We start from the raw sequence: 49792 nt of genomic DNA, 5'->3' as shown, positions 1-49792 counted from the left end.
TCTCACCCCGGGAATTTATCTTTTTCCCGGGCTACCGCGCCGAAGATCCAGCGAGTACCCCCCCCCGGGATTGTCGCAAGCGTTACGCGGTGTGGCCGATCCTCGAGTTTATCTTCTCCCTGATACGGGAGTCGATCTCGTTTCCTATCTCGCGCGACCTCCTGGCGGCCGCCTCTATGACTTTCATCAGCGTGGCTTTCACGCCCCCTGACTCCAGAACCATTAGCCCCCTGATTGTCGTACCGGCTGGCGTGGTCACATCGTCTCTCAGCATGGCCGGGTGCTGGTAGAACCCGTTCTTGAGGAGGATCGCCGTCCCCTCCAAGACGTCGAGGACAGCCTTGTAGCTTAACTCGCGGGGCATCCCGGCCGCTACGGCGCCCATGGCGAGCGCGTCCAGCACCTCGGCTATAAAGGCTGGCCCGCTTCCTGCTAGTCCTGTCCAGACGTCTAGGTACTCTTCGGGGACCCAGTAAACCTGGCCGAAAAGCCCTAGGAACTCTTCCACAGTTCTGCTAGCATCGTCGTAGAGGTTTTCGCTCACAGCGGTCGAGGACTTCCCGACGTAGGCGTTGAGGTTGGGCATCGCGCGGAAGACCTTCGCGCCGTGTAGCGCGGCTCTAAGCGTTGCAAGCTTAACGCCCGCCATGAGCGACACAACGATCTTCCCCTTCCAGCTCTCCTGCTTAACCTCAGAGAGTAGCTGTGGGAAGTGGTACGGCTTGACTGCTATAACCACTAGCTCGCTCCTCCTCACAGCTTCGTCGTTGTCGCGCGTTGCCACAGCGCCCAGGGACTCCGCCCCTCTAAGCGTTTCCACACGCCTGCCGGTGGCGTAGACCCTGATGCCAGTCTTCTGGAGGATCTGTCTAACGAAAGCACCGCCTATCTTGCCAGCCCCCAGAATGGCGACAGAGCTTAAACCCTCTAAGGTCACAGGGCGCGTCAACAGGTTAGAGATGAAAAGCTTTTCGCTATACGCGCTGAAACATTTTCATCGACGCATCGGAACCCGTGCCGATGACTTCTAACAGGAAGTTGCAGTACCCGTCTCGGTCCCTGTACATGAAGTTCTCGGGGTACGCGAGCTTTAGCCCCGCGGAGTGCTCCAAGAACCCCTTGAATAGCCCCGGGAACGGGCAGAGAGGTCCCGGCAGTTCGAGCCCTCCGACACCCTTTGGGCAAAACCTGCATAGCTTCGACTTAACGCGTAAACGTAGAATGCTCCCGTTTTTCTCCACGTCGAAGTCTTTCGAGACTTCGAGCGCTTCTGCGAGGAACTTTACGGCGCCCTCCAGGTTTCTAGGCGTGTCCTCGTCGAGCATTTCCGCAATTTTCGCACCAGTTTTCTCCGTAGCGGCTCTGAGTATCCCGAAGTTCAGGACGCCGTTCTCCCTAAACTCTGCGAGCATTGATGCAACGAAGACATGTACAGGCCGCAAACCCCTTACTCTAGCTTCTTCGCGTATCGTCATTAGATTCACATATTGTAATAACCGCTATTAATAAATAACTTTCTCTAGAGGATCTTCTTCAATACGTTGAAGTTACTCGGCGAGATTCCCAGCCCAGGCTTCGGGGAAGCTCTTCTTCTGTCACCAATAGGCTCAGAGCCTCCCGTGAACACGGGGTCGGCGCTCAGTATGTCGCAGTCCAAGTCGTAGAACAGCACGTTGGAGAATGCCTGGGCGAGGTAAGCGGTAGCCGTGATGCCAAGCCTAGACTCGGAGAAGCATCCGACCATGTTCTTCAGCCCGGCCGCCTCGCTTACCATGATTATCCTGATTGCGCCCGTAATCCCCCTGCTTTTCATCAGCTTGATGTTTATGATGTCGGCCGCCTCCTTCTTGGCTACCAGCAGCGCGTCGCGCGCCGTCTTCACGGACTCGTCTACAGCTATGGGTATCGGGCTTTCCCTCCTCAAGGCCCTAAGGCCTTCTATGTCGTCGTGTCTGAGCGGTTGCTCCACGAGTTCAACGCCGTAGTCGGCTATCCTCTCTATCACCCGTACGGCGTCCTCGCGCGTCCACCCCTCGTTCGCGTCCACTCTTATCGTCGCGTCTCCAACGACGTCCCGCACAGCCTTAACTCTTAGAACGTCCTCCTCCGGGTTCTCGCCCAGCTTGAGCTTGAATATCCGGAACCCCTTCTCAGCGTAGCGCAGAGCCCTCTCCGCCATCTCCTCCGGCCGCATGATCCCTATCGTGATGTCCGTCCTCACCTCCTCCCTGAAGCCCCCGAGAAGCCTCCACAGAGGCCTGCCCTCCGACTTCGCGTAGAGGTCCAGGAGAGCCATGTTAACAGCGGCCTTTATCGACGGGGTAGCGTTGAGCTCCTCGGTGAACCTGTGAATCTTCTCCAAAGAGTCGTACTCCGCCCTCTTGATTGCGTCGACGCTCGCTCTCAGAGACTCCAGCGCGTCCTCGAAGCTCTCTCCGAGAACCCTCCTCGACTGGCAAGCCTCGCCCCAACCCTCTAGATCTCCGTCCCTCAAGCGGAGAACTATGGAGCGCTGGGTGTGATAGGTCGCGGCAGAAATCCTTAAGGGCTCCCTAAGCGGGACTTCGCACACCCAAGCTTCTATGTCCACGCTCTTTAACTCCTAGAGCGAGCGATAAAAGCATTTCTTCTTACAAACGTAGTTAGCCCGTAGCGCGGGTAAAAACGCGAGATAAGGGTATACCTCGCCGCGCCCCCGAGTTTTTACCGATGAACATAGCGGACTACGTCGACTACATGAGGGGTTACGTAGAGCGCGCGCCGGCGTCGAGGAGGGGCGACCTGGCGAGGGCGATGTTCTCCAGGGTCGTGGCGTTCTTGGGGCAAAACCCCGGCTTCGTCCTCCGCTCGGTGAGGGACCCCTACCTCAAAGCCTACCTTTTATCCGAAGTGCCGGCTTACCTGCCGATGCTGTGGGAGGAAAGCCTTCGAGAAGTCGAGAGGATGCTCCCCGCCCTCTCGGCCACGAAAAAGGTCTTCGTGTACTCAAGGCTGAGCGAAACTGCAAAAGAGCTTAACAAGAGCTACTCCGAGTATCTGGGCGCAGCGCTAGCGCTACTCGATAGAGGGAGCTGGAGGGCCCGCTCGAGGATGGTTATAAGCCTGGTGAACCTCGGGCGGGTGGAGGAGGCCATAGAGCTTTCCCGCTACCTACCGGCCTCTCGGCGGGCACTAGCGCTCGCCGAAGCATCAGCGTTGAACCCGATGCAAGAAGCCGTCTGGCGCGAAGCAGTCGAGTCGGTAAAGAAGGTTAGGGACTGGTCGAGGAGGGTCGTAGCCCTGTCTAGGTTGCTGAAAGCGGGCGCTTTCCAGGACGGGTACGGCTCGCTACTGGTAGCCGAGGGTGTAGCGAGGATGTTCTCAGAGTTGAGGAGCGAGGCAGACGTGTACCTTGCACTGCTGGTAGCCAGGAACCTGGCCGAGGCGGGCTTCCTGAGTTACGCCGAAAGGCTTTGGTTCGCCTCGAGGCAGTTTCTCCGCAAGCACCCCCTAGTGGATCTAGACGTGGAGGAACTAGCGGTGGAAGTGGCCCTTTACTTGGAAGGGCTAGACGCGGCGGTCGAAGCCGCCTCTTCCAGCACTGAGTACAGCTGGTACCTCCTGCCGGCCCTCTTTAACTACGCGGTATCCTCGGGTTTCTTCAGCCAAAGCTGGGCAGCGCGCATACGCAACGGTAGTGGCGCGCGAGTACTCCCGGCTGGGCGTGGCGCTCGCTGATCAATGCGCGAGAAAAAGTAAATAAGCCTCGACAGGGGTATGATGGGTATGTACCTGAGGATTATCTTCGGAGGTTCGAGGGAGATACCTGTCTACGTCTCCGATCCTTCCTACCACGATGCCCTCAGAAAGGCCTTGCCCATAGAGTCGACCGCTGAGCTCTGGAAGGAGGAGGTCTACTTCTCAACAAACCTGGATCTGCGGGGACCAACCTCCTCCAGGGTTCCTTCCGGGACCTTCGCGTACTGGCCCCCGGGGAAGGCTCTCTGCCTCTTCGCCTGGGTCAGTCAACCCTACGGAGCAGTAATACCACTCGGCTGGCTCCTTGGGCCCAAGCATTACGTCCTCCTGCTCGACAAGGAAAGTAGCGTGCGAGTTGAGGAATCCCGCTTGGAGGAGTACCCGGAGAGGGTCCAGGCGGCCGTCAGGATTCTGAGGGAGGCGGGCTTCCTCGCCGCGCCGCGCACCTGGAACGGCGTGCTCAGCATTACGGGTGCGTCCGTGAAGCGCGATACGCGCGTCGGCTTCGAGGTCTTCGTCGAGGAGCACGGCTATATAATCGAGAGCGACCCAGTGTTCAAGAGAGACTTTTCACCGCTTGACGAGGCGTTACAACTTCGGATAAAGGCGCACCTAGTGAAGAGCCGCGTCGATGTAAACGAGGAGGGCTACGTGATACTCTCGGACTACGCGCCGACGGTTCAGGACCTGGTCGAGAGGATTAGCCGCGTGGTCTCCGAGTACCAGAAAGTTATCGACGTAATGTCGCTGGTGGGCTAAGTGAAGAAGGTTCTCTGGGCCCTGGACATCCCGGCCTTCAGGGAGGCCGTGAGGCTCCTAGAGGAGTCCTTAAAGGACCAGGTCCAGGTGGTAGGAGTAGGGCCTCTCTACTCCGCGGATGAAGTGCTGAAGCTGATCAGAGAGCTCGAAGCCGACGAGGTGGTCACGGCGATAGAGGATCCCTGCGAGATGAACAAACTACTTTCGAGCGGAGTACAGCCACTGGTCATGATAACGGAGGATGTCGCCGAGTGCGGATCTCGGGAAGAGTGCCTCGAGTACGAGTCTAAGGGCTACCTGTTGCTGGAGAAGGAGGACGGCGTTAAAGTCGTCGCGCTGAAGGAATTCCTAAGGGTTGTCGACATAATGTTCCAGCTCGTCGAGCCGTCTGAGGTACACGTCCACGACGAAGAGGAGTAGCCTAGAGGCAGGTTTACGGTCTTCGTCCGCGGCGCGTGTCCCGGGAAATTTTTACAACTTTTCCTGGAAGACTTTTGGAATAAGTTGCAAGTTTTTCAGGTTTTACCGAGAAAACGATTTTAAAAACTCGCGAAAACGTTGAACGATAACCATGGAGCAGAAAACCCTCACTTTGTTGAGGGACTACGGCGTAAAGCCTCTCCACGAGCTTTCCCAGGAGGAGCTCGAAGTTAAAAGGTCTATCGCCCGGATAACGACGTATACGTTGAGCTTCCTCTCCAGGTACCTAGTCGAGCGGGGCTTCGACTGGGTGCTACCGGTAGTGTTTTCCAAGTCGACAGACCCGTTATGGCCCGACCCTGACTTCAGCATTGAGAAGAGGATCGAGGTCGAGATATACGGGGAGACAGTTAGGTCGACGCAGAGTATGATCGTCCACAAGCAAGTCCTCGTATCGCTTCTCTCCCCCAAGATCTTCGTATTCTCTCCCAACGTCAGGATCGAGACTAGGAAAAGGGCTTCTACGGGTATACATGCCTACGAATTCACGCAGCTAGACTTCGAGGTTAGAGGGGCTTCCTCCTCCTACATACGTAGCCTCGTCGAAGACATGCTGAAGAGCTACGTCTCGTCGCTGAAGAGGGAGATGGAGCACGAGCTCAGCTTCCTGGGGTCGGAGCTACCGGAGATAATGACGCCCTTCAAGGTCGTCGATTCGAAGGAACTGGAGGAGGAGTACGGCAAAGAGTGGCAGACGAGCCTGAGGAGCACTTTAAAGGAGCCCGTGTGGGTGGTCAACATTCCCAGGGAGTTCTACGACTTCGAGGATCCCGAGACGGGGAGGTGGGACAACTACGACCTCTACGTTCCGAGGGTCGGGGAGATACTGTCGGGGGCTCGCAGGGAGTACGAATATGAGAAGATACTTTCGAAGATGAAGCGTGACGGCGTACGTCCGGAGAACTACAGGGTTCTACTAGACCTGGCAAGGGAGGGTAGACTGTTGCCGAGTGCCGGCGCGGGTATAGGCGTTGAGAGGCTTCTGCTCTGGGTTACAGGCGTAAGGCACATAGGGATCGTGCAACCCTTCCCGAGAATCCCCGGAATAGTCTTTGATCTCTGATCTTTTCACAAGCTCTGCAAAGCTAGCCCGGCGCTCACGGCGAGAGTTCCGAGCAAAAGTTTCCCACCGGTTTTTTCGCCTAGGAAGATCCTGGAGAGGAGCACCGTCAGGACGGGGGTCGAGGAGATGAAAATGCTCGACCTGGAAGCCCCTATAAAGCTTATGGAATTCATGAAGAGAAGTGGCCCCACGCCTATCCCTAGGATCCCTCCGAGGGCGAGCAGGTGGACCCGTACCTGCCTGAAGACCTCGGAGGAGTTCTTCAGTATCAGCGGGAGAGTTGCGATTACGAGCATGGATAGCCTCGAGATGTTTACCTCGACAGCGTTACCCCACCTCAATGCTAGCCCCATCAGCGTTGCTCCGGCGCCCCAGGAGACGCTCGCGGAGAGACCCGCGAGTGCGCCAACGAGCGCTTGCTTTCCAAGCGAGAAGTTTTCAGAGTACACGAGAGCGACTCCAAGCACTATGAGTAGCGAGGACACGGCGTCTCTGAGCGTCAGCTCTTCCCCCAGGATGAAGTGCGAGAACAGGGCTGTGAAGACCGAGAACGTGTACGCTACTGGGTACACGACCCCAAGCGGGGCGCGCTGGAGACCGTAGAGGAAGGAGGAGTCTCCGAGGATGAACGAGCCGAGCATCGACAGGAAGACCGCCAGGTAGAATACGGGTGGCTTCGAGAAGTCTACGCGGTAGAAAAAGCCTACGACCAATAGAAGCGCGAGTGCGAACATTCCGCGTAACCCACTGAGAACTATCGGGTTTACCTGCGAGCCCCTAACGCCGGCTCTGTAGAAGATGGCTGCCCCGGAAAACGACAGCGCCGCAACAAGCGCGAATACCTCTCCCAGCACGGAAGACCGGTAATTGTTGTCAAGATAAAAACCTTTTTTCGCGTGCAACTACTTCTTGGCGAGGAAGGGGTCTACGTTCGTTCTCCTTAGGATGGCGAGAGCTACCAGTGTGAACAGCGAAGCTACGGGTCCCCACAGGATCAGCCCGTAGGTGTACTCGGAGCCAGGCACCTGCGGCAAGCTCATTAGGAACCCCGTGACTAGGTAGGCCAGCGACTCGAACACGTTGATAGGTATCCCCTCGAACCCCGTGAAGAGACCCGCCCGCTTTTCCCCGGTCTGCACCTCGTACCAGTGCGCGAGGTCAGCTAGCACTGCGTAGGGGAATAGGACGTACGCTGAGACGGCGACAGCGCCGAGGGCTACCAGCACGTAGCCTAGGAGCACCCTGAAAACACCGGGGTCGACGAAGTGGGGGAGCGGGGTCATGAGTAGCGTAGCTCCCAGCAACGTCATTGAAAGCGTGAGCGCCCTCCCCTTTCCCGCCCTCTTGCCCAGCCTACCCCATAGCGGGAACGCGCCGGCTACGAAGACGACGAGTATAACGCCGAACGATGCCGAGGCAAGCGAGTGTTCTACCCCGATCACCTTCTCTATGTACGCGATTATCGTTATTGTAAGCATTTGAACGCTGGAGGACATCAGTCCTCGAACAGCCATCCACTTCATGTACTCCCTGTACCTGAACACGGTTAGAAGGTCTTTGAGGGACGGTCTCGTGGGCTCCGCTCTCCTCTCAACAGGTAGCAGGACTACCGGTGGCGTAAAGAGCGCTACGAGAACCAAAGCGTACGCACCTACTAGCGGCATTAGAAGGCCACGTGCTACCAGCATCTTTGCGAGGAACCCCGTAACCGTGCTGACGATGTTCCCGAGTATATTAGCCACGTTCTGTAGCATCGAAATGTCTATCCTCTCGGAGGGCTCGGATATCTCCGGTAGCCACGCCTGGAAGGGTGTCAAAAGCCACGCGTAGAAGAAGTGGAACATGGAGCTTGTAGCGGCGCCCCACAGGAACAAGGCTTCCTGTGTAGCTCCCTGAAGGAAATATATAGGGGTGAAGTGAAGGAACCCTGAGAAAGCCAGGAGGGGCGCCCCAGTAGCTATGAAGGGCTTACGCCGCCCCCACCGGGTCCATATGGAGTCGCTGAGATACCCTACCAGCAGGCTTGCAACCATAATGGTTATCTTACCTATCGCGCCCATGTAGCCGGACAGCAAGGGGTCGAGCCGGAAGACCTGCCAGTAGATGTAGAAGCTCGCAAAGTCGTAGAGCCCCATGAATATTGTGGATCCAAAACGTGCAAAGCCGTACGCTACTCTCTGCTTTCTCGTTAACACGAATAAAAAATGTTTTCGAAAATTTATCTTTTTTTACTGAACTTTAACCTGCTTCCTCCCCTCCCAGACTCCGTGCAGGTTGCAGTACTCCAACGCGTAGATCACTCCGCTTTTCTTCAGTACCAGCTTCAGCGTGACTTCGGGTTCTACGAGCTCAGGCTCTAGGTGTATTCGCGACAGCATTACCGGGTTGAACGGCCTCCCTTCCTCCTCGAAGTATACCTCGATCCACCGAATAGAGTGTTGCAGGGTGTTCGGGTGGGGTCCAACGTATATCTTTACGTAGAAGGGTTCCCCGGCTTTCACGGAGTCCGGCGCCTCTATCCTGGGTGTGTGCGTCTCAACTTTCGAAATGGCTTCTCCGCTCGCTGTCTCCGGAGTATATATTAGGTCTCCGAATTTCTTAGGCATGCTTATCGAATTCTATTGGTTCGCCAAGGTAAAAATGCTTTTCGTAGCGCGTTGCTCTGCTTGTGAGTGTTAGATGTTTATATTTTCCGATTTATAGTGCTCGTGAGGATCTATGCCTTCGCTGTCCAAAGGAGTACTTCTAGCGGCGGGTCTGGGTACGCGACTGGTTCCGTATAGCAAGGAGATGCCCAAAGAGATGCTCCCTGTATTCTTCGGCGTTAACAACTCGGTGTACCTCAAGCCCGTTATTCAGGCCGTCTTCGAGCAGTTCTACGAAGCCGGGATAAGGGAGTTTTGCTTCGTCGTTGGACGCGGGAAGAGGGTGATCGAGGATCACTTCACGCCGGACTGGGACTTCGTAGAGTACCTGGAGAAAACTGGCAAGAACGACTACGCGGAGTTGCTGAGGGACTTCTACGAGAAGGTGGAGAAGTCCTACATCACGTGGGTGAATCAGCCGGTGCCCCGCGGGACTGGGCACGCGGTGTACATGGCTAAAGGCTTCGTCGGGGATGACTACTTCATGGCGGCGGCTACCGACAACCTTTTCCTTGGAGAGAACATACCGAGGAGGTTGCTGGAATACTTCGATAGGCTGAGGTCCCCCATGCTCGCAGTGAAGAGGGTTAGGGATCCGCGGAGGTACGGGGTAGTCATCGGAAGCAGGGTGGACACGTCTATCTACAGGGTTGAAGGCATAGTCGAGAAGCCGCGCGAACCCCTCTCGTACCTCGCGAACACGTCGCTCTACATCTTCCCCCCGGAGATATTCAGGGCCATAGAGCAGACGACGCCAAGCCCTAGAGGAGAGCTCGAGGTGACGGACTCCATCCAGATACTCATCAGGAGTGGCTACCAGTTCTACGCGTACGAGGCTGAAGCGGACTGGATCGACATTGGAACCTGGGAAACCTTCCTGAGAGCCGCCCTAGTTTCACTTAAACACGCGTTGGGCGCGGACAAGCTGTCGGAGATTCTAAGCGAGCTGGGGATCGGCGCCGGCAAGCCCTGAGAGAGGGGATCCGCGTGTCGAACACCGAGAAGGCTTTAGCGAGAGTTCTGCTAGTCCTAGAAGCGCTTCTCGGAGGCTTCTACGTCGCGGTTACCCGCGGCCTGTTCGTCCCGATGATGGCTTACAGTGGCTACAGCCTTGAAAACATGGCACTAGTCTTCCTGCCGACGTCCATTAGCGGGGCGGCCTTATCGTGGGGTCTCTACAAGTACCCTGAGGAGGCTACGCGGAGGTTCAAGGTCCTGTCCCTGGCCACCCACATAGCCGAGAGGTTCGTATGGCTCACGTTGCCCTTCTTCCTGGAGAAGCCCATAGTGGTAGCGTTCCTGTACATGCTTGGGAACGCTGTCTCCGCCGTTGTCAGCATATTCCTGGGATCCCTGATATACTCGTACTTCGGCGACGTGGGGGAAGTTATGAAGGTCTCTGTGTGGAGGTCCGCGGCGGGCACGGCGGCTTCCCTTCTAGGCGCCATCTACATGACCGCGGTCTCCGCGGTTCTACCGGCGCCTCAGAGCTACTACGTCTCCTATGTGACGGCATTCGTAGTTGGCCTGGGTAGCTCGGTCGCGTTGCTACTCGTACCCGCCTACCCTAAGCAGATAGTGGAAACGGGAGGAAGGGCCTCCGAGGAGGTTCTGATACGCGGTAGCCAGGCATTCCTCGTCCTGACCTTCATGCTGGCAGGGAGCAACCTGGTAGGTCTCTCCTGGGCACCCCTCCTCAAGGACATGGGAGCCCCTCTCTACGTGAGCCTCGCACTCAGCATTACAGGTAACATCGGCGGAGTGATCGGCTCCCTGGTGATAAAGGGCTACAAAGCATATGTAGCCGGGCTCGTAGCCAACACCGTCTTAACAGCCGTGATACCGTTTCTACCCCTGCCGGGCATGCACGTAGGGCTATCGTTTTTCACGTCGTTAACGTTCATGGCTGCAAACCTCCTCGCAATGCAGATCTTCGCTGAGATAAACTCGCACATGGGGCGCGTGCGCGCAAGCGCCTACATGACCGCGGGGAACTACCTGGGCCTTCTCGTAGCATCGCTCGTTGCGCTAACGCTGGCGAGAAGCCCCTTCCTCGGGCTCCTCCTAGCCGCGGCCTTGAAGCTGGTCGCAACAGTCTTGGCTCTCGTGGCGATTCCGGAGACGGCGATAGTACCTGAGAGAAAGGCCTACGAGTTTAGCAGAATGATATACTCGATAAGCTTGGTGGGCTATGTCTTCACGGTGCAGGCCTCCAGGGAGTTCGTTAGGACGTTTATCGAGACCCTGGCGCTGGTAGCCCTCCTCCTCTTGCTGTACACTATTTATAGGTTCGAGGCACTCTTTATCGGTGGCTGAAAATGCCCGAGTGGGACGTGGTACAGCTCTTCCAGCAGGTCGTAATCGAGATAGCAGCGCTGGCACCCAAGGTAGGCCTGGCTACGCTCATACTTTTCGTTACGCTCCTCGTAGTAAAGCTCGTCAATAAGAGCATAAGGTGGCTGGTGAGCGTCGCCAGGCTGGACGAGTACTTGAGGAAAAGCCTCCCCGAGGGCACCAGGATACCTCTGAGCACGCTACTCGTGCTCGTCGCGGACGCGGGTATCTTAACCTCCTCTGCCGCGCTCGTGGTCAGAGTCTTCGTGCCGGAGTACTCTCAGGCCTACCGCGAGGCACTATCCTACATATCCAGGATTGGAAGCGTGGCTGTTCTCTCGCTGTTCTCGTTCGTCGTGATAGACGCGCTAGTGAAGTCGATGCGTATGGAGAGGAAGACGGAGAGGTTCTTCGTCATGATGAGCCTGCTCGTCGTAACACTGCTCATAGTCGACCTCGCCTCTCTGAGCAACGAGATAAAACTGGCGTTGGCCCTTGGAATAGCCATAGGGATAGGCTTCCTGGTGGGAGCGTTTGCGGCTTGGGCGTTCTTCGGCGAATACCTCGACGCGCTCGTACGCGTGAGGACTGGGCAACCGGGCTTGGAAAGAGAGAAGAACCTACCGGAGGACACGGAGGACTAGGGTGGTCTCCCTGCTTGCAAGCATCATAGTCCTCCTACTCATCGCCGTACCCCTACTCCTCTTGCTACTCTACGAGCTGGTTATCTTCGCGGCGGCTTACCTGAGGAGGGAGGACGCCCCACCGGTGGGGGGCGAGGCACCCCAGTCGCTGGAAGTAGTCATGCCCGTATACTCCGAGCCGCTGGACCTCGTGGCAAGCGTGTCCAAGAGGGACTTCGAAGCCTTTTCGCGCGCCCCCTGCTTCGCGCGTCTAACGATACTCTCGGACGACAGCGCGGAGTACGTGGAGGCGCTGAGCCGGCTCGTGAGTGACGCGCCGGGAGTAGCCGTGTGGCGGAGGAGGGAGCGCAGAGGCGGGAGGACTGGCGCCCTAGACGACTACTTTGCCTCCTCCTCGAGTAGCCACCTAATGATACTCGATGCGGACGCCGTGGTGGATCCGTGCGTTGCCGAGAAGCTCTGCCGCAACACGCTAAGCGACGGCGCGCTGGTTGTCCCGTGGGAGGGGTACTACGCCTACAGGACAAGGCTCGCGGAGGCCGTCAAGTTCTTCACGGATCTAGGGACGGAGGTCCTCTACGAGCTGAGATCGAGGGCTGGCTTTTACGTATTTCCGCTCGGCTCTGGGACGGTTTACCCTCGGAAGGTAGTCCTGGACGTCGGCGGGTGGGGCGACGGCATCGTGCAGGACGACATATGGATGGGGGTGAAGCTCGCGCTGGGAGGGTACAGGACACGCCTGCTCAGCGGTTCACGCTTGAAAGTCCTGGTGCCGTCGACCCTAGGAGCGTTCAAGAAACAGCAGAGGCGCTGGTCGTACGGCACGAGCGACGTCCTTAGGAGGTCGTTTCTACGCGTACTCAAGCACGGAGGGCTACCGCTACACGTGCGGCTAGAAATGCTGGCCTACATGTCCCTACCGGCGCTGACTATTCCGCCGGCGCTAGCCGTCGCAGTGCTACCGTTTCTAGGGTTGCTCGAGCCGCGGGTGGGCTTAGGGGGTCTCCTCACGGCTTTGTCCCTCGCGCTTGCACCGTTCGTTGTCGTCGTACCGCTGTATCTCTACCTCTACTCGAAGCTCGTCAGGGTAGGGTCGAGCTTAAAGGAGAGCCTGGTGAACCTGGGTAGATTCGCGGCTATAATCGCTACGCTTGTCCCCGTCCTCGCACTCGCGTCCGTAAGGGGGTTGCTCGGGCTTAGCTATTCCTTCGAGGTCACGCCGAAGGGAAAGAAGGAGGCCGCCGAGAAAAAGGAGGCTCTTCCGGTTTACCTATCCGCGTGGTTCTCCGCGTCTCTGGCTGTGGGTATAGTGATGCAGAACTCGGTGCAAGTCCTCCTGTCCCTCCTGTTCCTCGCCTCCTCCGCCTGGGCCTACTTCAGGGCGGACGGACCTATGCCCGAGCTTCAAGGAAGGATCACGGCGACAGGCGGCGGCCACATGTAGAGTACCACGATGCTCGGTATGACGAGCCTGTTGCCGGCGCCGGAGTAAGTTCCGAGTAGCAGGTCGAGGAGCGTTGGGGTCCTCGGCTTGAGCTCGACTACCTCAGCGGTCTCCGGTAGGTTGGCTAGCGCCCGCGTGTAGTTAACAGCCTCCTGGTAGGTGCACACCTTGTCTATCAGGCCAGCCTGCAACGCCTTGTCGGGCGTGAAAGGTCTCCCGCTGAAAACCTCGCTGCTCACGTTGCCCCTGTGTTCGAGAACCCTGCCCTTGAACAGCCCGAAGTAGTAGTTCACCATCTCCTCCAAGACCTTGGCGTCCTCCTCGGTCATCGGCCTGTAGGGGGATCCTACGTCCTTCAGCTCTCCCGACTTGAAGGTATACACGGTGACTCCTATCTTTCCGAGGAGGTTCCCGACGTTAAGGACAGTCACTATCACGCCGACGGAGCCCACTTCGCTGGTAGGGCTCGCGAGTATCGCGCGGGACGGGAGGGCAGCCATGTACGCCCCGCTCGCGAGTAGCCCCTTTGCGTAGGAGACTACAACCTTCTTCTGGGAAAGCTCTTTGACCGCCTGGTAGAGCTCGTCCGAGGCTGTAACTGTTCCCCCGGGGCTGTCGAAGACGAGTAGTACGGCTTTGGCCATCGGGTCCTCCTCGGCCTGCTTTACGAGCTTTATGTACTCCTCTACGCCCGGCGTGGCGCCGAATATAGAGCTGGAGGCGTAGTCTATGGTTCCCTTTATCGTTATCTGCGCGATATAGGGTGTCAGCCTGGTCTGCGTTGCTCCCTGGCGGAGCAACACCAGGACGGCTCCGAGAATGACTACGGCTACTATCAGCAGGAGCGGGAGCCTTCTCCGAAGGACTTCTTTAAGGCCTGACATAGCTTAATTTATACCAATGAGTTAAATAAGCCTAACGGGATATTTTCCTTGAGCGTAGTATGGTAAAACACTACGACGTGATAGTATTCGGTACAGGCTCGGCTATGAACATTGTATCGGAGCTCATAAACGAGGGAAAAAGGCTGAGGTTCGCCGTAATAGAGAACAACATGGTCGGAGGAATCTGCTTAACGAGGGGCTGTATCCCCTCCAAGATGCTACTGGAAGTCGCCAGGAACATTAGGCGCATAAAGGAAGCCGAGAAGTTCGGCATCCAGGTAAGCCTGGCGGGGGTTGACTTCACAGGAGTCATGGAGCGCGTGTGGAGGAGGATATACGCCGAGAGCAAGGAGATAGAGCACTCGCTGAAACACCACCCGCTGATAGACCTCTACCAAGTTGACGGCACGTTTGTCGGAGACTACACAGTGGACGTTGGGGGCAGGGAGATAGAGGGGGACACGATACTCCTCTGCACGGGGTCTAGGCCCCACGTAGTCAAGGCTCCAGGAGTAGAGGAGGTTAAGTACTACACGAACGACAACTTCTTCAGGGAGTTGCGGAAGCTCCCGAGGAGAACGGTCGTTATAGGCGGAGGGTTCGTGGGGCTGGAGCTGGGCTTCTTCCTGGCGATGATGGGTAGCCAGGTCACCGTACTGCAGAGGAGGGAGAGGATCCTCCCCGAGGAGGAGCCCGAGATCTCGGAGCTCCTGGCGAGGGATCTTTCAAGGTACATGGACATCAGAACGCTCCACGAGGTGGTGGAGTTTCGCAGGAGCGGGGAGAGGCAGATAGTGGTAGCTGAGAATAAGGCTACTGGGGATAACGTGGAGTTCGAAGCTGACGCCATACTAATGGCCGCCGGCAGGGAGTCCTACAGCGACATAACAAGGCCCGAGAAGACCGGCGTGAAGACGGACGAGAAGGGGTGGATATTGGTCGACGAATATCTCAGGACGACTAAGGACGGTGTATGGGCTTTCGGAGACGCGACGGGCAAGATGATGTTCAAGCACAAGGCTAACTACGAAAGCGTGATAGTGTACAGGAACGCCTTCAGGGGGGAGAACGTAAAGGCGAGGTACCACGCGGTTCCCCACGCTGTCTTCACAGAGCCGGAAGTCGCGAGCGTAGGGCTTAAAGAGGAGGAGGCGGCGAAGAAGTACGACATACTCGTAGGCATCGCCGGCTACGAGGAGACAGCGAAGGGAGAGGCTATGATGCTTCACGACTACTTCGTGAAGGTGATACTAGACAGGGATACGTTCAGAATCCTGGGAGCCCACATAATAGGCCCAGAAGCATCCATACTGATACAGGAAATAGTGAACCTGATGTACGCCGGCGACGGGACGGCGGAGCCTATATACGAAGGCATGCACATACACCCCGCCCTCTCAGAGGTCGTGGAGAGGGCCTTCTTCCACCTACACGAGCCCGGAGAGTGGAGAAGACACGCTCACCACTGACTTGACGTAGGTATGCAGGATCCCGTTCGTTCTCTAAAAATTTTTAAACTAGTCCATCCCCTATTTCCGCGTGGAGAGGAAGTTACTGTACTCGATTACCTCACTGTACGTAGCGTACTTCCTGGTGTACGTCCACAGGACGATGACGGGAGTAGTCCAGGAGGAGCTTGGAGGGATAGCCAGCGCTCACGGCCTCCCGCCGGCAGCCTTCACATCGATCGTTGCCGCCGCCTACTTCTACACGTACGCGGCTATGCAACTTCCAGCCGGAATTCTGGCGGACGCTCTCGGGGCGAAGAGGTACGTGGGAACCAGCATGCTCCTGCTCGGCCTGGGATCAGCGTTAGCTTCAACGTGCGACCCGACGCTGATTCTAGTGGGTAGGCTCGTGATAGGGGTCGGCGCGGCTTCCGTGTGGGTTTCCCTCCAGCGCGTCATAGGCGTGTACGCCGAGAAAAACGTCGGAGCAACGCTCACAGGGCTTGCCCTCGCGGTGGGAAACCTGGGAGCCCTTTTTGCCACTGCGCCTCTCAGGGAGGCCGTAGACGCTGTGGGGCTCCGGGCGGTTTTCCTGTACCTCGCCGTCGCCGCCTTTATCTTAAGCGTCGCGGCTTTCCTGGGGATAAACGACCCCGGGATATCCCGCGGCTCCTTGAAGAGGGGGCTCGCGGAGACGCTCAGGCAGTTGAAGGTGGTCGCTAGATCCCGGCATTCAATCGCTTTAGCGCTAGCCTTCGCGGGCACTTACTCGGCTGTGCTGGCGTTCCAGTCGCTCTGGGCGTCGATCTACGTGTCTAGGTACTTCCCGGAGTACAGGCGGGAAACCCCACTCCTCCTACTGCTCCTGGCGCTAGCCTTCCTAGTATCCGTACCCCTAGTCGGCTACGTCAGCGACGCCGTGCTGAAAAAGAGGAAGCCCGTCCTGCTCGCCGGGATAGTTCTACACTTCTTAGCGTGGGTCGGCCTACTGGTGGCTAGCAGGCTAAGCCTAGGTCTCGCGGAGCTCGAAGCCATTTTCCTGCTACTCGGCGTGGTGGCGGCAACCCACATGGTGATACCTCCCCTCTCCCGCGAGGCGTACAGCCCGGAGTTCTCGGGGACGACGCTGGCGTTCGTAAACATGGTCGGCTTCGTGGCGATAGCCGTTTACCAGTCGATAGGAGCCGTCGTAGGAGACCCGAGCATACCGCTAGTGGTCTTCGCGCTCGTATCGCTCGCGGCCCTACTCCTATCCGGGAGCGTGAGGGAAACTCTCAGCTAGTTTTCCCACCACTTGCTACTTTGCGAACGCTTACACCGCACACCGGGCAATCGGGCCTTCTCTCTACTTTCACGACGTCGAAGGTGTTTCTCACCCCGTCGTAGAACAGGAGCCGCCCCACCATGGGCTCCCCGTAGCCGGTTAGTATCTTGATGACCTCCAGCGCTTCAAGCGACCCTATAACGCCGGGGGTCGGGCCTGCCACCGGGAAGGGTCTCTCCTCGGGCGGTTCCCGGGGGAGGATACACCTCAGGCAGGGCCCTTCGAAGGGCTTTACAACCGTTAACTGCCCATAGAGCCCCCTTACGGCTCCGTGCACGAGCGGCTTTCCGAGCTTCACGCAGGCCTCGTTAAGCAGGAACCTCGTGGACCAGTTGTCGAGGCAGTCTACTACGACGTCGGCATCCTCCACGAGTTTTAAGGCGTCCTCGAGGCTCCTAATTTTCTGCTTAAGTGTTACTACCTCTACGTGTGGGTTTAGCTTTTCGAGCTTTTCCTTCGCGCTTTCAACCTTTGCCTTTCCAAGGTCACTCGTCCAGTGGAGTATTTGCCTGTTCAGGTTGCTCAGCTCAACGTCTTCTGCGTCAACGATTATGAGCTTTCCAACCCCGGCGGCTACCAGGTAGAACGCTACGGGCGACCCCAGCCCACCTGCTCCCACCACCAGGACGGTCGAGGACTTGAGCTTCTTCTGCGCCTCGACGCCCCAAACCCTGATCTGCCTGTCGTACCTTTCGAGCTCCTCCGGGGAGAGATCCTTCAACGGCACCACCCGCCGGGTACAGGCTAGAAGACGGAGACCTGCCTGCCACCGTCTACCGGTATCATTGCTCCGTTGATGTACGACGCGTAGTCGCTGGCCAGGAACGCCACTAGGTAGCCGATCTCCTCGGGGTAGCCGAGCCTTCCGGCAGGTATGTCTCTAGCGAGCTGCCTGTACGCCTCGTCGAGGGATACACCCTGCCTGCGGGCAATATCTGCGGCAAGCTCCTCGACCCTAGAGGTCTTAATCGTACCAGGCATTATGCCGTTCACCGTAATCCCATACCTGCCCACCTCTCGCGCAAGGGTTCTCACGAGCCCCGCAATAGCTATGCGCATAACGTTACTCAGCGCCAGGTTCGGCATCGGCTCCTTTATCGCCAGGCTGGACAAGTAGATTAGGCGCCCCCACCTCTTCTCCACCATCCCGGGCAGAATGCTCCTAGTTATGTATACCGCCGGGTAGACGAGGAGCCTGTAGGCGGAGTCCCAGTCGTCCATGGAGAGCTCCAGGAAGGATCCAGGCCTAGGACCCCCAGTCGAGTAGAAGAACACGTCCGGAACACCTATGCCGAGCACCTCTTTAACCATCCTCTCCAGGTCTTCCCTGCGCGTCAAGTCCGCCTGAACAGTGAACACGTCGACCGGGCTTTCACTCAGGATCGCGCTTCTAGCCTTCTCAAGCCCCTCCGCGCTCCTCGAAACCAGTATGACGTCGCTACCGCAGCGGGCGAGCACCCTCGCCACCCCAAAGCCTATGCCCCTAGAAGAAGCGGTCGTTAGCGACAGCTTCCCGGAGAGGTCTATCTTCAGCGCCATCGCCCTTTTTGGGCTTGTGCAACCTTATATGTATGCTGGGCATATTGTGCGCGACGTTTATATGGCGGTGGGATAGTGAGGTTCGTGTGCGGGCAGTCGCGGTCATAGGATTCAAGGGTTCTGGGAAGACGACCGTCGCTAGCTACATCGTGGGCGAGTTGAAGAGGAGGGGGCTACGCGTAGCCGCGGTGAAGCACGCCCACGGGGGGATAAGCGTTAACGACGAGGACTCGGGAAGGTTGTTCGGCGCCGGTGCTGACAGGGTGATAGCCGTCTCGGACGACGTGGTGGAGGAGTATAGGAGGTCGAGGGCTAGCCTCTGGGAGGTGATCTCGCAGCTGAGGGGGTTCGACTTCGCCGTGTTCGAAGGCTTCAAGTCGGAGTTCCCGGGCGTGAGGCTCGCCGTTGCGAGGAACGTGGAGGAAGCTAGGGAGCTCCTGACGCCCCTGACTGTGGCGATCACGGGGCGAGTGGCGAAGGAGGATCACTCCGGGCTCCCGGTACCCGTCTTCGACCTGGAGAGTGAGGGTGAACGGCTCGTAGACTTCCTGCTTGAAAAGGCGTTCGAGCCTCTACCGGGGCTAAACTGCGGCTTTTGTCGCTACGGGAGTTGCGTGGCCCTCGCGGAGGCCGTTGCCCGAGGCGAGGCGGGGCACGGCGAGTGCACAGTGCTCAGCTCTAAGGTGAAGTTGCTGGTCGACGGGAAGCCCGTAGAGCTTAACCCGTTCGTGCAGGACGTCTTCAGGAACGTGGTGTTCGCGCTTGTAGGAAGCCTTAAAGGCGTGGGTAGCTCACCGTCGCGTGTAGAGTTGAGGGTCGAGAGGTGAGCGCCCTTGAAGGTCGCGACGACCCTCGTTGGGAGCTTCCCACTCGACTACTCGCGCGAGAACATCGCAAGGGCCCTGAAGGACCAGGTCGATATAGGTATAACTTACCCCGTTCTACCGCAACTCAGAGACTTCGTCTACATGTTCATAGAGCCGCTCGTCAAGAAGGGCGTCGTCGTTAGGGAGGGGCTTGGCTACAGGCTTCGGGGCGATGTATCCTCGGTTGAGCCCGAGACCCCCGAGGACATGTCCTACGCGGCGGACGTCGCGGAAGACCTAGGCGCGAGGTATAGGCTGGCGTTCACGGGACCCTTCACTGTGGCGTCACGCATAACCCCCGAGGGAGGGCGTATAGGGGACATCAGGACCTCGTTGCTGGCAGACAGGGAGGGCTTCCAAGCAGTGCTCGAGTATGTCGTGGAGACCGCGAGGGAGGTTGCCAGCACTCTCAACCCGTTCATTGTCTGCGTCGACGAGCCTGTACTCTCGGTGATTGTGGGGTCTAAGAGCGTGATGTTCGGCTACACCGCGGAGGAGATAACGCGCGCACTGGACTCCGTCCTGGCGAGGTTCAGGAGCCCCATGAGGGGTGTACACGTCTGTAGCCGCCTCCCGCCCCTCCTCAAGACTGTACTGCTGCAACTGTCCAATGCGAACTTCCTCGACCACGAGCACAGCGATATCCCCGAGAACAGGGCGTACTACCAGGCGTCGGAGCTGAGGGAGTCCGGGAAGGTTCTCGGATACGGCGTTGTATCCTCGAGGAATACCTCGGTGGAGCGCCTAGAGGACGTGGTAGCGCTGGCGAGGGACGCCCTCGAGAGGTACGGCGAGAGCCTTGCATTCATAAAGCCGGACTGCGGGTTCGGCGGGATGAAGGGGTACCTTCAGGGCAGAGAGTACGAGGAAATAGTCTTGAAAAAGCTGAGGGTACTCGTCGAGGCGAGCAGGGGTCTCGAAGAGGGATGACCTGGAGGCTCGTAAGACTCCCCGAACCCTCCGAGTGCAGGGTGATCAGAAGGGAGAACAGGTTCGTCGTGCTCGTAGAGGTGGAGGGCCGGGCCTACCGCGCCCACATAAACAACACCGGGAGGCTTCTAGAGTTCCTGGTCCCTGGGCGCAGGGCTTTCTGCCTCAGAAGGGAGCGCTCCAAGACGGCTTACAGGCTATTCGCGGTCGAGGACGCCGGGTCAGCCGCCCTGATAGACACCGCCCTGCAGATGAACGCCCTTGAAAGTCTCTTCGAGCAGGGTATCGAGCCGTGGAGCGGGTGCAGCGTGAAGGCTAGGGCTCCGCGGCTTGGCTCGTCCAGGCTAGACTACCTGCTGGTGTGCAACGGAGAGGAGGTCTTCGTCGAGGTTAAGAGCGCGGTGCTGAGGGAGGATTCCTACGCGATGTACCCCGACTGCCCGACTCTGAGAGGGAGGAGGCAGATCTCCGAGCTGATAAGACTGGCGGAGGGCGGCGGCAAGGCTATGATAATTTTCGTCGCGGCGTTGCCGGGCGTAAAGGCGTTCAAGCCGTACGGGGAGGGGGACCCCGAGGTAGCGGTCCTGCTCGGAGAGGCTAAGAAAAAGGGAGTCGTGCTGAGAGCTGTCGCCCTCCACTACGACCCGTCCCAGTCAGAAATAGTTCTCGACGACCCGGATCTACCCGTCGTGGTGCCCTGACGCGCCTTCCCCGGTTACCTCCCTGATTAGGCGCACGTATTCGAGCTTGACTTTCTCCATGTACTCCGGACTTAGGAGCCCGTGGGGGGTCGGCGTCTCGAAGATCCTCCTCGGGAAGGAGACGTCCTCTGGCCTGAAGCCCTCCCTGAGCTTCAGCCTGTACTTCTCCCTGTAGATCTTTCTGCCCAGGCTGTAAAGGTCGTCTACGCTCATCTCTATCCCCAGAGGCTTCAACGCCTCGGAGACCACTTCGGGTTTGTACACCTTCCTGGCGAATAGGCAGACGACTAAGCTCGTCAGGACTTGGCGCCAGGACTCCTCCTCGTAGAGCCTCCTAACGAGCTCGCCGGGCTCCGGGGTCCTCCCTATAGTCTCCTGGTCCAGGTCGTAGCCCGCGCTGTCGAGGTGGCTGTGCCTAGCCCCGAACGCGAAGTTAGCGTACGCGGCGGGGCCCGTGTGGTACCCGGCCATCTCGTTTCCGCCGAAGGAGAGGGCGAAGTCTTCTCCACCCCACTTCCTGGCCGCGTACAAGGCACCCCTAGCGAGGTCCCTGTACAGCTCGGTCGGTTGCTCGACGATGTACTGAACGGCCTTCATGTACGCGTTGTAGTCGCCCCATCGTAGCTTCACCCCAGCGAGGTCTTTCTCGCTGATTATCCCCCTGCTGAGCGCCTCAGTGGCCCATGCGAGCACGACTCCCGTGGTCATAGCGTCTAGGCCGTATGAGTCCACGAGGTCTATAAGCCTCAACACGTCTCTGGCTTCGCCGGCGCCGAGCATCGAGCCGAGCGCGTATATCGGCTCGTAGTCGTACCCGATGAACGTGGTCTTGTAGAAGTACGGCTCCTCCTCGTACGGCTCCCTCACCACGGCTAAGTGTATGCACGCAACCGGGCAGTGTGCGCACGAGACCCTCCTCCCAAGGTAGTTCGTCGCGATGTACTCTCCGGAGATCGCGTCAGCCGAGTCTATGCTCGCCTTCTGGAGGTTCAGGGAGGGTAGAGCTCCGAGGGCGTTCAGAACCCTAACGTTTATAGGTGTCCCTATCTCGTGGTACTTCTTCATGAGGGGACTGTCTACTATCAGCTTGAAGATCTTGTCGTAGACTTCCCTGTAGGCCTTTCTGTCCACCACCCTTACGGAGCCTTTCCCGCTCACAACTAGTGCTTTCAGCTTTTTGCTTCCGAAGACGGCGCCCAGCCCCAGCCTGCCGAAGTGCCTGTAAGTCTCCGTGATCACGTTCGCGTAGCTGATCATCCTTTCCCCGGCTCTACCTATGCGCATTATCGTCCTTACTCCGGACCCGGGCTCTACCTCGCGCAGAATCCGCCCAACCGTGTGGCTACTAGTCATGCCCCATATGGCTCTCGCATCCCTGAAGTACACCTTGTCCCCGTGAACCGACACCCACACGGGCAGGTCGCTCGCCCCTTTGATCACTATGGCGCCGTACCCAGCGAGCCTTATCGCCACCGCGCTCCTACCGCCCGCGTGGCTCTCGCCGAGGTTACCCGTGTGCGGGCTCTTAAACATCGCAACTGTTTTTGAGGCCGTCGGGTACAGCGCGTTGAAAGGCCCCACCGCGAACACGATGACGTTCTCCGGCCCCAACGGGTCAACGTTCCTGGGGAGCTCCTCCTCGAGGAGCTTCGTGGCGACGCCGGTCCCGCCTAGGTACTCTTCGAAGAGGTCCAGCCTGTCCTCCACCCAGTATCTCTTCGAGGAAAGGTCTATGTAGAGCACCTTCCTAGGTATAGGCTCCGACATCCCGCCTCACCTCGAAAGGGATAAAACGCCGTACGGGCAGTAGTTGACGCAGTAGCCACAGTGAACGCATATTATGGGCTTCATGCTCTCGTAGTCCCACTGCACGGCCCCTATGGGGCAAGCCCTCGCGCAGTTACCGCATCCCACGCACTTACTCGGGTTTAACACGACTCCCCCTCCCTCCCTCCTAACCAGGGCGTTCGTAGGGCATACAGCCGCGCAGGGAGGGTTCTCACAAGCCCTGCACACGACGACCTTAAACCCTCTCTCCACGCCCCCTATGCTCGAAACGTGTATCGCGGACTTCGCGAGCCCACCCTCGCCAAACCTCCTCGAGCATGCGAACATGCAGGACATGCATCCCACGCACTTATCCACGTCTACTATTACCAGCCTAGGCACACCTTACCAACAGTTCACTTAATAAAAAACCCTTATTGTGTACAGAAAATTATTCCGCGCCACGACGCTCGCGCACAAAGACCAAGGTAAGTGCCGTGCACAATACTCACGCACTGCATGCTCAGGTTTTTATATCTCTCCTGCAAATCCTAACATGCTATGAGCTTTACTGGGCCCCCTTCCCAGGGGGTTTTCACGAAGATAGACCCCCTAGGCTTAAACGACACCGTTTCTGTTGCCGCTGAACGCATGTGGAGGTTTGAGCTCCCCGCAGTGCCCGTGGTCGACGGGGAGGGGAGGTACGCGGGGATAGTGTCTATCTTTTCGCTTTTGAGGACAAGGTACCAAGCGGGCACGAAGCTTGGGAGTGTCCTCGAAAAGGCGCCCGTGGTGGAGCCGTCCCTCCCCTTGACAGAGGTAGCGAGGATGCTCGTCAAGACGGGGCAACCCGGGCTAGCAGTAGTGGAGGGTGGAAGGGTCGTGGGGATAGTCTCGGCGAGAAGGTTGCTCGCAGGTATGGGTCTCTCTTCGAGGGTTACCGCGAGGCATATTGCCTACAGGCTCGACCCACTGGCCCCCAGCGATCCCTTGGAGAAGGCTAGGAAGCTCATCGTGGACCTGGGCTTGAGGCTCGTACCGGTAGCCGAGGACGGGAAGGCCGTGGGGGTGGTCAGAGTCTACGATCTAGTGAACTTCGTGTACAATACTCCCCTGAGGCGTGAGAGGCTGGGCGAGGTGAAGGGCGAGACCTCCTACTTCCTCGAACAGCCGGTCGCGAAAATAGCTACAGCGAACTTTAGGACGGTTCACGTAGACGGCTACCCCTCGGTGGAAGACATAGCCGAGGGGTCTGTCGTCGTCGACTCCTCCGGGAAGGTCTACGGGATCATATCGCCCTACCTGCTACTGAGGAGGCTTCTGCCCGCGATCGAGGAAGCAAAGGTCCCTCTAAGGGTAGAAGGGGTGGACGAGCTGGACTTCATCCAGAGGAACCTCATATACAGGAAGAGCCTGGATATAGCTTCGGAGGTCTCGAGGAGGGCTAGGTTACTCGAAATGAGCGTAGTGCTAAAGTCTAGGGAGAAGTCGGGGAACAGGAGGAGGTACGACGCGATAGTATCCATCAAGCTCGACGTCGACAGCTATAGCGCGAGGTCCTCTGGGTGGGACGCTGTCGAGACAGTGTACGAAGCGCTAGACTCGGCGTACAAGGTTTTCTCGAAGTCGAAGGAAAAGAAGAGGGAGAAGAGGATCTCGCTAGCAAGGCTCAGGAAGATCCTGGAGTAAACTTTTTCTGAATAACCACTTTTTACGGGTTGCGTGATGAAGTCTCGGGGTTCGTAGCGATTGGTGAGCTACAACTCCGTCGCTGACCGCACGGTTCCCCCTTCTCCTGCATGATGTGCGAAACGTTTATCGGGAAACCCCAAGGTGGACTATTGTGGTTAGGGTTTTTCGCAACAGGGAGGACGCCGGGAAGCAACTGGCCGAGAAGCTCCTCGCGGAGGGGGTAGGCGGTCCCGACGTGAAGGTTCTAGGCATTCCCAGGGGAGGGGTTGTGGTCGCTAAATCCGTGAGCGAGGCTCTGGGCGTACAGCTGGATGTCGTTGTCTCGAGGAAGCTCAGAGCGCCCGGGAACCCCGAGCTAGGCATAGGCGCCGTCGCCGAGCTAGACGCGGTCTACATCAACAGGGAGATAGTCGATGCTTTAGGCATCGGCGAGGACTACATAAGGAGCGAGGTAGAGTACCAGAGAAGGGTCGTTGCCAGCTACGTCGAGAAGTTCCGCGGAACCGCCCTCGACCTGAGAGGCTTCACGGCGGTAGTCGTAGACGATGGGGTGGCCACCGGTGCAACGGTGATCGCTGCCAGCATTGCCGCCAGGAAGGCGGGAGCCGAGAAGGTGGTAGTAGCTACGCCCGTTATCGCCCGGGACGTGCTGGGCGTCGTGTCCAGGTACGCGGACAAGGTTGTCGCCGTCACGGTTCCGCTCATTCTCTACGCGGTGGGCGAGTTCTACCGAGACTTCTCCGAGGTAACGGACAGCGACGTCCTAAGGGCGCTGGGGAGGTCTCCGGAGAGGAGGGGCGGCTAGACCACCACTCTCTTCGTCGAGGCTTTCCGCATCCTGTTCATGATGGTTAGCCCCAGCCCCCTCTCGTCGACCCCCTCCGCGACGATTACGTCCACGCCTAGTGAGTCCATCTCCCTAAAGGACGAGTACAGCCTCCTAGCTATGCCGAAGGGGTCTCTCCGAGACCCGAGGCTCAGGACGACAGCACCCAGCCCCGAGTAGTGCTCCCGGGTCTCGTCCGTGCAGAGCACGCCGACTCTTAACCCCCTGCCAGCGTTCTCCGCAACCAGCCTCTTAACCCTGTCTACCAACTTGGATAGGTCCGAGTAGTCCTTCAGCTCGACGAGCACCAGCTGGGCCCTCGGGGAGTAGTGGCGGTACCTCGTGCCGGGCGCGAGAGCCCTTTCAGCCTCGCCAAGCCCCCGCGCGAAGGCCGGCACGCACACCTTGCCTAGAACCTTTTCGACCTCCTCTAATGGCACCGCCCCGGGGCGCAGGAGAACAGGGGGGTCGGCGGTGAGGTCTATCACCGTGCTTTCAACGCCGTACAGTGTCTCCCCGGCGTCGAGCACGCCGTCTATCTCGTCGCCTAGATCGGCTAGAACGTGCTGGGCTGTGGTCGGCGAAGGTCTCCCGGATAGGTTCGCGCTGGGAGCCGCGATAGGGTCTCCGACAGCCTCTATCAGCCTCAGCGCGACGTTGTGCGCCGGCATCCGGACGGCAACCTTCTCGAGGCCCCCGGTAACCTCGTAGGGAACCCTGCTCGTCTTCGGGAGGACCACTGTCAGGGGTCCGGGCCAGAACTTCTCTGCGAGCCTGTGCACAGCCTCGGGGACCTCGGATGCCAGCGTGTATATTTGCGAAAAGCTCGAAATGTGCAGTATGAGCGGGTTGTCGGGGGGCCTCCTCTTAACCTTGAACACCCTGATAACCGCGTCACGCATATGGTACACGGCGCCAAGCCCGTACACGGTCTCCGTGGGGAAGGCTACCACGCCCCCCTTCCTGAGTATGGACGCCGCCTCCTCGATGCTCTTAGCATCAGGCTCCGAGGGATCCACTCGCCAAACCTTAGCCTTCACGTTCCTCCCCGACGCGCGAAAAACGCATCTCCCCAAAGTGTAAAAACCTTGTGCTAAGAATTTGGCAGTCGGAGGCTTTCAACGAGTTCGTTACGTTTTTAAGGTGGCGTGCACGGGATAGCCGGTAGGCTTGGTTACCGGCAGGTACGCGTTTCCCTACAAGCCCAGGAGGCACCAGCTGGAGGTTGCCGAGAAGATCGTAGAGCTGTTGAAACGCGGGAACGTCGTGCTGGAGGCGCCTACGGGCTTCGGCAAGACACCGGTCGTCATCTACGCCCTTCTACCATTCATGGAGCGCGGGGGGAGGGTCGTATGGGCGGTGAGGACGGGTAGCGAGACCGACAGGCCGGTCGAGGAGTTCAGGGTCTTCAGGGAGAAGTCGGGCGCGAGGTTCGTCGCAGTCGGGTTGCGCGGGAAGAAGGACATGTGCCTGCTGGCCGGGGAGAGGGGCGGGCAACTCGACTACAGCGAGGTATCGTACATATGTAGCCGCGAAAGGAGGAGGTGCAAGTACTACAGGAGGCTGCAGGAAGGCGTGGACTACTCCGAGCTCCTTGAGAGGGGCGCCCTAACTTACAGGGATGTGTTCGAGTGGGCGAGAAGAGAGGGGGTCTGCCCGTACTTCCTCCAGCGGGAGTTGCTCAAAGTCGCGGACCTCGTCGCCCTGAGCTACAACTACGTCGTGGACGAAGATCTCTCGTGGACCCTTAGAGGAGCTTTCCCGACTAGCCAGTCCATACTCGTAGTCGACGAGGCGCACAACCTCCAAGAACTCAACCTCGGCGGAGACACCGTGACGGAGGGGACTATCGCGAGGGCCAAGGAGGAAGCCGCCGAGATGGGGGACGAAGAGGTGTACGGGTTCGTGGAGGCGCTCGAGGCGAAGGTTAGGGAGAAGTACGGCTCCCTACCGGAGGAGGGGTCCGAGGTCTTCCGTGCGGAGGACCTCCTCGACGGCTTCGACGAAGACATCATCGAAAAGACTCTGCGGCTCGGCGAACTTGTCAGGGAGAAGAGGTACAGGAGCGGCGCGAGGCCCCGCAGTAGCGCCCACCACTTGGCGGAATTCCTCCGGAAGGCCGTCGACCTCGAAGGCGTGAAGGGCATAGCGCTCATAGCCGAGAAGGTCGACGGCAGAGTCCACCTCAATATATGGGACATGAGGTCCGGGGAGATACTCTCGGGCGTCTGGAGGAGGTTTAGAAGGGTGATCTTCATGTCCGGGACTCTCTCGCCGATCGAAGCCTTCGCCGAGACTGTGGGGTTAAGCGACTACACCCCGGTAACCGTTCCGAGCCCCTACGACGAGACAAACGCCTCTGTCTACCTCGTAAAGGACCTGACGACGCGGGGTGAGGAGCTCTCCGAGGAGATGGCCGAGAGGTACGTCTCGGCTGTCGGCAGGGTTTTAGGCAGGGTTAAGAGGAACAGCGCCGTGTTCACTGCTAGCTACAGGGTTCTGCAGAGGCTTCTCGAGGCTGGCTTAAAGGAGGAGGCCGAAAGGCTCGGCTACGAGGTTGTCGTTGAGCGGAGGGATATGTCCGGGCAGGAGGCAGGCGCAGCTCTCGAGAAGTTCAAAAACCTCGCCGCGGAGGGGAGGGGGCTCCTCCTGGCCCCGATGGGAGGCAGGTTCGCAGAGGGCGCGGACTTCCCGGGAGAGGAGCTAATGTGCGTCTTCCTGGCGGGTATCCCGTTCGAGAAGCCTACGACGAAGACAAACCTATACATAAAGTACTACGAGGAGCTCTACGGCCCCGAGAAGGGGAGGCTTTACGCGTACGTGTACCCAGCCCTGAGGAGGGCTAGCCAGGCTATCGGGAGGGCGTTGAGAAGCCCGAGGGACCAAGCGGTCATAGTTCTAGGCGATTCAAGGTATAGGAACTACATGGGGTTGCTTCCGGACTACGTGCGGGAGCTCGCGGTGGAGGTAAAGTCGCAGGATCTCGACTCTGTTGAACCTCCATGGGAAAAGATAAAGCTTTGAGGGTTACCTGGAAAGGTGTGCAGGCTTCGGGCGACGACGTAGCGGGTCTCGTAGAGTCCATCGTTGGGAGAAGCCTGTCGGAGATAGCCGTGGAGGCGCTCGTGAAAGCCGCGCTCGCAGGGCTCCCCATAACCCCTGTGAAGACGGGTAGCAGGACGGTTTCGGTGCTATACGAGGGTAGGAGGGCTTACTTCAGAGTAACGGCCGCCAGGAACCTCTCGGGAGGCTACATCGTATGCCTAAGAGTATACACGGTGGACTGCGGTAGGGTAGCTTACGTCTCCGAGAAGGGCGAGGTAAGCCTGGACATAGGCGCGATCCCGGGCTACCTCTCCTCGCCGGGCGAGCTGTACAACGGCTTCGTCGCGGATGTCTGGACGGCGAGGTTGAGGTCTGTCTTAGGTAACCTCCTGGAGGAGATCCCGAGGGAAAGGGTTCCCGCAGGGATACGAGAAGGGGTAGCCAGACTCCTGGGGGACAGCTTCCCCCTCGTAAAGCCGTACGTCTCCAGGCTTACCGGCGACTACGCCTTCGGGAGGAGCAGCGTGTACCCCGTATGGGTAGACCCCGAGGGTCTAGCGTTTTCAGTTTCAAGGATAGCGCTCGAGAAGATTGTAAAGCAATGAATAAATGTTGCAAAGCGCTTATAGGTTTGTATGAGGAGCGAAAAAGCCCTTAGAAAAACCTGCGGACTCCTCATCGCCTTCATCCTCGTAGTTCTACTACTCCCCGCGGCGCCGATAGCCTGGGCTCAACCACAGCTACCGGGTATTCTCAAGCTCTCCACAGTAGCCCCGGCTAAGAACGTCGGCCTCGGGAAGCCGGCGGTTGTCTTCCCGGGTGGCTCCTTCCAGGTAGTCTTCAAGGATGGGTACCAGCCCGGAGCAGTAGCCTCTGCCTACATATACACCGTGGTTTACGACTCCGGCCTGAAGATAAGGAACTACACCGTGAGCGTCAGCGGGTCCGGGTCTACGTATACCGTTACATTGCCTTCGAACGTCGAGGGAGGGCTCTACGACCTGGTGATTAAGGGGCAGTCTACCGTGGAGATGCCTAGAAGCGTCTGGGTGCTTCCGAGCACCCCCACGAAGCTGAGAATAGTCCACGTAAGCGACCAGCACTACGGAGCCGGGCAACCAGACGTGATAACCGGGGACATGAACCGCTTCGCCGGCTACCTAGTGGCATCGCTCCTCGGGCCCGACCTGGTAATAGATACGGGGGACATAGCCGACACAGCCTCGGAGGACCAGTACGCGCAGGCGGTCTCGTACGAGCAGGCGTTCCTCTACAGCTTCCCGATATTCGCCGTCCCCGGCAACCACGACCACCCGCCCGACAACTTCTACAAATACTACGGGGACACCTACTGGTACAGGCTCATCGGCGACAAGCTCCTCGTGGTAGGACTCTTCTCGCCGGAGCAGGGCTACCCGCCCATGGAGCAACTCCAGTGGGCGGGGCAGGTTCTCGAGAGCAACAAGGCGGTCCCCGTGAAGATAGTCCTAGTCCACCACCCCGTGTTCTACTTCCAGGGAGAGCTGAAGACGCGCTACGACGACCAAAACGTCATCGCTCCCTACGACCCCCAGAAGAACCCGAACTCGCCGGTATCCTCGTACTGGAGCACGAACATGGAGGCCGTTAGAACCTTCCTCAGAATGGTGGAGGACTACAGGGTCAACTACGTGTTCTCGGGGCACGTCCACAGGGATCTCTTCGTCAAGTATACTAGCACGAGGACGGGCTCTACGACGTACTTCATCACGATAACCACCCTCGGAATGGGTTCAGCGATATACGATGGGCTCGACTACTACGTGCTAGACCTCTCGAGCGGCGCACTCGACTTCCCGGTAAAGCCGAGCACGTTCATAGGGTTTGCCAACGACACGAGAAAGCTCGCGCAGAACTCTATCCCGGTGGGCATATACCCGCCTAGGAACAACTACGGCGTATCGAACCAGGTATTCACGCCTGCAGTGTTCCTGCAGTCGGGGAACGCGTACGTCTTCACCGTGGAGAACAGGTTGCCGTACCTCAACCTCGAGAACAACGTCGTGTGGTGCCTGCCGTGGGCCGGGGACGTCAACGTCAAGGTTCTGAGAGCCGAGGGAGGGGCGGACCTCCAGCTTCTCGACAAGCTCGTAGTCCGCGATAAAGTCTACCTGGCTCTCCACGTAAAGCTGCCGTACAAGGGTAGGCTCGAAGTAGCTGTCTACAACTCTCCCGACACGCAACCGCCGAGCATAAAGGTGAAGATGATGCTCCCAGAGAAGCCCCAGCCGGGCTCCACAGTCAACCTCTTCGTAGAGGTGAGCGACCAAGGGTGGGGCGTAAAGAACTTCACGGCTAGCTACACCGCGGGAGGCAAGGAGTACCAGCTAACGCCTCAGCTCTACTCTCCCACGACGATCGCGGCGCCCGTGACTTCCTACGTTTACAAGCTGACAATCCCGCCCCTCGAAAACGTGCAGAGCGTAAAGCTAAAGTTCACGGCCTACGACTGGAGCGGGAACCAGGCGGCCGGAGAGTACACCGTGAGCTACGAAGCTCCGCCACAGCAACAGGTGCCCCAGCAGCCTCCGGCTAACCAGACCCAGCAACCGTCCACTCCTCCGCAGACGCAACAACCACCGGTAGCCGAGCAACCGCCTGCACAGGAGGTGAAGCCTGCGCAACCCTTATCGCCACTCCTACTCGTGGGGGCTTCGCTAGTTGTAGTCGCGGCGGCAATCCTTGTAGTGGCGTTGCTGAGGAGGCGCAGGGAGTAGCTATAAAATAAAGCGTTTTATTTATATATACCCCGGGAGTCTTCTTCTTGATAAGCATGAGCAACAGGAACCTCCTGCTGGTACTTGTAGCCTTGTTCGTTCTCGTAGCCCTCGCAGGCAACGTTGCCGCCCAGCCAGTTACGATCGCTGTAGACTTAGGGCACGGCGAGAGTAACAAGTACCTGAAGTATATCATGGGGAACATAACCTACGTCCAGTGGAAAGTTATCAACGGAACAATAACGCCGGACGTACTTAAAGGCGTGGACATCCTGCTACTAGGGCAGCCCACGGTCGCCTTCTCCCCCGACGAGATACAGGCGATCAAGAACTGGCTGTTCTCGGGCAACAAGGTTCTATACGTTGGAGGAGACAGCGACTACGGCCCCGGTCAGAAGACCGTCCTGCAGCTCAACGACTTGCTCGCAGGTATAGGCACGAAGCTCAGGCTCGAGCACGGCGCTGTATACAGCGATAATCCTAACATGACTGCAAAAGCGTACTACAGGATGCTCGCCTTCGTGGAACCAGACAATGTTCCAGGGCTCTTCACGAACATCATCAAGCAGGGCATCACGAGGCCAATCATAATGCACGGCCCCGGCTGTGTTATATGGCAGGACGCGCAGGGGAAGTACCACGACCCCGTCAAGGAGACCTTCCCAGGGCTTATCAGAATAGTCTGGGCCCACAAGGCCTATATAGGCGATAACACCCCGCCCCTACCCTACGTGTACGACCCGATGACCTACGGTAAGGGAACCGGGGACCACGACTTCGTGATGTACGCGGCCGAGTATTTCAGCGACGTTAACAGCCTGGTCGTCGTGGCCGGTGAGTCCCTCTACGGAGACTACGAGCCGGCCTGGTCCTCCTACTACTACGGCGTCCAGCTCGATGGACCCCTCTTCGTCCAGAACCTGGTGAAGTGGTGGATAAAGTTGCTCACGACGGGACCTATCGAGAGGAAAGTCGTCGACCTGTCGAACACTGTCTCCTCCCTGACTAGCACGGTCAACCAGGTAAGCTCCCAGGTGTCCTCCCAGGGAGGTCTAATCCAGAAGATGCAGGGAGATCTGCAAACCGTTAAAAGCGACGTGAACACACTCAAAGCCTCGGTAGACGCGCTTACAGGCACCGTTAACCTGCTGACAGTACTCGTGATAGTAGAGGCAATCCTCATAATCGCGCTGATAGCCCTGCTCTTCCTCAAGAAGCCGAAAGCGGCGTCTAAGTAAAGAATTTTTTCGTTTTCTTTCTCCATCGAAATGAAAATATACTGCCAAGTAGAAAGAAGTTGTCAGGTGGTCGGATGAACAGCAAGGTTCTCCTGGTACTAGCAGTACTCGTACTCGTAGCCCTGGGAGTAGCTCTGGTAGTCCTACAGCAGAAAGCCCCTCCGAGCGCTCCGCCGGCTAACCAGACCCAGCAGCCTTCCCCTGGACCTGTTAATCAAACGCCTTCCACGAAGCCGCCGGCTAACCAGACCCAGCAGCCACCCGCGGGTGAGGGTATAACCCTTTACGTTATAACACGGCACGAGCAGACAATCCAAGACTTGACGAGAACAATGTTCCTTAGTAGTAGCGTGGCGAAAAAGTACAACATCAAGAACATAGTCTTCCTGCCTATAAACGCGGAGCAGTGGCCCGACTATATCAAGAACGCCGCCCAGAAGGGGCAGGGTATAGACGTCGCCTGGGGAGGTGGACCAACGCTGTTCAACCTGATAGACGACATGGGCTTGATCGAGCCGATAGACTTGGACAAGCACCCAGAGTTCAAGATAGTGATGGACGAGGTCGCCAAGCTACCCAAGACGATTGCAGGGGCGGAGACGTACAAGGTTGGAAGTGACGGAAAGATACACTGGATAGGCGCGAGCGTGAGTAGCTTCGGCTTCACGGTAAACAGGGATCTTCTCAACAGGTATAAGCTACCAATGCCTCAGCGCTGGGCGGATCTCGGGAACCCCGCGTACGCCGTGACGTTGCCCGCGCTACAGCTCGTAGGAATAGCAGACCCCACGATGAGCACGAGCAATACCAGGATATTCGAGATTATACTCCAGGCGTACGGGTGGGATAAGGGTTGGCGCACACTCACGCTCATCGCGGCGAACTCCAAGATATTCAGCGGTAGTAGCGACGTAAGAGACGCTGTCATACGCGGGGATATCGCGATAGGTACTACGATAGACTTCTACGGCTACACGGCGCAGCAGCAGAACCCCTCGTGCCTCTACATAATACCGCCAGGCGAGAGCATAGTGAACGCAGACCCCATAGCGATCCTTAAGGGTTCGCGGCACCCCGAAGCGGCCGCCGCCTTCGTGGCCTGGGTTCTCAACGAGACGGGAGGACAGCTGGTGTGGCTTGACCCGAACATAAACAGGCTCCCGATAAACCCGAGGGTTTTCGACACGCCGCAGGGCGCCCGGAGACCCGACTTGAAGAAAGCACTTGAGGACGTTATCAACGCCGGGGGTATAGCGTTCAACGAGTCACTCTCCTCCGCGTGGGTTACCGCCGTTGTAGACTACTTCAAGGCGACGCTCGTAAACGCGCACGACGACCTTCAGCCCGTCTGGGCCCAGATAGTGAAGGCTTACAGGGATAAGAAGATAACCGAGGCGCAGTTCCAACAACTAGTCACGCAGCTGACAGACTTCGTTACGTTCACGGACCCGCTTACTGGGCAACAGACGACCTTCACGCTCGACTACGCTATAAAGATAAGCCCGAAGCTCGCCAGCGACCCCTCCATATACCAGAGGCTGATGAACGACTGGACAAGCGCGGCGAGGGCAAAGTACCTAAAGGTGCAGTCGTTGCTAAAGCAGATGACCGGAGGCTAGCCTCGCGTGCTAGTATTTTCCTTTTTTCCTGTCTGGTTTCGAAGGTAGTAAAGCGTCCCAGAAAGAAATAAATTCGGTTTTTGCGATATCTATGGGCATTTAGTCGGGGGTCGCCCTTTGGTGAAAAGGGTTTCGAAGAAAAGCGTGTGGGTGTCCGGGATAGCCCTCGCAGTGGTGTACATCGTGCTCTACAACTTCTCGCTCGCGAACGTACTGGTAGACAACTTGTTCACCGCGCTCGGCCTAGCGGTAGGCTTGCTCCTAGTGGCGCTGGGCTACGACTACAGGTGGATTAAGTTCAGCTCCGGGCTCAGCTTTCTCTCCGTGTTCTCGCTCCTCTACAACCTCTTCGTAGCCTTGGCGTCGATACCGTCCCTGCCGAGAGCCGTGGGGATCTTCCTGGCACCACTCCTGGGAGCTTCCATCGCGGGCTACGCGCTCGAAAAGGCTAGGTACCTCCGGGAAGCCCGCAGGGCGAGGGGCAGGGCGCTGCCGTTGTCGAGGAGGCTGAAGGCGCTTTTCTACCAGCTGGACCCGGTAATGTGGTTTTTCATGGTTTTCAGCTCGGTTGCCCTCGTAGTGTTCCTCGTGGTACCGATACTCCTGGTGCTCCTACACGCCTTCCAGGCCCCGGCGGGGCTACCATGGTACGCCAACTTTCAGCGGATATTCACGTCGAGGGACTACGTCAGGCTGGAGACGCTACCCGGGGAGCAGGCGGTCTTCCAGCTACCCTACGGCGAGGGGACGCTCTACGTGGTGAAGGGCCTGAACTACGGTATACTGCTCAACAGCCTCCTCAACGCGCTCGTAGTAACGGTGGTTGCAACCGTGCTCGGAGTCGCAGTGGCGTTCGTGATCGCTAGGTACAGCTTCCCGGGAAAAGAGCTCCTCCGCATACTCTCGATGATACCCCTGTTCGTAACGCCATTCGTGAACTCCTACGTCGTCAAGATTCTCTTCAGCGAGTACGGCCCGATATCAATGATCACGTCGAAGCTGTTCGGGTGGAGCGTGAGGGTAGACGGCCTCGTGGGGGTGGCGCTGGCGCAGATAATCTCCTTCTACCCAATAGTATACCTCAACGCCTACAGCGCTTTTCTCAACGTTGACCCGAGCACGGAGGAGCAAGGCGAGAACCTGGGAGCCAAGGGCTTCCTGCTCTTCAGGACGGTGACCTTCCCCCTAGCGCTCCCCGGCATAGTCGCTGGAGCGATAATAGTGTACATATTCAGCCTGGAGGACGTAGGAGCTCCTCTGATATTCCAGGAGTGGAACCTCATGAGCGCGCAGATCTTCAAGGGCTTCGTGACCCAGACCGGCATAGTCTCCCCGGAGTCCGCGGCACTCGGGCTAGTAATGCTCTTCATCGCTGTCCTGGGCTTCCTCGCGATAAGGAACTACGTGGGGATGAGGAGCTACGCCATGATAAGCAGGGGTGGTCGTCTCGTCTCCAGGCAGAGGCCCGCCGGGCCCCTGGCACTCGCGGCGATATACCTCCTGGTGGTGCCTTTCGTCCTGGTAACTGTCTTCCCCCAGATTGGGGTTTTCCTCCTAGCTTTCAACGTGATGCCTCCGAGGGGCTTCTCCCTAAGCCTCGCTGGCTTCACCCTGGACTACTTCGAGAAGCTGTTCCTCGACCCCGGCATATTCACCTACATAAGGAACACGCTGATGTACGCTACGATATCCGTGCTCGTAGCCGTCGTACTCGCGATAATGGTGGGCTACAGCGTGAGCAGGGTTAAGGTCTCGTGGCTTTCAAACGTGCTCGACACCCTCGCAACGATACCGCTGGCGATCCCCGGGCTCGTCATAGCACTCGGCTACTACTACTTCTTCACGACGTTCTTCGCGGGTACGCCGCTGGACCCCGCGTCCATAGGAGCCTTCCAGGCCTGGGTCGTCCTCGTGGTAGCGTACAGCATCAGGAAGCTACCGTACGTCGTGCGCTCCGTCTTCGCGGGCTTCCAGCAGGTACACGAGGGGCTAGAGGAGGCGGCGCTGAACCTGGGCGCCAGCCGCTCGAAGGTTATATTCGGAGTCGTCCTCCCGTACATAATTTCCTACGTATTCTCGGGGGCTGTCCTCGGCTTCATTTACATGGCCACAGAAGTGAGTACGAGCATAACGATAGGGAACTTCAACCCGTCGCAGGCCCCGATGACCTACTATATGATGAACGTCTACAAGGGCGGATCCCCCGTGGGCGTCCAGGTGGCGGCGGCTATGGGTGTCCTGCTGATACTGATACAGCTGGTCGCAATACTAATCGTGGTTAAAATCTTTAAGCAGAGGTACGCGTTTATAGGGGTGTGAGGTGGTGATGGGATGACCAGGATAACCCTTAAAGGCGTCACGAAAGTCTACGGCGCGGTAAAAGCCGTCGACAACGTGAACCTGGAGATAAACGACGGCGAGCTATTCACCATTCTCGGGCCCAGCGGTTGCGGTAAGACGACGACCCTCAGGATAATAGCGGGCTTCGAGGTCCCCGACGAGGGGAGAGTGTACTTCGACGACGAGGACGTAACGTTCCTCAAGCCGTACATGAGGGAAACCGCGATGGTCTTCCAGAACTACGCGCTCTGGCCCCACATGACCGTCTTCGAGAACGTTGCCTACGGTCTGAGGATAAGGAAGAAGCAGCTAAGGCTGACGGACGAGGAGATCGAGCGAAGGGTAAAGGAGGCGTTGAGCCTCGTTAGGCTTGAAGGACTCGAGGACAGGTACCCGCTCCAGCTAAGCGGCGGACAACAGCAGAGGGTAGCGCTTGCAAGGGCTTTAGTCGTGCAGCCGAAAGTACTCCTTCTCGACGAGCCTCTCAGCAACCTTGACGCGAAGCTGAGGATAGAGATGAGGGAAGAGATAAAGCGCATCCAGAAATCGCTCGGAATAACCACTGTGTACGTCACTCACGACCAGCTAGAGGCGATGAGCATAAGCGACAAGATAGCAGTGATGGACAAGGGCAGGGTCCTCCAGTACGGACACCCGAGGGAGGTCTACTTCAGGCCTACGAACCTCTTCACGGCGGAGTTCCTTGGCAGGAGCAACATCTACAAGGGAGAAGTCGTCGAGAGGGGGGAGGGATACGTGGTGGTGAGAGTAGAGGAGCTAGGCATTGACGTCAAAGCGGTACCCGTAGCTGAGAACCTCGTCGGGAAGGTTGCCGTCGTGGTAAGACCGGAAGTGTTCACCGTTGGGGGGCAGCGGGGAGAGCCAAACACCGTGAAGGGAACCGTGGACTTCGTGATGTTCCTTGGCGACAGGACGGAGGTCAGGCTGAAGGTTGGGAAGGCGTCCCTGATAGCGTACCTTCCGAACACGTACTACCCGCAGGTAGGCGAGGAGCTCGAGCTCTCGGCGCCCTGGAGGAACGTTATAGCGATACCCGTCTAAAGGTTTAAGATAAGGCTGCACTCTTTCTCACTCGATAGGGATGACGGTACTGAAACTGGAAGAGCTTTCTTACGTCGAGCTGAAGGAGGAGGTAGAGAAGAGGAAGATCGACTCCTTCGTTCTGCCTGTTGGCACGGTGGAGCCCCACGGGACACACCTCCCTCTAGGCACGGACACGCTCATACCGAGCGCGCTTGGAGAGTACGTCGCCGAGAAGGTTAACGCCGTTTTACTCCCCCCAGTGCACTACGGTGTCACCACGGGTCTTCACGGCTACTTCGGGTCGGTGCGCGTACAGCCGGAAACGCTGGAGGCACTGGTCTACGAGATACTGGAAAGCATGAGTCTTCACGGCTTCAGGTACGGGCTGATACTCAACGGGCACGGCGGGAACACCCAGGCACTAGACAACGCCGCCAAGAAGGCTTGGCTTAGGAACAAGCTGGCAGTCATGGTCGTTGACTGGTGGATACTTGCACGCGAAAAGGGGGTCACGCGGGAGGTTCTCGGCAAGGAGGGTGGACACGCCGCTACCGACGAGACTGCGATGGTTCTCGCTATACGACCAGAGCTCGTGAAGAGAAACCTCTACACGCCTAGCGCGGTGTACGTATACTCGGCGGCCGTCAAGGCTTACCCCTACCCTGGAACCGTGATTAACTACTCGGAGGGCGAGGGCGATGTTGAGTTTAAGCCCGGTGAGGCGCGGAGGTACTTCGAGAGGGTTGCAGACCTCGTAGCGGAAGTATTCCTACGCTACAAGAAGAGCCTGGAAGGCACCGTTTTCTGAGTTTTCCGGGTTTTCTGTCCACCTTAATGATTGTTTTTTCGCGAAAAACAAAACAAGTATCTAAACTTTTACATAAAAACATTTAAGTATGCGAATATAGACATGTTCGACCAACAATGTCGAAAGGTCTAGCAATAATAATGTTCTCAGGGACAGCGGACAAGTTCATACCCCTAGGCGTCCTCACGCAGACAGCCGCTAACCTAGGCGTCCCCGTAAGGATCTTCGTGACAGGCTTCGCTACTCCCTACTTCACCAAGAACAAGCCTCAACCCAGGTTCCCCAAGGAATTTGAAGACATGGTACCCGGGCTCCTCAAAGGGCTCGAAAAAATGAAGGCTCCGAGCTGGTACGACATGGTTCGCGAGGCGAAGGAGGTAGGCGACGTGAAAGTCTACGTGTGTAGCCTGATAGCCGAAGCCCTAGGCCTGAAGAAGGAGGACCTAGACCCGATAGTAGACGACATAGTCGGAGCGACGTTCTTCATGAAGGAGACCGCCGAATACGAGGTAATATTCATATAGGTGGTGGCGATGCCTGAAATCACCGTAGATGCCCGTGGGATGGCGTGCCCAGGGCCAATCTCCGCTCTTACGCGGGCTTATCGCAACGCCCAAAACGGGGACTTAATCATTGTGCTGGCGACGGATCCGGGCTTCGAGCCTGACGTCAAGGCCTGGGTGGAGCGCACCAAGAACGAGCTCGTCGAGCTCGCCAAGGTAGACGGGAACGTCATAAAGGCCGTTATAAAGGTAACTGCTAAAAAGTAGCCTTTTTTATACCGGTGCTTTTGTATGGAGCGTGTAGTCATCATAGGAGGCGGTGGAGGAGGAGCCATACTGGCCAACCTTCTCCCGGAGGAGTTCAAGGTAACGGTCGTCGATAAAAGCGAGGTACACTTCTTCCAGCCGGGCAACCTCTGGATAGCGTTCAAGGGGGTTAGGAAGGAGAAGTTTCTCAGGCCTCTACGCTCCCTCCTGAAACCCAGGGTAGAATTCGTCCACGACGAGGTCGTAAGCGTGGATCTCAACGAGAGGGTTGTGAAGACGGCCTCCGGGAAAAGCTTGAGCTACGACTACGTGGTTTTCGCCAGCGGGGCGGAGCTGGACTACGGCTCCGTGCCCGGCCACAGAGAGCTACTCGAGAGGTTCGGGGACTTCTACTCCACGCCCGAGAACGCCGAGAAGCTGCACGCCTCGCTGAGAGGCTTAAAGGAGGGTAGGTTCGTGATAGGGATAGCGGATCCTGTGTACAAGTGCCCTCCGGGGCCGCACAAGGCGGCCTTCTTGTCCTGGGAGTTCTTCGCCAGGAGGGGTCTAAGTGACAAGGTGAAGGTTGTCCTCGCCGTGCCAGTACCCCACGCGTACCCGTCTAAAACGATCGCGGACATAATAGAGCCCGAGCTGAACTCTCGCGGTATAGAGCTGCACACGTTTTTCACTGTGAACGAGGTGGACGTGGCGAACAAGAGGATAGTCAGCCTTGAAGGCGAAGAACTCTCCTTCGACGTGGCAGCCGTAGTTCCGCCGCACAGGGGTCCTAGCTACGCCGTTAACCCGGCGGAGGTTAAGGACGGGAGTGGCTACATAAAGATAGACAAGTACACTAGCCGGGTGGAGGGCTTCGACGATGCCTACGCCATAGGGGACTGTACAAACGCGCCTACCTCTAAGAGTGGCGTCACGGCCCACCTACAGGCAGAAGTCGTAGCCGCGAGGCTTCAGGGGATCGATGCCAGGTACAGCGGTAGGACGAACTGCCCCCTGATAACCGACGGTAAAGGGTTGTTCGTTATAAGCGACTACGACCACCCGCCGATACCCGTAAGACTCTCGAAGTTCAAGCGGCTCATGGAGGACTTCTTCGTGGCTACCTACTGGAGCGCTGTGAGAAGCCCCGAGCTCTGGAGCCCCATATTCAGGGCTTACTTCGAGGCGACGGACGAGTTTATAAGGAGGGGGGAGGGGTGGTAGGAGTGGAAGAGCTGTTCACGCCGGAGAGGAGGGCGGCCTTCGAGAAGTTCCTGGACACGCTGGTGAAGCTGGACGAGTACGGGTTGCTGGACGCTGTTAACGGGCTTGTGGACCCGGAGCTCATAGGTAGGCTCGCCGAGATACTGATAACGCCTTCCACCCTGAAGTTGCTAGACCGCGTAGACGAGCTGGTGGGCCTACTGGGCGAAGTAGACGTGGACGCCGTTAAGAGCAACGTGGGGACTCTGAAGGCAGTCCTAGAGGCGCTTCAAAAAGAGCCGAAGCCCGTGGGGCTAGCCGGGCTACTCCGAGCTTTGTCCGACCCCGAGGTTCAAAGAGGCCTAGGAGTCGCGATAGAGGTTCTCAAGGCCTTGGGGAGGGCTTCCCAGAAGAAATAGGTCCCTTTTTACCCTCTAACCTTTACTTCGAGCTTTTTCGGGGGGAACTCGGAGGGCGAGATGGCTGTCAGCAGTCTAGACACGTTGTTTCTAAGCCCTACTATGCCCCTAGCCACCCTCGCAAGCTCCGCGTTGTCGAACTCGAAGTTCGGGAAGAGTATCTTCACGGCTCCCGAGAGTAGGCGCTTCACGGCTTTCTCGTCCCTGATGGTGTACTTCCCGACGAACTCCACATGGTCGGCTACCACGCTCTCGGCGGCTACGTCTCGGAGCCTGTGCAACACCTCCGCTAGGTAGTCTGAGGCTAGCCCGTAGCCGCTCGCGAGGGACTCCTCGCTCCTCATAATCTTCGGCAACCTCCACCCGGGGATAAACCCGTGGATTCTGTCCAGGAATGCCGAGTCCCTCATGAAGCTTGGAAGGTACTCGAGGATGTGGCTCGGGTCCGCTATTCTCTCCACGTCGACGTTTCCGAGGAATACCAGCGAGCAGGTGCTGTGGGCTCTCTTGAGGGCTCCGCGCTCGAAGAAGCCGTCGACCATATAGTCCTTCAGCTTGGCTACGAGCTCGTCGGGGTTCGAAAGCCTTACCCGGCTTATCTCGTCGAATACTATCACGTCGTGTAGCGCCAGGTCCCCTGGTACGGATAGCCTGGCGTCGAAGAACAGCCTCGCCGGGGTTATAGTCCCCCCGGCGTAGATCCTCGAGTAGTAGGCCACGTTGCGGTACAGCGAGGTCTTACCCGTAGCCCTGGGCCCTAGCTCCAGGATGTTCACGTTTGGCTCCGCGACGGGGATCAGCCTGGACAGTAGGAGTAGCCTCTGCCCAAGCGTGTACGCCTTGGGGTTTAGCCCTATGCTCGTGACCAGCAGGTCTACCCATTCCTCGAACGTGAACTTAGACCGGCTCTCCACGAACAGCTTGAGATCCACGTAGGACGCCTGGAAGGGCCTGTAGTCGTGTAGCACGACGGGGGTTCTGTTCTTGCTTCTCGAGAGCTCAGGCTTGTAGTAGAGGAGCCCGACCCCCCACAGCCCGGAGAAAAGCCTCGCATTCTCCCTCACTATATCCTCGTTTACGAAGGCGTCGGCTATCTGCAGAGAGGGGATCTCCAGTAGGTACGTGTTTCTCTTGAGGTCTACCCTAACCTTGAACTCGTCGAGAAGCTTCAGGGAGCCCCTCTCCTTCAGCCTGCTCAGGAAGAGCTCCCTGTCGGAGGGATCAGGGTAGAGCTCGCTTATGTACCTCGACAACCTCGAAACGCACTCGGCGTCCTGGCTCTCCCCGCACTTGAAGTTTATCAAGTACTCGGAGATGAACCTAGGCACGCGGGAAATAGCCACGTTGTTCGCAACGGCCTTGTTTATAGCCACCATGCCGAATATACTCTTAACCTTCTCGTCGAGGCTGCCGGCCAAGTAGCTACACCTCAGGGTAACAGGTCGTCGATAAGGTTTTTCCTGTGGAGTATTTCACTGTTACCCTTTCTCGGGGGCTCCTCCGGCCTCCCAGGGCTCCCGTCGGTCACCCCGAGGTAGCCTTGGAGGCTGCCGCGCTGTTCCCGGGGCTTCGCGCGGGTAGCGGTGCTCCTCAAGGTGCGCCTACGGCCGGCTCTCTCCTCGATGAGTTGCGCCACTCTGTTGCCGTCCGGAATCCCTCTGAGCCGCACCACACCCTCCTCCGCCGCCACCTCCACCTCTTCGAAGCGTTTTCCTAGGAGCCTGCTCCAGAACGGCCTTCGAACCCTGAGGATTACCTTCCGGGAGCCCACCCTCACTCTGCGCTCCTTGAATACCAGGTTCTCGACGTCCGAGAAAGGCAGGACCAACTCGTCTCTAGTCAGCACGTAGACAGCGCTCTTAACCTCGGCTTCCAGCAACGCTAGGTAGAGAAGCCCCGCGAAGGCAAGCACTATCCCGGACAGCGCCGGCGCCGCCTGCACACCTGCAAGCCACAAAGCGGAGAGCAGGGCGTAGAACACCCCGACCGCTACCCTCTCAAACCTCGACACGCCGCCTACCGCCAGTGCCTCAGCCCCGAGGTAGGCTAGAGGGGCAACCCAGAACTCGTACTTCAAAGCCGAGAGTAGCCCCACGAGAACCACGGCTACTCCTCGAAGGTAAGCAGGCACCCACCCAGCCTCCAAGGGCTTAACGAGCACTCTCTCGCCGCGCATCCTCTCTGAACCCTACCGGGGTTACGCGCATATATTCCTTGTTATCACGCGAGGGTTTGCGGAATCGAAGAGAGAATGTATTTAAGCCCGCGAAAAGGTAGGAAAAGCGGATGATGAAAGTCATGCCAACGTGACTGGTGATCGCATCCTGGGGTATCTGAGCGCGCACATATATACGGGTTCACCGCTACAGTGTTCGTGGGCGGCGAGAGTTTCTGGGATAAGCTACGCAGACTCCGTGTAAGGAGGGTAAAGTTTAGGATCGAGTTTCTCAAAAAACTGTACGGTTCGCTTCTACCTAAGGACGTCTCCGCGGAGGAGGAAGCTACCTAGGATGCGGGCTTAGCCGGGTACTTGATATTCACGAGTAGCGAGAGCGCCTTGAATGTGAAGGCGTAGATGAACGGCGCGAGGATTGCTCCCAGCAACCAGTGCACGTAGTACGGCAGGAAGCCTACGACCACGAGTACGAGGAATAGCACCGCGTAGTCTACGAGCCCGTAGGACTGAATGAGGCTTAACGCCTCCTGAAACGCGAGGATCTTGGAGAGGTCCCCGGTCCTCATCACTATGGCGAGAAGCGGCACGGCAATGAAGGCTATCGCGAGAGCCACGAAGAGAACAGGTATGAAAAGCGCCAGCACGAAAGCCCTGTGGAAGTAAAACGGGAAGGCGCCGAGGGGGTAAGCGAGCCCCGCTACGAGTCCTGCGAGCACGCCTAGGATGAGCACGGGTACGAGGATTATCAGTGACGCGAGGAACACCTTGAGCCCCTCCACGAAGTAGTCCCCGAGCTTAGAGGTATCCAGCTTGGGCGGCTCCTCTAAGTCGTGCCTAACCACGTACACGAAGTAGCCTATCACGATGAAGTTTATGATCGGCACTATGCTCAGCACGATTAAGAGTAGAAGGTTGCCAGGATCCTTTATCAGCTTCCCGGAGAAGTCTATACTTTTCGAAATTATCGACCCAGGATCCATTTTCTGCATAGCATGTTTAACTCCAAGCCTAAAATATAAACGTTTAGTATGCTCTCTATGTTCTTAAGGTCATTCCTTTACGAGGTTCTTCAAGGGCTTTTCTACGAGGATTGCCAGGGGGTATCCTATGGCGATTATAGACACCACCGAGCCCGCCAAGACTCCCAGGAAGACGGCTTCCAAGGGCATATCGACGCCCATTGCCCACAGCAGTAGGTACTTGAGGTAGAACCCCACGATCCCACTTACAACGACTGCCTCTAGAACAGCCCCCGCTAGTTTCGCGCGCCTCCCCTTGTTGTACGCCACGATGTACGCCAGGTACGACGCCGCGAAGTTAGCGAGCGAACCGAACACCGCGTCGAAGAGCCCCAGAGCGAGGCTCCCCCAGGGAGCGGCTACGAGGTTTCCGAAGAAGCATCCAACGCTCACGCCAACCGCGGCTGGGACTCCGAGAACCATGGAGAGCGGGAGCAGTGCGTCTGCCAGCCTCACTTGGAAAGCTAGGAACGATATGGGCTGTAGCACTATGACAAGCGCGGCGTAGAGCGCCCCCAGGACTGCGGCTACCGACAGACTCTTCGCGTTCACGCCTCGCCACTACGCGTCGACGCTTAAAAACTTAGTCCCTTCAGGGTACAAGCACCTTCCCTGTTTCCTCGTCTACCGCGAGCCCGACGCTCGCGGCTTTCTCCGCGAACTCCTTCGACCTTAAGACCTCTACGAATGTTTCAACGTTCTCGTCTTTGAGGAGCTCTCTCCGTGTGGCGAAGTCGAACCTCTCCTTGGCCAGCGGCACGAAATCCAACCCTAGTTGACGCGCAGTCCACCTCGGCCCTATGGCTACGTCAGCCTTCCCGTTCAGCACGGCGAGCCCCGCCTCCCCGTGCGAGATGTACTCCGTCTCGAAGCCCCTTATCCTCCTCTTCAAGGCTTGCACCGGGACGCCGAGCGACGAGGAAAGATCCTTTAAGAGCTTCTCGAGTAGGACGTAGGACCCGCTCCCACGGTTCCTGTTTGCGAGCACCACGTTGCGTCTAAGCAGGTCGGCGGGCGAGTAGATGTTCTTGGGATTTCCAGGTAGCACCATGAAGCCTATCTCGCGCCAGTAGCCGCGTATAAGCGCTAACCCCTCCCTAACTACGACCTCGTTGTACCTCCCCGTCTCTGGGTCGACTACGTGTACGCCGGCCAGGTGGCAGTACCCCCTCTTCAGCAGGTCGAGGCCAGCGATAGACCCGACGCGCAGGTACTCGGCGAAGACGCCCCTCTCCTCTAGGAGCGAGGCCGCGACCTCCACGCCGGGGCAGTCGCTCCCGTATATCCTCAGCTCCGCCCCAAGAGCCTCGCCTAGCCGCATTCTCGAAGCTTTCCTCTCGGCTACGCGGAACCGCTCTACGAGAAGCTGCGCGGTCGCCGTCAGCATCACCCTCCCGCCGCCGAGCCCGCCGCGCGTCCTCCTAACGAGCTGTACCCCGAGCCTCCTCTCGAGGTTACTCACCCTGCTCCAAAGAACCCTGTAGTTAACCCCTAAAGCCTCGGATGCGGCTAGAAGAGAGCCCGTAGACTGGAGGGCGCGGAGTACGGCAACGTCTTCGGCTCCGACTCTCTCACCGTTTACCATGAGCTCGACGCTGACTGCTAAGCGCGTTGAGCCCAGAACTTTTGACAGCTCCTCCTCTACTCCCACGCTTACCGGCAACGCGTACCCCCTAATTATTCGTAGCGCGAACTTGTGGGGCTTGCGCTATATCCACTTCAGTAGCTCGCTTTCGGGGGCGTCGGGGCCGTACCTCGCTTTAATCCTCCCGGAGACCATGACGAGGATTTCGTCCGCCAGGAACTTCGCCTCCCTAACGTTGTGGGAGACTACGACGCAGTGGATGCCCCTCTCGGACACGTACTCCTTCACCAGTCGCTGGATGAAAGCGGCGTTCTTGGGGTCGAGGTGCGACGTTGGCTCGTCGAGTAGCAGGACGTCGGGCGAAAGTGCGAGAGCCCTCGCCAAGGCGAGTAGCTGTCTCTCGCCGCCCGAGAGGGAGTGCGCGCTCTTCCAGGCGTGTTTCTCAAGGTTCACCTCCTTCAGCCAGCGCCAAGCCTCGGCGTCGGCGGTTCTCGGGTCAAGCCCCCTCAGCCTCAGGGGTATCGCTATGTTCCTGTACACGTTCGCGGTCAGCACTACGGGTTTCTGCGGGACGAAGGCGACCCGCCTGAGGAAGCCCCTCCTGCCCTCCTCGTCGAGGCTTAACAGGTTTACCCCGTCCATCTCGAGGAGGCCGCCGTCGGGCGGCAGGAGGAGCCCCAGCATGCGTAGGAGCGTAGTCTTCCCGGAGCCGTTGGGGCCCATGATCACCGTTATCCTGCTCCTCTCGACGTCTAGGCTGACCCCCCTCACCACCTGGATGCCGCCGAGGTACTTTACCAAGTCTACTGCTCTAATCACTCCGGGCACCCAGCCTGGTCCTCACGTACACCAGCACGACGTTTATCGCGAGGTATATTGCTGTAAGCGTGGCTCCCAGCCAGAGCGAGGTTTCGAACTCTCCCGTGTTCGTGTAGTACACTATAGCCGTTGTGAGCACCCTTGTGTAGTACCTTATGTTCCCGCCGACTATTATCACCGCTCCAACCTCGGACACCGCGCGGGCCAGCGCAGCCAGCACTGCTCCGAACACGCCTATCCTCGACTCGTTCAGTAGGAGCACCGACTCGTGTAGCCTCGACGGCGAGATGGACTTCACGAACTCGCGGAGCTCGCTGGGAAGGGACTCCACAGCCGATATCGTTAACCCCGTTATTATCGGGAGGGTTAGCAGGAACTGGGCTAGTACCATGGCCTCCGGGGTGAAGAGCATCCCGAGGAACCCCAGCGGCCCCGACCTTGAGAGCAGTAGGTAGAGCACTAGCCCCAGGAGTACAGGCGGAGTCCCCATGAACGTGTTGACGAGCGTTACGAGCGCGTTCTTGTACTTAGAGGAGGACGTGGCTATGAGGGACCCGAGGAAAACCCCTACCAGCGTCGACAGCGAGACTGCGGTTAGAGAGACTCTCAGCGATAGCAACGTTATCTGGGCAAGCTCTCCTGCATCCATCGCCGAGCACCACGGAAAAAGGCTTTAAGAGTTTCGCGTTTAAGGCTGGGACAAGAGGCTCTTGTAGAACTTTACCTGCTCTTCCTCGTAGGGGTCGTATATCCCAAGCTTCGTGAGGTTCCCGAAGCACACGTTGAAGAGCTTAGCCCCGCCCCTCTGGTACGTGCCTATGAGGTACTGCCCCTCGGGTGATACGAGGAACTTCACGAAGAGTAGCGACTCATTGTAGTGCACGTGGGGGAATTTCTCGGGGTTCACCGGGATAGCGCGGTAGAGGTTCAGGTAGAGCGGGTCTCCCTGATGCAGTATCACGAGGTGGATCTTATCCTTAAACGCCAGGTAAGTAGACCTGTCGCTCAGTGTGTACGCGTTTAGCTGGTCCGCCACCATCAGCGTCTGGCTCATACCCTGCCCCGTCTCCTTGTACCACGCCTGCCCCTGAGGCTTCAGTCCAGCCTGCTTCCATATCGAGAGCTCCCTGAGGTGCGTCCCGGACTTGTCGCCCCTAGACACGAAGACAGCCTTACCCGCGACCCCCGCCTCGTATATCTTCTTGAACGCCTCTACCGCGCTTCCCGCGCCGGAAACCCCTGCGGGGTCCTCAGGGGGACCTAGCAGAACGAAGTCGTTGTAGGCAAACGTAATCCCGTGCACGCCGTAACCCTGCGCTATGAACTGGTTCTCCAAGTCCCTGTTGTGGACTATTACGAGGTCCGCGTCCCCCCTCTTCGCGATCTCTATTGCCTGTCCCGTCCCAACGGCAACCCAGGTCACGTTGATCCACGGGTACTTAGCCTCGAACCTCTTTTTGACTGCGTCGAGAAGCCCCGTGGCGTCCATGCTCGTGGTAGTAGCGATCCGCAACGTTACACGCTTACCGGGTTGCTGGGCCTGTACTCCCGGAGCGGCTTGCCGTAGCATCGGAGGGACAAGGATGGCCGCTGCGATCAGCGCTACCGCTACCACGGCTAGCAGGATGACGAGGGTTTTCTTCATGGCAACCGTTATTACTTTTCATTCACAAGCATAAATGCTTTTCTACCAGGACTAGCCCCGGCAAATAAGAATATAAATGTCTAGGTCGAGCTTTACATGGGTCGGTATGACCATTTACGTAGTTAAGAGGGACGGAAGGAAGGAGGAGTTCGCCTACGAGAAGATAGTCGTAAGTTGCCTGAAGGCGGGAGCCCCCTTGGAGGTCGCCAGGAAAATAGCAAAGATAGTCGAAGGGGACCTGCTGAAGAGGAAGGTCTCGGAGGTCACGACGAAGGACTTAATGAAGGAGGTCCTGGCTCTACTAAAGGAGGAGAACGAGGAGTGGTACAGGAACTGGATAATATTCGACAGAGCGGTCAAGAGGAGGGCTACCGAGAAGGAAGTCTAGAGGAGGTCGGCTAGTAGCGGCGTCGTCAGCACTCAGAGCTTTGTCCCCTCGTCATCCCTCGGGAAAAAAGTATACGCGGAGGCTCAAAAATCTTCGCGTGTAAGACACTCTCTGCGTATGCGGAAGTTCAGGGGTATCGGTAGGTCCTCCCGCACACCGACGCGGGGAGACCTCGAGATACACTCGTCGTCGAAGGTCAGCCCGTCGAGTATCCTTAAGGGGGAGTCCTCGTCGCAGAGGTATGTTCTATGCAGGGCCTTGTCCACGGAGAAGTACCTGGTAACCCTCCCGGGGCCTAGAACCTCCCTCCCGAGGGGCTTCAGGGTGCCCGGGTCGACCGGTAAAATACCTCTAATGAGGATAGCCCCGCAGAGCCCCGGCTCGTGGGCCACCACGTTGAGTAACCACTGCCTGTGAACACCGTACACCAGCGCGGTGCAGACCTCCCCGCACATAACGCGGGCCAAGTCGCCTCCACGCCTAGCCCTCGAAGCCGGGTCCTCCGCGCCGAAGTAAGGCTCAACCTCGATTATAATCCCCGCCCTCACTCCTCCCTCCAGCCTCCTCACTAGCAGCTTCCCGAGTAGCATTCTTGCAACCGCGTCCGGCTGTCTCGCGAAGAATTCTCGCTCCACGCTAGAGCATAGAACGGGGAACCCTTATACTCTTAACGCCGTACCACCCCAGCCATGCTTTACCCGTTGTTTCATTCATTTTCACTTGAATCCTTAAATTCGTGGTTCGATTGGTTCTTGACGAACACCATGTCCGGCGATGAAGCCTTCAACGTCACCAAGAAACAGTCTTTTAGAGTAACGCGTAGGGACTTCGTCTTCTTCGTAGCAAAAGTAGCGGTGTTGACAGGCATTGTCACCTCGGTGCCTCTCGTGGCGGCGAAGACTGTAGATAAGAGGAGGCCTCCCGGAGCGGTGGACGAAGCCGAGTTCGTTGTTGTCTGCGCTCGGTGCGGACGTTGCGCGGAGGTATGCCCCCAGAAGATAATAGTGCAGGTACCCGTGTGGGAAAGCGTTGTCGCGGCTGGAACCCCGGTGCTCGTGGATGGGGGTGTCTGTGTCCTAGACTTTAAGTGCGTCGACGTGTGCCCGACTGGCGCTCTTCAGCGGTTACCGAAGGAAAAAGCGAAGATGGGCACCGCGCTTCTAGACAAAGACAAGTGTATTGGTTGTGGTGCTTGCGTAAGCGTGTGTGCATCAATAGCAGGGGCTATCAAGTGGAGAAAGTCGGGGAGGAAGGTTGAAGTCGACGCGGCGAAGTGCCTGGGGTGCGGTGCATGCGTAAAGGAGTGCCCGGTGGGCGCGCTGTCCCTTACTCCGAGCGGTGCTTACCGCCCCTCGTGGAAGTGGCCTAAGGGTGGTTGAGGATGAGCGCGGCTGAGCGGAGGAGGGTTCCAAGGGTCGTTAAGCGCAGAAAGCTTAAACCGTTGAGGTACGCTTTCCAGGCTGTAAGCTTCGTCGCCCTCGTCCTCCTAGTACCGATCGGCGTACTAGCTATACCGGCCGGCATATGCTCTATACCCCTCGGGAGCTTCAGGGTCGACTGCCTCTTCGGCACCGCGCAGAGGATACTCTCATCGCCCCTCAACGTCGCCCTCTGGCTTCTACTGACTTTCGCCGCGGTACCGCTCCTCGGCTCGCTCCTCCTGGGCAGGTTCTTCTGCGGGCTGATGTGCCCAGTGGGCACCCTGCTAGACCTGTTTGGAAAGGTTAAGAGGGTCAACTTCCTCGGAAAGCTGAGGCTAAACAACAAGCACAACAAGTACGCCGTTGCTGCTTCGTTCGCGGCGGCGTCTACATTGACGGGTTTCCCGGCTTTCTGCACTATTTGCCCGATAAGG

At 58.1% G+C, this 49792-nt stretch carries 52 protein-coding genes (1 of these 52 running past the window's edge); 31 read left to right on the top strand and 21 right to left on the bottom strand.

The genetic code is table 11. From position 1 onward, the window contains the following. Positions 1-82 precede the first annotated feature (82 nt). Genes proC through TPEN_RS09360 form a run of 3 tightly spaced genes read right to left on the bottom strand, consistent with a single transcriptional unit; the run spans position 83 to position 2590 of the window. Positions 83-937, bottom strand: coding sequence for a pyrroline-5-carboxylate reductase (gene proC / locus TPEN_RS09370; protein WP_011753499.1), 855 nt, complete (start codon positions 935-937; stop codon positions 83-85). Between the two features lie 37 nt (positions 938-974). Further along, positions 975-1475, bottom strand: coding sequence for a hypothetical protein (locus TPEN_RS09365; protein ID WP_011753498.1), 501 nt, complete (start codon positions 1473-1475; stop codon positions 975-977). A 44-nt stretch (positions 1476-1519) separates the two neighbouring features. Next, positions 1520-2590, bottom strand: coding sequence for a dipeptide epimerase (locus tag TPEN_RS09360; RefSeq protein WP_011753497.1), 1071 nt, complete (start codon positions 2588-2590; stop codon positions 1520-1522). A gap of 119 nt (positions 2591-2709) precedes the next feature. On the opposite strand from TPEN_RS09360, the gene TPEN_RS09355 reads away from it, so the two are divergent. From TPEN_RS09355 to TPEN_RS09340, 4 genes are all read left to right on the top strand, one after another. Next, positions 2710-3717, top strand: coding sequence for a hypothetical protein (locus tag TPEN_RS09355; RefSeq protein WP_011753496.1), 1008 nt, complete (start codon positions 2710-2712; stop codon positions 3715-3717). 39 nt (positions 3718-3756) lie between these two features. Beyond that, positions 3757-4497 (top strand): cyclophilin-like fold protein, encoded by a 741-nt coding sequence (locus tag TPEN_RS09350; protein ID WP_148678060.1) that lies wholly within the window; start codon positions 3757-3759, stop codon positions 4495-4497. Next, complete coding sequence (locus tag TPEN_RS09345) at positions 4498-4917, top strand: hypothetical protein (RefSeq protein ID WP_011753494.1); 420 nt, start codon at positions 4498-4500, stop codon at positions 4915-4917. A 151-nt stretch (positions 4918-5068) separates the two neighbouring features. After that, positions 5069-6040, top strand: coding sequence for an asparagine synthetase A (locus TPEN_RS09340; RefSeq protein WP_011753493.1), 972 nt, complete (start codon positions 5069-5071; stop codon positions 6038-6040). Positions 6041-6045: 5 nt separating this feature from the next. Here TPEN_RS09340 and TPEN_RS09335 read toward each other — a convergent pair whose 3' ends face one another. The 3 genes from TPEN_RS09335 to TPEN_RS09325 are packed head-to-tail and all read right to left on the bottom strand — an operon-like array spanning position 6046 to position 8646. Beyond that, positions 6046-6894: a DMT family transporter gene (locus TPEN_RS09335; protein ID WP_052885353.1), complete on the bottom strand. Its 849-nt coding sequence runs from the start codon at positions 6892-6894 to the stop codon at positions 6046-6048. Between the two features lie 48 nt (positions 6895-6942). Further along, positions 6943-8235: an MFS transporter gene (locus tag TPEN_RS09330; protein ID WP_011753491.1), complete on the bottom strand. Its 1293-nt coding sequence runs from the start codon at positions 8233-8235 to the stop codon at positions 6943-6945. A gap of 33 nt (positions 8236-8268) precedes the next feature. Continuing rightward, entirely contained in the window at positions 8269-8646 is a 378-nt protein-coding gene (locus TPEN_RS09325) for a class II SORL domain-containing protein (protein WP_011753490.1), read from the bottom strand. A gap of 112 nt (positions 8647-8758) precedes the next feature. On the opposite strand from TPEN_RS09325, the gene TPEN_RS09320 reads away from it, so the two are divergent. From TPEN_RS09320 to TPEN_RS09305, 4 genes are read left to right on the top strand one after another with little or no spacing between them, the layout of a single operon-like run. Then, positions 8759-9658: a UTP--glucose-1-phosphate uridylyltransferase gene (locus TPEN_RS09320; RefSeq protein ID WP_011753489.1), complete on the top strand. Its 900-nt coding sequence runs from the start codon at positions 8759-8761 to the stop codon at positions 9656-9658. A 14-nt stretch (positions 9659-9672) separates the two neighbouring features. Continuing rightward, positions 9673-11001 carry a hypothetical protein gene (locus TPEN_RS09315; protein WP_011753488.1) on the top strand — a complete coding sequence of 443 codons (1329 nt, stop codon included), beginning with the start codon at positions 9673-9675 and terminating at the stop codon, positions 10999-11001. Between the two features lie 2 nt (positions 11002-11003). Continuing rightward, entirely contained in the window at positions 11004-11663 is a 660-nt protein-coding gene (locus TPEN_RS09310; RefSeq protein WP_011753487.1) for a hypothetical protein, read from the top strand. A gap of 1 nt (position 11664) precedes the next feature. Then, positions 11665-13107, top strand: a complete 1443-nt coding sequence (locus TPEN_RS09305) for a glycosyltransferase family 2 protein (protein ID WP_011753486.1) — start codon at positions 11665-11667, stop codon at positions 13105-13107. On the opposite strand, the gene sppA is transcribed toward TPEN_RS09305, so the two are convergent. Then, positions 13068-13991 (bottom strand): signal peptide peptidase SppA, encoded by a 924-nt coding sequence (gene sppA / locus TPEN_RS09300; protein WP_011753485.1) that lies wholly within the window; start codon positions 13989-13991, stop codon positions 13068-13070. The genes TPEN_RS09305 and sppA overlap by 40 nt on opposite strands. 59 nt (positions 13992-14050) lie before the next feature. On the opposite strand from sppA, the gene TPEN_RS09295 reads away from it, so the two are divergent. Both TPEN_RS09295 and TPEN_RS09290 read left to right on the top strand, forming a co-directional pair. Continuing rightward, positions 14051-15460: a dihydrolipoyl dehydrogenase gene (locus TPEN_RS09295; RefSeq protein ID WP_011753484.1), complete on the top strand. Its 1410-nt coding sequence runs from the start codon at positions 14051-14053 to the stop codon at positions 15458-15460. Positions 15461-15530: 70 nt separating this feature from the next. Continuing rightward, positions 15531-16721: an MFS transporter gene (locus TPEN_RS09290; RefSeq protein WP_011753483.1), complete on the top strand. Its 1191-nt coding sequence runs from the start codon at positions 15531-15533 to the stop codon at positions 16719-16721. On the opposite strand, the gene TPEN_RS09285 is transcribed toward TPEN_RS09290, so the two are convergent. Together TPEN_RS09285 and TPEN_RS09280 are read right to left on the bottom strand one after the other, a co-directional pair. Then, on the bottom strand, positions 16714-17490 hold the full coding sequence (locus TPEN_RS09285) for a HesA/MoeB/ThiF family protein (RefSeq protein WP_425358390.1): 777 nt from the start codon (positions 17488-17490) through the stop codon (positions 16714-16716). The genes TPEN_RS09290 and TPEN_RS09285 overlap by 8 nt on opposite strands. Positions 17491-17507: 17 nt before the next feature. Next, on the bottom strand, positions 17508-18302 hold the full coding sequence (locus tag TPEN_RS09280) for an SDR family oxidoreductase (RefSeq protein ID WP_011753481.1): 795 nt from the start codon (positions 18300-18302) through the stop codon (positions 17508-17510). 86 nt (positions 18303-18388) lie between these two features. Between TPEN_RS09280 and mobB the strand changes: the two genes are divergently transcribed. The 3 genes from mobB to sfsA are packed head-to-tail and all read left to right on the top strand — an operon-like array spanning position 18389 to position 20799. Continuing rightward, entirely contained in the window at positions 18389-19129 is a 741-nt protein-coding gene (gene mobB, locus TPEN_RS09275; protein ID WP_011753480.1) for a molybdopterin-guanine dinucleotide biosynthesis protein B, read from the top strand. Between the two features lie 6 nt (positions 19130-19135). Next, positions 19136-20098, top strand: coding sequence for a uroporphyrinogen decarboxylase/cobalamine-independent methonine synthase family protein (locus tag TPEN_RS09270; RefSeq protein WP_011753479.1), 963 nt, complete (start codon positions 19136-19138; stop codon positions 20096-20098). Next, on the top strand, positions 20095-20799 hold the full coding sequence (gene sfsA / locus TPEN_RS09265; protein ID WP_011753478.1) for a DNA/RNA nuclease SfsA: 705 nt from the start codon (positions 20095-20097) through the stop codon (positions 20797-20799). The genes TPEN_RS09270 and sfsA overlap by 4 nt, the downstream gene beginning before the upstream one ends. Here the strand turns inward: sfsA and TPEN_RS09260 are convergent. Together TPEN_RS09260 and TPEN_RS09255 are read right to left on the bottom strand one after the other, a co-directional pair. Further along, positions 20779-22566, bottom strand: coding sequence for an aldehyde ferredoxin oxidoreductase family protein (locus TPEN_RS09260; RefSeq protein ID WP_011753477.1), 1788 nt, complete (start codon positions 22564-22566; stop codon positions 20779-20781). The two genes, sfsA and TPEN_RS09260, sit on opposite strands and share 21 nt — an antisense overlap. Before the next feature lie 6 nt (positions 22567-22572). Then, positions 22573-22968: a 4Fe-4S dicluster domain-containing protein gene (locus TPEN_RS09255; protein ID WP_011753476.1), complete on the bottom strand. Its 396-nt coding sequence runs from the start codon at positions 22966-22968 to the stop codon at positions 22573-22575. Between the two features lie 159 nt (positions 22969-23127). Between TPEN_RS09255 and TPEN_RS09250 the strand changes: the two genes are divergently transcribed. Then, a complete protein-coding gene (locus tag TPEN_RS09250; protein WP_011753475.1) occupies positions 23128-24255 on the top strand; it encodes a CBS domain-containing protein in 1128 nt (375 codons plus the stop codon). 154 nt (positions 24256-24409) lie between these two features. Continuing rightward, positions 24410-25063, top strand: coding sequence for a phosphoribosyltransferase (locus tag TPEN_RS09245; protein ID WP_011753474.1), 654 nt, complete (start codon positions 24410-24412; stop codon positions 25061-25063). On the opposite strand, the gene TPEN_RS09240 is transcribed toward TPEN_RS09245, so the two are convergent. Next, positions 25060-26124, bottom strand: coding sequence for an L-threonylcarbamoyladenylate synthase (locus TPEN_RS09240; RefSeq protein ID WP_148678057.1), 1065 nt, complete (start codon positions 26122-26124; stop codon positions 25060-25062). The genes TPEN_RS09245 and TPEN_RS09240 overlap by 4 nt on opposite strands. A 130-nt stretch (positions 26125-26254) precedes the next feature. Between TPEN_RS09240 and TPEN_RS09235 the strand changes: the two genes are divergently transcribed. From TPEN_RS09235 to TPEN_RS09180, 12 genes are all read left to right on the top strand, one after another. Further along, positions 26255-28108 carry an ATP-dependent DNA helicase gene (locus TPEN_RS09235; protein ID WP_011753472.1) on the top strand — a complete coding sequence of 618 codons (1854 nt, stop codon included), beginning with the start codon at positions 26255-26257 and terminating at the stop codon, positions 28106-28108. Continuing rightward, positions 28087-28734 carry a hypothetical protein gene (locus TPEN_RS09230; protein ID WP_148678056.1) on the top strand — a complete coding sequence of 216 codons (648 nt, stop codon included), beginning with the start codon at positions 28087-28089 and terminating at the stop codon, positions 28732-28734. Before TPEN_RS09235 ends, TPEN_RS09230 begins: the two co-directional genes overlap by 22 nt. A 30-nt stretch (positions 28735-28764) precedes the next feature. Next, complete coding sequence (locus TPEN_RS09225; RefSeq protein WP_011753470.1) at positions 28765-30885, top strand: metallophosphoesterase family protein; 2121 nt, start codon at positions 28765-28767, stop codon at positions 30883-30885. Between the two features lie 56 nt (positions 30886-30941). Beyond that, a complete protein-coding gene (locus tag TPEN_RS09220; protein ID WP_052885352.1) occupies positions 30942-32123 on the top strand; it encodes a motility-associated ABC transporter substrate-binding family protein in 1182 nt (393 codons plus the stop codon). Between the two features lie 74 nt (positions 32124-32197). Then, positions 32198-33742, top strand: coding sequence for an ABC transporter substrate-binding protein (locus tag TPEN_RS09215; RefSeq protein ID WP_011753468.1), 1545 nt, complete (start codon positions 32198-32200; stop codon positions 33740-33742). A gap of 120 nt (positions 33743-33862) precedes the next feature. Further along, complete coding sequence (locus TPEN_RS09210) at positions 33863-36061, top strand: ABC transporter permease (protein WP_011753467.1); 2199 nt, start codon at positions 33863-33865, stop codon at positions 36059-36061. 12 nt (positions 36062-36073) lie between these two features. Then, on the top strand, positions 36074-37144 hold the full coding sequence (locus TPEN_RS09205; RefSeq protein ID WP_011753466.1) for an ABC transporter ATP-binding protein: 1071 nt from the start codon (positions 36074-36076) through the stop codon (positions 37142-37144). Positions 37145-37184: 40 nt separating this feature from the next. Beyond that, positions 37185-37934 carry a creatininase family protein gene (locus TPEN_RS09200; RefSeq protein WP_011753465.1) on the top strand — a complete coding sequence of 250 codons (750 nt, stop codon included), beginning with the start codon at positions 37185-37187 and terminating at the stop codon, positions 37932-37934. 116 nt (positions 37935-38050) lie between these two features. Continuing rightward, positions 38051-38458 carry a DsrE family protein gene (locus tag TPEN_RS09195; protein WP_011753464.1) on the top strand — a complete coding sequence of 136 codons (408 nt, stop codon included), beginning with the start codon at positions 38051-38053 and terminating at the stop codon, positions 38456-38458. A gap of 9 nt (positions 38459-38467) precedes the next feature. After that, the gene (locus TPEN_RS09190) at positions 38468-38704 is read left to right on the top strand and encodes a sulfurtransferase TusA family protein (RefSeq protein WP_011753463.1); all 237 of its coding nucleotides are present in this window, start codon (positions 38468-38470) and stop codon (positions 38702-38704) included. A gap of 24 nt (positions 38705-38728) precedes the next feature. Then, positions 38729-39907 carry an NAD(P)/FAD-dependent oxidoreductase gene (locus tag TPEN_RS09185; RefSeq protein WP_011753462.1) on the top strand — a complete coding sequence of 393 codons (1179 nt, stop codon included), beginning with the start codon at positions 38729-38731 and terminating at the stop codon, positions 39905-39907. After that, positions 39901-40305 (top strand): helical membrane plugin domain-containing protein, encoded by a 405-nt coding sequence (locus TPEN_RS09180; RefSeq protein WP_011753461.1) that lies wholly within the window; start codon positions 39901-39903, stop codon positions 40303-40305. The genes TPEN_RS09185 and TPEN_RS09180 overlap by 7 nt, the downstream gene beginning before the upstream one ends. An 8-nt stretch (positions 40306-40313) precedes the next feature. Here the strand turns inward: TPEN_RS09180 and brxL are convergent, their stop codons facing one another. After that, positions 40314-41723 (bottom strand): BREX system Lon protease-like protein BrxL, encoded by a 1410-nt coding sequence (brxL, locus tag TPEN_RS09175; protein WP_011753460.1) that lies wholly within the window; start codon positions 41721-41723, stop codon positions 40314-40316. Between the two features lie 11 nt (positions 41724-41734). Further along, complete coding sequence (locus tag TPEN_RS09170) at positions 41735-42481, bottom strand: hypothetical protein (protein ID WP_011753459.1); 747 nt, start codon at positions 42479-42481, stop codon at positions 41735-41737. Positions 42482-42679: 198 nt separating this feature from the next. Between TPEN_RS09170 and TPEN_RS10145 the strand changes: the two genes are divergently transcribed. Further along, complete coding sequence (locus tag TPEN_RS10145; protein ID WP_281054509.1) at positions 42680-42814, top strand: hypothetical protein; 135 nt, start codon at positions 42680-42682, stop codon at positions 42812-42814. Here TPEN_RS10145 and TPEN_RS09165 read toward each other — a convergent pair. From TPEN_RS09165 to TPEN_RS09140, 6 genes are read right to left on the bottom strand one after another with little or no spacing between them, the layout of a single operon-like run. Then, complete coding sequence (locus tag TPEN_RS09165) at positions 42811-43470, bottom strand: DUF4013 domain-containing protein (protein ID WP_011753458.1); 660 nt, start codon at positions 43468-43470, stop codon at positions 42811-42813. The genes TPEN_RS10145 and TPEN_RS09165 overlap by 4 nt on opposite strands. A 60-nt stretch (positions 43471-43530) precedes the next feature. Continuing rightward, a complete protein-coding gene (locus tag TPEN_RS09160; RefSeq protein ID WP_011753457.1) occupies positions 43531-44052 on the bottom strand; it encodes a QueT transporter family protein in 522 nt (173 codons plus the stop codon). Positions 44053-44092: 40 nt separating this feature from the next. Next, on the bottom strand, positions 44093-45163 hold the full coding sequence (locus TPEN_RS09155) for a substrate-binding domain-containing protein (protein WP_148678054.1): 1071 nt from the start codon (positions 45161-45163) through the stop codon (positions 44093-44095). A 45-nt stretch (positions 45164-45208) separates the two neighbouring features. Then, complete coding sequence (locus TPEN_RS09150; protein ID WP_148678053.1) at positions 45209-45904, bottom strand: ATP-binding cassette domain-containing protein; 696 nt, start codon at positions 45902-45904, stop codon at positions 45209-45211. Next, complete coding sequence (locus TPEN_RS09145) at positions 45897-46553, bottom strand: ABC transporter permease (RefSeq protein ID WP_011753454.1); 657 nt, start codon at positions 46551-46553, stop codon at positions 45897-45899. The genes TPEN_RS09150 and TPEN_RS09145 overlap by 8 nt, the downstream gene beginning before the upstream one ends. A gap of 39 nt (positions 46554-46592) precedes the next feature. Continuing rightward, entirely contained in the window at positions 46593-47549 is a 957-nt protein-coding gene (locus TPEN_RS09140) for an ABC transporter substrate-binding protein (protein ID WP_011753453.1), read from the bottom strand. Positions 47550-47655: 106 nt separating this feature from the next. Here TPEN_RS09140 and TPEN_RS09135 point away from each other — a divergent pair, with 106 nt between their 5' ends. Continuing rightward, positions 47656-47937 (top strand): ATP cone domain-containing protein, encoded by a 282-nt coding sequence (locus TPEN_RS09135; RefSeq protein WP_011753452.1) that lies wholly within the window; start codon positions 47656-47658, stop codon positions 47935-47937. 83 nt (positions 47938-48020) lie between these two features. Here TPEN_RS09135 and TPEN_RS09130 read toward each other — a convergent pair whose 3' ends face one another. Next, positions 48021-48572: a DNA-3-methyladenine glycosylase gene (locus tag TPEN_RS09130; protein WP_011753451.1), complete on the bottom strand. Its 552-nt coding sequence runs from the start codon at positions 48570-48572 to the stop codon at positions 48021-48023. 129 nt (positions 48573-48701) lie between these two features. Between TPEN_RS09130 and TPEN_RS09125 the strand changes: the two genes are divergently transcribed. Both TPEN_RS09125 and TPEN_RS09120 read left to right on the top strand, forming a co-directional pair. After that, positions 48702-49316, top strand: a complete 615-nt coding sequence (locus TPEN_RS09125; protein WP_052885349.1) for a 4Fe-4S dicluster domain-containing protein — start codon at positions 48702-48704, stop codon at positions 49314-49316. Between the two features lie 2 nt (positions 49317-49318). Then, positions 49319-49792 carry the 5' portion of a 4Fe-4S binding protein gene (locus tag TPEN_RS09120; protein WP_011753449.1) on the top strand. The gene runs 348 nt beyond the window's last position, so the window shows 474 of its 822 coding nt (coding positions 1-474); it begins with the start codon at positions 49319-49321; its stop codon lies beyond the right edge, outside the window.

Origin of the sequence: Thermofilum pendens Hrk 5, from assembly GCF_000015225.1 — an archaeon.
In the GTDB taxonomy this organism is placed as follows: Archaea; Thermoproteota; Thermoprotei; order Thermofilales; family Thermofilaceae; genus Thermofilum; species Thermofilum pendens.
Note: the sequence above shows the minus strand (reverse complement) of the source record. Positions and strands in the feature narration are given on the sequence as shown.

Coding starts and splice junctions, on each gene's coding strand:
- TPEN_RS09365 (WP_011753498.1), bottom strand. CDS start 1,475: ATGACGATACGCGAAGAAGCTAGAGTAAGGGGTTTGCGGCCTGTACAT.
- TPEN_RS09355 (WP_011753496.1), top strand. CDS start 2,710: ATGAACATAGCGGACTACGTCGACTACATGAGGGGTTACGTAGAGCGC.
- TPEN_RS09350 (WP_148678060.1), top strand. CDS start 3,757: ATGATGGGTATGTACCTGAGGATTATCTTCGGAGGTTCGAGGGAGATA.
- TPEN_RS09340 (WP_011753493.1), top strand. CDS start 5,069: ATGGAGCAGAAAACCCTCACTTTGTTGAGGGACTACGGCGTAAAGCCT.
- TPEN_RS09325 (WP_011753490.1), bottom strand. CDS start 8,646: ATGCCTAAGAAATTCGGAGACCTAATATATACTCCGGAGACAGCGAGC.
- TPEN_RS09320 (WP_011753489.1), top strand. CDS start 8,759: ATGCCTTCGCTGTCCAAAGGAGTACTTCTAGCGGCGGGTCTGGGTACG.
- TPEN_RS09310 (WP_011753487.1), top strand. CDS start 11,004: ATGCCCGAGTGGGACGTGGTACAGCTCTTCCAGCAGGTCGTAATCGAG.
- sppA (WP_011753485.1), bottom strand. CDS start 13,991: ATGTCAGGCCTTAAAGAAGTCCTTCGGAGAAGGCTCCCGCTCCTGCTG.
- TPEN_RS09295 (WP_011753484.1), top strand. CDS start 14,051: ATGGTAAAACACTACGACGTGATAGTATTCGGTACAGGCTCGGCTATG.
- TPEN_RS09280 (WP_011753481.1), bottom strand. CDS start 18,302: ATGGCGCTGAAGATAGACCTCTCCGGGAAGCTGTCGCTAACGACCGCT.
- sfsA (WP_011753478.1), top strand. CDS start 20,095: ATGACCTGGAGGCTCGTAAGACTCCCCGAACCCTCCGAGTGCAGGGTG.
- TPEN_RS09260 (WP_011753477.1), bottom strand. CDS start 22,566: ATGTCGGAGCCTATACCTAGGAAGGTGCTCTACATAGACCTTTCCTCG.
- TPEN_RS09250 (WP_011753475.1), top strand. CDS start 23,128: ATGAGCTTTACTGGGCCCCCTTCCCAGGGGGTTTTCACGAAGATAGAC.
- TPEN_RS09230 (WP_148678056.1), top strand. CDS start 28,087: ATGGGAAAAGATAAAGCTTTGAGGGTTACCTGGAAAGGTGTGCAGGCT.
- TPEN_RS09225 (WP_011753470.1), top strand. CDS start 28,765: ATGAGGAGCGAAAAAGCCCTTAGAAAAACCTGCGGACTCCTCATCGCC.
- TPEN_RS09220 (WP_052885352.1), top strand. CDS start 30,942: ATGAGCAACAGGAACCTCCTGCTGGTACTTGTAGCCTTGTTCGTTCTC.
- TPEN_RS09215 (WP_011753468.1), top strand. CDS start 32,198: ATGAACAGCAAGGTTCTCCTGGTACTAGCAGTACTCGTACTCGTAGCC.
- TPEN_RS09205 (WP_011753466.1), top strand. CDS start 36,074: ATGACCAGGATAACCCTTAAAGGCGTCACGAAAGTCTACGGCGCGGTA.
- TPEN_RS09200 (WP_011753465.1), top strand. CDS start 37,185: ATGACGGTACTGAAACTGGAAGAGCTTTCTTACGTCGAGCTGAAGGAG.
- TPEN_RS09195 (WP_011753464.1), top strand. CDS start 38,051: ATGTCGAAAGGTCTAGCAATAATAATGTTCTCAGGGACAGCGGACAAG.
- TPEN_RS09190 (WP_011753463.1), top strand. CDS start 38,468: ATGCCTGAAATCACCGTAGATGCCCGTGGGATGGCGTGCCCAGGGCCA.
- TPEN_RS09185 (WP_011753462.1), top strand. CDS start 38,729: ATGGAGCGTGTAGTCATCATAGGAGGCGGTGGAGGAGGAGCCATACTG.
- TPEN_RS09170 (WP_011753459.1), bottom strand. CDS start 42,481: ATGCGCGGCGAGAGAGTGCTCGTTAAGCCCTTGGAGGCTGGGTGGGTG.
- TPEN_RS09165 (WP_011753458.1), bottom strand. CDS start 43,470: ATGCAGAAAATGGATCCTGGGTCGATAATTTCGAAAAGTATAGACTTC.
- TPEN_RS09145 (WP_011753454.1), bottom strand. CDS start 46,553: ATGGATGCAGGAGAGCTTGCCCAGATAACGTTGCTATCGCTGAGAGTC.
- TPEN_RS09140 (WP_011753453.1), bottom strand. CDS start 47,549: ATGAAGAAAACCCTCGTCATCCTGCTAGCCGTGGTAGCGGTAGCGCTG.
- TPEN_RS09135 (WP_011753452.1), top strand. CDS start 47,656: ATGACCATTTACGTAGTTAAGAGGGACGGAAGGAAGGAGGAGTTCGCC.
- TPEN_RS09125 (WP_052885349.1), top strand. CDS start 48,702: ATGTCCGGCGATGAAGCCTTCAACGTCACCAAGAAACAGTCTTTTAGA.